Genomic DNA, 57,325 nt, shown 5'->3' with positions numbered 1-57,325 from the left:
CCAATTCTTACATCAAATCAACGGTTTACGCTATGCTCGCCAGCAGTCCTGCATAATCCGGGCTAGAGACTGATCGCTTTAGGTGCGATCACGCTCTGGCCATTTTTCTGAGGGCGATTCACGCTTTCGGCTCGCTCGGTTGAGCGAATCTCAAACGATCGCGCTTGGATTTGGCCGCTCTAAACGCAATGCCGCGCTAAGCTTTCCGGGAGTAGATCACTATGACGGATTCGCATTCAGCGATGAGTCTGTGAGCGCGCGCCAGCGCCTCGGCATGCGCGGCTTCCGCACTCAGCCCTGGAACCGAGAGTTGCTGCCCTTGCGCGAGATTTTTAACTTGCTCTTTGAGGATCGCGCGTATCTTGATCCAGTCTGCTTCCAGGGTTTCATTCAGATCCATGGCATAAATCCTCATTCTGGTTTGACGATCTTTGAGGCGGCGCCGCCGCGGCGCGCGAGAATGCAGCGGCAGCCGGATAACTGTGGCAGCTACATGGTTAAATGGTTGATTGCTATATAATCATGAAATGCCCGGCCGCGATACCGGGAAAAAGGGCGTGCGGCGCAACCGGCCTTACATGCCGGTTGCCGCCACCAGCCGGGCGTCCGCCGCCGGATGGGTATCCGCGCCGCCGGCGGGTCTTTTGCCCAGCATATGGCAGATTGAATAGCATAGTGCCGCGCGGTTGAGCGTATAGAAATGGAAGTGACGAACGCCGCCATCATAAAGTCTCATGCACATCTCAGCCGCGATGGTGGCGGCCACAAGCTGGCGCGTCTCGGGCTGTTCATCCAGCCCCTCGAACAGCCGGTCCATCCAGGGCGGAATCGCCGCCCCGCACTGGGCAGCGAATTTCCTCGTCTGCGCGACATTCGAGACCGGAAGAATGCCGGGGACAATCTCGGCGTTGATTCCGGCGGCGGCGGCGCGATCACGCAGGCGCAGGAACGTCTCGGGTGAAAAGAAGAACTGGGTGATGGCGCGATCCGCCCCGGCGTCAATTTTGGCCTTGAGATTATCCAGATCAGCTTTGATGCTGGGGGAATCGGGGTGGCATTCAGGATAGGCCGCGACCGAGATTTCAAACGGCGCAACCGCTTTCAGCCCCGCGGTCAGCTCCGTGGCATTGGCAAAGCCATCCGGATGCGGAGTGAAACGCTGGCCGGCCTGCGGCGGATCGCCGCGCAGAGCAACGATATGGCGGATGCCTGCCGTCCAATAACTTTCCGCGATATCCAGTATTTCACGTTTACTGGCGCCAACGCAGGTGAGATGCGCCGCCGCCGGCATGGCGGTTTCGCGGGCGATGCGGGTGACCGTGGCATGGGTGCGCTCGCGCGTGGAGCCGTCCGCGCCGTAGGTCACGGAGACAAAACGCGGAGCCAGCGGCGCCAGGCTCCTCACGGTGTCCCACAACGCGGCGTCCATTTTATCAGTTTTTGGCGGAAAAAACTCGAATGAAACTTCGATATCCCCTGCGGCGTCCGCGAAAATCGGGGCGCCTTGCCGGGCCGGAGAGAGCGAGTTCATGCGGCAATGTCTTTCATGTCAGCCACGGCGGGGCGCTGGCCCAGCCAAAGTTTCACGGTTAATTCACCGCCCTCGAGCGGCTGCGGCGGCTTGCTCTCGAGTCCCGCGCTGGCGAACCAGCCGGCGATCTGCTCATCGGTGAAGCCAAGTCTCGTGTGCGCATGGCGTGTGCGCAGCTCCTCTTTTTCGTGCGGACCAAAATCCACGACCAGCAGCCTGCCGCCGGGGGTGAGCAGGCGCGCCGCCTCGGCAATCGCCATTTCGGGCTGCTGGGCATAGTGCAACACCTGGTGGACAATCACGGTATCGGCGGAGGCGTTCGGTAGCTCCAGCGCGTGGAAATCCCCCTGGCGCAGTTCCACATGCTCCAGCCCGGCGCGGGCCAGCTTGGCGCGGGCGAGGCGCAGCATCTCGGGGCTGCGGTCTATCCCGATCACGCTGAGCGCCCTCTCCCCGAAAAGCTCGATCATCCGCCCGGTGCCGGTGCCGATATCAACCAGCCGGCCGATGGGCGCGGCACCCAGGCTGGCGCGGATCGCGGCTTCAACCTGGCTCTCCGCCACATGCAGGGAGCGCATTTCGTCCCATTCAGCGGCGTGGGCGTTAAAATATTCCTCCGCGGCGCGGGCACGGTCGCCTCGCACGGCGGCGAGACGGGCCATATCCGCCACCGCCCAATAGTCGCCTTGTTCCTTACCGCTCCAGGCATCGATGGCGGCCAGCAATGGCGCCATCCGCGCTTTATCGCCCAGGCCGAGGAAAACCCAGCTCCCCTCCTTGCGGCGCTGCGCGATCCCGGCATCGGCGAGGATTTTTACATGGCGCGAGACACGCGGCTGACTCTGCCCCAGCACCTGCGCGAGTTCGCCGATGGAAAGCTCCATCGCCCGCAGCAGCGCGAGAATCCGCAACCGGGTTGGGTCGGCGAGGGCGCGGAAGACTTCAAGTGCGTCATTCATATGAATTACAGATATAAGGATATGTTTATATCACTGTCAACGCTTTTATAAATGCGGCGGCCAGAATAAACCCCCGCCCCCGCGTCTCTGGCCATGCCGGATTTATAGGCTTACAAATTCTGTCAGTGGGATCGTGAAGGGCGGATTGGCGTGACGAACCGGCATGAGTGAAAATGTGAGACTGCATCTGTTGCGCTGGTGTGTTCTTTGTGCCGGGTTGGCCGTGTTCGCGGGCAATGGCGCGCAGGCGGCCCCGGCGGTGGGCTGGGTGGCGGCCGTTGCGGTCATGCAGACTCCACGGATTTCGGGTTTCGCAAGTGAGCAGCCGGGCGGCCTCGTTACCGTGGCTTCCGCTCAGTCCGGGATTGTTGCCACGCTTGATGTTCTACCCGGACAGGCGGTTGCGGCGGGGCAGAAAATTGCCCGGCTTGGCGGTCCGCAGATCACCGCCGCCATGGTTCAGGCGCAAGGCGTGGTCCTGGACGCAAAAGCCGCGCAGCATGCGGCGGAAATATCCCTGACGGCAGAGCAGCAGAAACTGCGGCAGCATCTCTCCACCCTGCAACTCGTTGCGCAGGCCAAGGCCGCGCTGGCCGCCGCCATGGCACGGAGCGCCACGGCGGCGGCCAATTTAGCCGCGCTGCGGGAAGACGTTATCCTGCGCAGCCCGCTGGCAGGGGTGGTGCAGAGTGTGCAGACCGCCAACGGTGATCTGCTGGCGGCCGGTCAGGCTGCCGCCACCATACAGCCCGCCTCGGGCACCTGGCTGCGCGCCGTGTTCTATAACGCCGCCGCCGCCGATATTGCCCCCGGCACCACGGGCCTGTTCACGCCCGGCAATGGCGGTGATCCGGTGCCGGTGAGCGTGCGTGGCGCGCTTGGCGCGGTGCAGCCGGACGGCGGCCTGCCGGTGGCTTTAATACCGGGCGCCCCCCTCGCGCCGGGCATTTTTGGCACGGTCACGCTTACCCTGCCGGCGCGGGCGGAGACGATCGTGCCGGCCGATGCCTTGATTCTCGACAAAGGCCAATGGTGGGTGATGCTGCACACGGCGCAGGGCGATCATCCGGCCGCGGTCGTGCCGGGCCCGGCGCAAGGCGATGACACGGTGATAAAATCCGGCCTGAAGCCGGGCGAGGATGTGGTCGTGGTGAATGCGTATCTGCTTTACCACCGCGGCATCGCGGCCTTGTATCAGCCGCCTGATTAGCCGGGCGCCCATGATGAACGCACTCAGCCGCGTTTTGCTGCGGCCCGCGCTGTGGATTTTGCTTTACGGCGCAATGATCGGCTACGGCATTTACGCGCTGGTGAACATTCCGGTCGAGGTTCTGCCGGCGTTCAATTTTCCGGCGGTCAGCGTCATCACGCATCTGCCGGGCACCACCGCCACCACCATGGAAACTCTGGTCGCCACGCCGCTTGAGGGCCAGTTGCTCGGCCTGCCGGATGTGACCGAGGTGCGCTCCACCATCGGCGATGGGCTGGTTGAAACCGATCTGCGATTCCGTGAGGGCACGGACCCGAACGCTGACCTGCAAGCGGTCAACGGCGCTATTGACCGGGTGCGCGCCAGCCTGCCGCCCGCTGCCCAGCCTTTATCCGAGATCATGGGCAACGCGATCAACGAGGTGGCCGACTACGCGCTACAAATCCCCGCCGGGGTACCGCGCGAGGAGGTTTCCCGCACGGTCGCCGCCACCATCATCCCCGCCTTGCGCGGCATCTCCGGCGTGCAACTGGTCAACAGCGCTGGCATCGGCGATGCCGCCCTCTGGGTGCAGCCAAACCTCGGCGCCCTGCGCCAGGCGCATATTCCGGTGAGCGCGCTCACCGCGGCGCTGGCCGGGCAGGTGAGCCTGGCGCCCGGCGGATATCTCACGCTCGGGCATCAGGATTCGCTGATTGAGCTGCATAACCTGCCGACGCACATTGCTGATTTAAACGCAACGCCGGTCGCCGGGCCAGATGGGCCGGTGGCGCTTGGGAGTCTGGCGCGCATTATCCGCACCACACTGCCCACCCACCAGCGCGAATTGCTGGATGGCCAGCCAAGCATTGCGCTGACGATTTTCAAACAGCAAGGCGCCTCCACCCTGCCGGTGACGCAGGCCATCGCCCAGAAACTGGCGGCGTTGAGCAGCCAGTTGCCGCCCGGCGTGCGGTTTATCCGTATTTATGACCAAGGGCATCTCGTGCATGCCGTGGGGGCTGATCTGCGGCGCAACCTCATCATCGGCGGCGTGCTGGCGATTGCGGTGATGCTCTTCGTGCTGGGTGCGCGCAGCGGCGCGTGGCTGTTGGCGTTGAGCATCCCGGTCTCGCTGCTGCTCGGCATCGCCGGGCTGTATGCCGCCGGGCAGAGCCTCAATTTAATGACCCTGGGCGCGATCACCGTGGCGCTGGGGCTGGTGGCCGATGACGCGATCATCGTGCTGGAGAGCATCTGCCACCGCTGGGAGGTGGGCGACGCCCCCGCCGCCGGTGTTTTGCGCGGCCTGCGTGACATCGCGGCGCCGGATATCATCGGCACGCTGACCACTATCCTGGTGTTCGTCCCCTTGTTGTTCACCGGCGGGCTGGCCGGGCTGTTTTTCATCCCCTTCGCCTTGGGCATGGTGTTCTCCCTGCTGGCCTCCCTGCTGGTATCGCTCACGCTCATCCCGCTCGGCCTCAGCCTCGTGCGCCATGGCGGGGCGATCCCGCAGCCCTCGCGGCGCAGCGAGCAGCTCCTGGCCGCGCTGCGGCGCCACAACCGCCGCCTGTTCAACTTCGTGCTGGCGCATCCGCGCTGGAGCATCGGCGGCTGTTTCCTGCTGCTGTTGTTAAGCCTGGCCGCGATGAGCCTGGTCTCGGTGAATATTCTCCCCTTGCCGAATGAAGGCGTGCTGCTGGAGTCCTTCACGCTGCCGCCCGGCACCGCGCTGCTGGACACGCAGGCGGCGGTCAATTCAATCGTCACCCGCATCAACGCCGACCCCGCGGTGGCCCACAGCCTGGCGCGTATCGGCTCATCCGCGGGCAGCAACTACACCGAGCCAGCCTATGCCGGGGAAATCGAGATTTTGCTGAAGCCCGGTGCCGGGGCGAACAGCCTGGATGCGATTGCCGCCCGGATTCTCGCCGCAAGCCAGACGCCCGCGGTGCAACTCGGTATCGATACCCCAACCGTGGAGCGCCTGGGCGAGAGCCTCTCGGGCCTGCCGCAGCCCTTTGAAATCCAGCTCTACGGCACGCAATTCCCGGCGATGAGCACCCTGGCGGATGCGATCACCAGCCGCCTCGCAACCGTCAAGGGCCTCTCCGGCGTGTTCAATAACGACGGCTATCCTGAGACGCAGATCAACGTGCAGCCGCGCCCCGCCGCGCTGGCGGCGGCTGGTCTCAGCCCGGCGCAATTGAGCAATGAGCTCTCCACCCTGCTGGCCGGGCAGGTGGTGACCCAGGTGCCCGACGGCAATCTCGCGCTGCCGGTTTATCTCCGCCTGCCTGATCCGGCCGCGTTTTCCCTCGATGACCTGGCAGCCCTGCCTGTCGGCAACCAGAGCGCCACGCCGCTCGGCCAGCTCGCCAGCATCAGCCTCGTCACCAGCCCGAATCAGTTTCACCATATCGACGGGGCGCGCGCCTTCGATATTCTGGCGACCCCCACCACCGCGCCGGGGGCTGCCATCACCGCCGCCAAAAGGGCGCTGGCCAGCCTGAAGCTGCCGCCTGATTACCGCATCGCCTTTGGCGGGCTCTACCCCATGTTGGAGGCCGCCGCCCTCGGCCTGGGGATTGCCGCACTCGCCGCTGTCATCCTCATGGCCGGCGTGCTGGTGCTGCGCTTTGGCGGCAGGCGTGCGCCGGGGTTGCTGATGATGCAGATCCCCCTGGCGATGACCGGCGGCGCGCTGGCCCTGGCGGCAAGCGGGCTGGGGCTGAACGGGATCGGCCTTGTCGGCTTCCTCACCCTGGTGGGGGTCAGCCTGAACCACGGCATTGTCCTGCTTGACCGCGCCCAGCAAAACGAGAACGCCGGGCTGGACCCAGCACAAGCCATGGAGGAGGCGCTGAATGTGCGGTTTCGCCCGATTTTCCTCACCACCATTGTCGCCGTGCTGGGCATGCTGCCCACCGCTCTGGGGTTTGGCGCAGGCGCCGCGCCGGAACAGGGGCTGGCCATCGTCATCGCGGGCGGCATCGTCTGGAGCGCGCTGCTCAGCACCAACCTGATCCCGGCATTATACATTCGCTACCGCGGCAAATAAGCGCCGGGTAAGGTTGCGCGCTCAAACATCAAACATAAGTTGAGAGTATTCAGCTATTGGCTGAATACTCTCAAACAGGCTTCGCTCAGGCGTGGCGCAGCGCGTATTCCAGCGTATCGAGCGCCTCGGCGAACACGCTGTCCTGGATTGTCAGCGGGTAGAGGAAGCGGATGACATTGCTGTAAACGCCGCAGATCAGCAAAATCAGCCCGCGCTGCTGCGCGATGGCCTGAACCTTTTTCACGAACTCCGCCTGCGGCTCGCCATCCTTGGGGTTGATGAACTCGGCCGCCACCATGCTGCCCGGCCCGCGCACATCGGCGATGAACGGCACCGCCTCGCGCAGCGTGTTCAGCCGGGCTTTCAGCCGTTCGCCCAACACGGTGGCGCGGTGCTCCAGTTTCTCATCCTCGATGATCTCCAGCACCGCATGGGCCGCGGCAACGGCCAGCGGATTGCCGGCATAGGTGCCGCCCAGCCCGCCGGGAGCCGCCGCATCCATCAGCTCCGCCCGGCCGACCACACCGGCCAGCGGCAGGCCGGCGGCGATGCTCTTGGCGAAGGTAAGCAGGTCGATGGTGACATCATGCTGCGCGGAGGCGAAGAACGTCCCGGTGCGGGCCGCGCCGCACTGGATTTCATCGGCGATCAGCAGAATACCGTGCTCATCGGCAATCTGGCGCAGGCCGCGAATAAACGCCACCGGCGCCGGGTAGAACCCGCCTTCGCCCTGCACCGGCTCGTAGATGAACGCGGCGACGCGCTTGGGGTCGATATCGCTCTTGAACAACCGGCGGACATGGGCCAGCGAATCCTCGATGCTGACGCCATGCAACGGATTGGGGAAGGGCGCGTGGAAGACATCGCCAGGCATCGCGCCAAAGCCGGTCTTGTAGGGAGCCACCTTGCCGGTCAGCGCCATGCCGAGCAGCGTGCGGCCATGGAAGGCGCCGTCGAACGCGATGATGCCCGAGCGCCCGGTCGCCGCGCGGGCGATCTTAACGGCATTTTCCACCGCCTCGGCGCCGGTGGTCACCAGTATGGTCTTCTTGGCCCCGGCCCCCGGCGCGCGGCGGTTCATCTGCTCGGCGAGCGAGACATACCCCGCATAGGGCACCACCTGATACGCGGTATGGCTGAAGCGGCCGAGCTGTTCGCTAACCGCCGCGATCACGCGGGGGTGGCAATGGCCGGTGTTGAGCACCGCGATGCCGCCCGCGAAATCGATATAGCGGTTGCCCTCGATGTCCCATAGTTCGGCATTGAGCGCCCGCTCGGCGTAGAAGTTTTCCAGCACGCTCACGCCGCGCGGTGTCGCGGCCTGGCGCCGTGCGTCCCACGCGGCGTTGCTCTGGGTGGTGTCTGGTTTGGAAGCTGCATTCAACATGAGATATTTCCTTGGTTCTGGTGAAAGTGGCTCTGGTGAAAGTCCCGCCCTTACCCTGCGGCGTAACCGACAACGCCTTTAATTTCGAGGAACTCTTCGAGCCCCCACTGGCCCCATTCGCGGCCATTGCCTGACTGTTTGTAGCCGCCGAAGGGGGCGTTCAGATCACCCTTCGGATAGTTGATGTAGACATTGCCGCTGCGCATCTTGCGTGAGATTTCCTGCGCCCGTTCGCGGTTGCCCGATTGCACATAGGCGGCCAGACCATACACAGTATCATTCGCCAGCGCGATCACCTGCGCCGGGGTCTCATAGGTGAGGATCGAGAGCACGGGGCCAAAAATCTCTTCCCGCGCGATGCGCATATCCGGCGTCACATCGGCAAACACTGTGGGGCGGACATAATAGCCCCGGTTCAGCCCGTCCGGCCGGCCTGTGCCGCCTGTCACGAGTGTGGCGCCCTCGTCGATCCCGGCCTGGATCATTGCCTGTATCTTGTCATATTGCAGCTGGCTGATCACCGGGCCCATATAAACCTCCGGGTCCGACGGCGCCCCGACCTTGATTGACTCCGCCGCCCGCCGGGCAGCGCCCACCGCCACGTCGCGGAACTGTGCGGGGACAAACATGCGCGTCGGCGCGTTGCAGGACTGGCCGGTGTTCTGGAAACAATCCACCACGCCGGTAGTCACCGCGGCTTCGATATCCACATCGTCGAGCAGAATATTGGCGGATTTTCCACCCAGCTCCTGGTGCATGCGTTTGATCGTATCGGCACCTGCCTTGGCGATGAGAATCCCCGCGCGCGTGGAGCCGGTGAAGGAGATCATGTCGATATCAGGATGCTCGGACATCGCGGTGCCCACGCCGGGGCCATCGCCGTTGACCAGATTGAACACGCCGGGCGGAACCCCCGCCGCGTGCATCACCTCGGCGAAGATGATGGCATCCAGCGGCGCGATCTCGGATGGTTTGAGCACCATGGTGCAACCGGCGGCAATCGCCGGGCAAACCTTGCAGGTGATCTGGTTGATCGGCCAGTTCCATGGCGTGATCATGCCGACCACGCCGATCGGCTCCTTGGCGATCAGCGTCGTGCCCTGCATGTGCTCGAACTCGAAAGTCTCCAGCACCGAGATCATCTGGGTCAGATGCCCAACACCGATGGCCGCCTGCGATTTATGCGCCAGCGTCACCGGCGCGCCGAGTTCCAGCGTGATCGCGTTGGCGATATCCTCATAGCGGGCCTGGAAGGCCGCGAGAATCCGCTTGAGCAGATCGAGCCGCTCCGCGCGCGTCGTCTGGCTGAATGTCTCGAACGCCTTGCGGGCGGCGGCCACGGCGAGGTCCACATCGGCTTTCGAGCCCAGCGAGATCTGCGTGAACGCCTCTTCGGTCGCGGGGTTGATCACATCCATCGTGCGCGGCGTAACCGGGTCAACCCATTCGCCATTGATATAAAACTGCCGCTCATGTGACATCATTGTTATTCCTTATGAAAAAATCTGAAAACGCCGGTTTCATGCATCCCGCCGGGCGCGCACGGCCTGGCCAAAATGCTCAAACAGCGCGCGGTTGGGCGCGCTCAGCTCGGGCCGGTATTCCGGATGCCATTGTACGCCGATAGCGAAGGGATGACCATCGGCGGCGGCGATCTCGGGAATGCCATCCTCGGCATAGCCATGCACGGTGAGGCCGTCGCCGATTTTCGCCAAAGCCTGATAATGCAGCGAATTCACCGCGAAAGACGGCGCACCGAACACATCGGCCAGCGGCGAGGCTTCGATCAGGCTCACCTGGTGCAGCGGCGCGTAACGGTCCTCGTAACTGGCGTCTTCGGGGGCATGATGTGCAACCGCCGGGTCCTGCGCGGGAATTTTGGTCTGCAGCGTGCCCCCCTGCGCGACATTCAGCTCCTGCAAACCACGGCAGATGAAAAGTGCCGGAACCCGCGCGCGCAGGATCGCGGGGATCAGCATGAGCGACAGCGCATCGCGCTCATCGTCGAACGGCCCATCCCCCGCCGCCGCATCGCCGTAGCGCCAGGGCCGGATGTTCGAGGGGCTGCCGGTGAAGAGAAACCCATCGCACAGCGCCAGCAGATCATCCGCGCCGCCGCGCCCCTGTTCGCTCAGCAGCGCGATCGGCAGGCAATCGGCAAATTGCGACACCGCCTGCACATATTTATCGCCGATAAGTTGATACGCCATGCCGCCCAGATCGCGCATGTCAGTGATAACGCCCACGACGGGCCGGCGTGTCGTTTTCATTTATCAACCTCGGAGCATTGGTTTTTTATATCGTTCATCACATGAAAAACCCGGCCGCTCACACAACGCCGGCCAGCCGCAGCGCGCCCAGCTCCTCGCCGGAGAGACCAAGCATGCCACCCAGTACATCCTGCGTATCCGCGCCCAGCAGCGGGGATGCGCGCTCATCCTCCACCTGGGTACGCGAGAAGCGCATCGGGTTGGCGACGCTGCGCATGGAACCGGCGGAGGGGTGCGGCACGGTCTTGAAGATGCCGCGCGCCCGCACCTGCTCATGTGCCTCCAGATCGGCGAAATTGTTGATCGGGCCGCAGGGCACGCCGATTGTCTCCAGCGCGGAGATCCAGCCCTGGGTCGGCCGCTGCCGCATCAACGCCTCCAGCAGCGGTATCAGCACCGCCCGGTTGGTCACCCGCGCCGGGTTGGTGGCAAAGCGCTCATCGAGCGCCAGCTCCGGCGCGCCGGCGAGCTGGGTGAACCGCCTGAACTGCTCGTCGTTGCCGATGGCCAGAATCGCATGGCCATCCAGGGTCGGGAACACCTGATAAGGCACGATGCTCGGATGCGCGTTGCCCAGCCGCGGCGGCTGCTGCCCCGACACTAGATAACTCATGATCTGGTTGGCCAGCGTGGCGATCTGCACGTCAAACAGCGCGATATCAACATGCTGCCCCAGCCCGCTGCGCTCACGCTCGGCCAGCGCCGCCAGCACCGAAGTGGCGGCATACATGCCGGTGAACACATCGGTCACCGCCACGCCCACCTTCATCGGCTCCCCGTCCGGCTCCCCGGTCACGCTCATCAGCCCGCCCATGCCCTGCATCAAAAAATCATAGCCGGGGTGGGCGCGGTAAGGGCCGGTCTGGCCAAACCCGGTGATCGAGCAATAAATCAGCCTTGGGTTGACCTTTGCCATATCCTCGGGGCCGAGCCCCAGCCTGGCCAAGCCATCAACCTTGAAATTTTCCAGTAAAATGTCGCTCTGCGCGGCCAGCCGCTTCACCAGCGCCTGCCCCTCGGGCCTGGCGAAATCGATCGTCACCGATTTTTTGCCCCGGTTGGCGCAGAGGAAATAGGCGCTCTCGCCGCGCGCCGCGCCCCCCCCCGCGGGCGGCAAAAACGGCGGCCCCCAGCTGCGCGTGTCGTCGCCCACCTCGGGCCGTTCGACCTTGATAACCTCGGCCCCCAGATCAGCCAGCAACTGCCCCGCCCAGGGGCCGGCCAGAATGCGGCTGAGGTCGAGGACGCGAACGCCATGAAGCGGGCCGGGCATGTTCAGGAGCTCCTAAAACGCCGCGATGCCCGTTATCGCGCGGCCCAGGATGAGCGCATGCACATCATGCGCGCCCTCATAGGTGTTCACGGTCTCCAGGTTCACCATGTGGCGGATCACATGATACTCATCGGAAATGCCGTTGCCGCCGTGCATGTCGCGCGCAACGCGGGCGATATCGAGCGACTTGCCGCAGTTGTTACGCTTGAGCAGCGAGATCATCTCCGGCGCGGCCTGGCCCGCATCGAGCAGGCGGCCCAGCTGCAACACACTGTGCAGCCCCAGCGTGATCTCGGTCTGCATATCGGCCAGTTTTTTCTGCACAAGCTGCGTCGCGGCGAGCGGGCGGCCGAACATCTTGCGCCCCAGCGTATATTCGCGCGCGGCGTGCCAGCAAAACTCCGCCGCCCCCAGCGCGCCCCAGGCGATGCCATAACGGGCGTTGTTGAGGCAGGAGAACGGGCCCCGCAGGCCTTTCACACCGGGCAGCAGCGCCTCCTCGGGCACAAACACATCCTGCATCATGATCATGCCGGTGGTGGAGGCGCGCAGGCTCACCTTACCCTCGATCTTGGGCGTGCTCAGCCCCGCGGCGCCGCGCTCGATGAGGAAACCGCGAATATCGCCCGCATCGTCCTTAGCCCACACCAGCAGCACATCGGCGAGCGGTGAATTGGTGATCCAGGTTTTCGAGCCGTTGAGCACATAACCGCCATCCACCTTCACCGCCTTGGTGCGCATCGAGGCGGGGTCAGACCCGGCATCCGGCTCGGTCAGGCCAAAACAGCCGACAAATTCACCCATGCGCAGCTTGGGCAGATACTTATCCTTCTGCGCCTGCGAGCCGAACGCATAGATCGGGTACATCACCAGCGAGGACTGCACCGAGAAGGCGGAACGGTAGCCGCTATCCACGCGCTCCACCTCGCGCGAGATCAGCCCGTAGGCCACATAGCTGACATCCGCGCAGCCATGGGTGCTCAGTGTCGCGCCGAGAAACCCCAGCTCGCCCAGCTCATTCATGATCGTGCGGTCGAAATGCTCCTCGCGGAAACCCTTCAGCACGCGCGGCTGCAATTTGTCCTGGCAATATTCATGCGCGGCATCACGGATGGCGCGCTCTTCCTCGGTCAACAGGCCCTCAAGCAACAAGGGATCGCTCCAGTCGAACGGACCCATTTTCCCTTTGGTGGTTTGCGGCTGCGTCATGGTGAATCCCTTGCTAAAAAACGCCCGGCTCCCCGGGGTGGCGGCGATACTCTTGCCGCAACTTCAAAACCGGCGCAAAGGAATTAAAATACAACTTTAATGCAAAATTTACATTAAATGCCAGATGCCGGAGGTGGCCCGTGGAACTGCATCAACTGCGCTGCTTCGAGATGGTCGCCGAAGAGCTGCATTTCGCCCGCGCGGCAGACCGCCTGGGCATGACCCAATCCGCCGTCAGCCGCACTGTCATGGCGCTGGAGGCCCTGCTCGGCGCCCGCCTCTTCAACCGCAGCAAGCGCTCCAGTGTTACGCTCACCACCACCGGCGCGCTGTTTCTGCCCGAGGCCAGGCTGATCCTGCGCCAGGCAGAGCGCGGCGAGATGGTGGGCAAGCGCGCCGGGCGCGGCGAAATCGGCCGGATTGAAATCGGCTACGTTGCCTCGGCGGCGCTGGCCGGCACCGTGTCAGACTTCGTGCGCCGCTACCGCGCGGTGGCGCCGGGCGTGGATGTGCATCTGCGCGAGCTGGAAACCCCCCGCCAGATCGAGGAAATCGCCACCGGCCGGCTGGACATCGGTTTCATCCGCGCGCGCATGCACTACCCGGTCGAGATCAAGGTGTTCCACCTTAAACGCGACCCCCTGCTGATCGCCCTGCAGGCCGATCACCCCCTGGCGCGCAAAAAAGCATTGTCCCCGGCTGATCTCGCGGGCATTCCCCTGCTGGTGCCCCATTTCGGCGAAGAGGCCGGATTTCTCACCCGCATTCAGGAGTTGGGCCGCGCAGGCGGGTTCAGGCCGGTCATCATGGAGCCGGTACGTGACTTCCTCACCGTCATCACCATTGTCGCCGCCGGGCTGGGCTTTGGGCTGGTGCCGGTTTCCGTGGGCAATCTGCGAATCCCCGGCACGGTGCTGCGCCCGGTGCGCGGCCTCGACCTCAGCTCCGATCTGGTCCTTGCGACCCGTCACGCCGAGGCCTCTCCGGCAGTACGGCAATTCATCGCGTTGCTTGGCAACCAGGCACCGCCCCGATAGCGCGGCCGCACACACCCTGGCGCGTCCCGGCCATGACCATCCGGCCACCGCGCCAGCTTAATGCCGCCGGATCATATGCTTAGTTCATATACAAAGCCTCGATATGCTCACCCTTACGGTCCAGGTTCGTAATCTCATAGGCGTTCCCGCTCTTACGGCAGACGATCAGCCTATCGCGCGGTAACCACGCCCGTGCAATCCGGTTGCTGGTCGGAAAGACCTTAAACTCCTGCCCGGAGGACAAAAACAGCAGCAAGCCGGGCGAGGTGCTCACTGCATCATGATGACAGTCCTGAGCCACCGACGCTGTAATGCTGGCAACCATGAATAAGCAAGCCATAAACAATGACCGCATTTTAATCTCCGGGGTTATTAAAACCTTACGCCACGCATTCGCGTACGCCAGCGCCAGGCCATTCAGCCCGCAAGGGCCACTTATAGCGCAAGGAGCGCACCGTGTAACCGCTTATCTCATTTACTCCAATGGACATACCACCTGTCATGGACTAAACAATTCCCAAATCCGCCCGGAAAGAGGGTCGCGCATCATGAATGATAAATCCCGTTTCGAGTTGTTTGCATATTGGCGCACTTCTGCCACCTACCGGGTGCGTGTGGCGCTCAACCTCAAGGGACTTACCGCGGACGAGCGCTTCGTGAACCTTGAGACGGGTGAGCAACGCAGCGAGGCGTTTTTGCGGATTAACCCGCTGGGCGCGATTCCCGCACTCATAGACCGTGAGGCTCAGCCGGCGCCGCCGATCACCCAATCGCTGGCCATTCTGGAATTCCTCGAAGACATCCACCCGCAAACACCGCTGCTGCCGCATACGCCGCATGGCCGCGCGCGGGTTCGCTCGCTGGCCTCAATGCTGGTGGCCGACACCCATCCGCTGATCACGCCACGCGTGATAAAATACCTCACCGATACGGCCCATTTTGATGCTGATGCCACCCGTGCATGGCGCGCCAACTGGCTTGCAACCGGCTTGCAGGCGTTTGAACAACGCCTGGCCACGGAGGCGGAAACCGGCACATTCTGTCACGGCGATCGCATCACCATCGCGGATATCTGCCTGGCAAGCATCAAGATCGTGCTGCCCATCTTCAAGATCGAGGTGCCGGACACGCCAATGGTGGACCGGATTTTCGCGGCATGCGAAACCCATGAAGCCTTCATGAAGGCAGCACCCTCGCGGCAATTTGGCGCACCGGCGTAACCTGCTGCCTTTTTTAACGGCCGCACGTGGCGCGGCGCCCCCGCCAGATGCCGGCTCTCATCAGCTAAGTGCGTTTGTCAGATAAATCACCAGCGCGATGCCGAGGATAACCAGCATCCCGCTAAGTGTGAAATCCATCTTTCTGCCTGGGCTGGGCTGCATTTCGGGGCTTTCGATTGCTTTCGCTATTGTCTTGAAACGCAGCCCGGATAAAAAAATCAGTGCGGCGCCGGCAACGATCAAACAAAGACCGGCAATATTACCAAACGCCTGACTGGCAGCCATATGAACCCGCTGACCCAGCGTGGATGCCGCGATTTTTAGAAAAATATCAAAGCGTTCAACAAGAAAACCGAATGCCATGATCGCGATGCCGGTCCGCACCCAGGCCAGAAACGTGCGCTCGTTGGCCGCGTGGTCTGTAAAGCTTTTAATTGTCATGGCATATTTCTAACATTCATCCGGGTATAACGTTGTTCAGCGCGAGATTCCAGTTCAGGGCATCCGGCCAAAAAACAGAGCCAGGACAATAACGCGGTTAGACGGCGCATCAGGCTTCAGGAACCTCCCGTGGCAACTTAAAATCATCAAACTCCGGCACCTTGAAACATTCGAGCCAGCCACGCTTCAACTCCCATTCTCGAAACTGTCACGTTTTGTACCAGCGGTAAAATCAGTTGCGCTGAATTGGAACAGCCTCCCCCGTTAATTATCCATCAAGGGCATCATGCTTTGCCCAAAACATGCCGCCCCGCGCCCCGCGCACAGCATGGCACGAAATTTGCTGAGATTGTTGCGGCGCTCCCCGAAGCAGCCCCCTACCAAACCAATAATATCTTAGGAAACAAAATGGCCTATCAGCAGATTGCCGACCAAACCAACAGCTTCTTTATCCCCTGCGTCACCCTTATCGGCCCTGGCTGTGCCAGGGAGGCCGGAACCCGCGCCAAATCGCTTGGCGGCCGCAAGGCGCTGATCGTCACCGATGCCGGCCTGCATAAAATGGGACTGGCCGATACCATCGCGGGCTACATCCGCGAAGCCGGAATCGAAGCCATCATCTTCCCCGGTGCAGAACCCAACCCTACCGACATAAACGTGCATGAGGGCGTTAAGGTCTACCAGGACAATCACTGCGACTTCATCGTCTCTCTTGGCGGCGGCTCTTCGCATGACTGCGCCAAGGGCATCGGCCTGGTCACCGCCGGTGGCGGTCACATCCGCGACTATGAGGGCGTCGACCGCAGCAAAGTGCCGATGACCCCGCTAATCTCGATCAACACCACCGCCGGCACGGCCGCGGAAATGACCCGCTTCTGCATTATCACCAACTCCTCCACCCATGTGAAGATGGCCATCGTCGACTGGCGCTGCACCCCCTTGATGGCCATCGACGACCCCCGGCTGATGGTGGCAAAACCAGGACCGCTGACCGCCGCCACCGGCATGGACGCCCTGACCCACGCCGTGGAAGCCTACGTCTCCACCGCCGCAACCCCCATCACCGACGCCTGCGCCGAGAAAGCCATCCGCCTGATCGGCCAATGGCTACCGCAGGTCGTGGCAAACGGCGAAAATATCGAAGGCCGGACTGCGATGTGCTATGCGCAATACCTCGCGGGCATGGCGTTCAACAACGCCTCCCTCGGTTACGTCCACGCCATGGCCCACCAGCTCGGCGGCTTCTATAATCTGCCGCACGGCGTCTGCAACGCGATATTGCTGCCGCATATCTGTGAATTCAACATGATCGCGGCCACGGACCGCTTCGCGGAGATCGGCCGCCTGCTCGGGGTGAACACTCAGGGTATGACCACCATCGAGGCAGCAAAATCCGCCATCGCGGCAATCCGCGAGCTTTCCAGCTCCATCGGCATACCGGCCGGCCTGGCTGAGCTGGGCGTGAAGGCCGAGGACCATGCGGTCATGGCGGATAACGCACAAAAAGACGCCTGCATGCTCACCAACCCGCGCAAGGCGAACCGGGATCAGGTCATCGCCATCTTCCGCGCGGCCATGTAGATAAAACCACGGCAAAAGTGGCCGCGCCCCAAATGCGGCCACTCTTGTTTCATTCAATATCCAACACCCAGCCCAGACCAGCCCTGAATGACGCTCCCGCGCTGCTCAGGCACAACCAGACCAATTTGCGCTCCAAAACATGATTTTTGACTTCGTCAAGCGGGCAAATCAAATTCCATTGCATATATTTATCAGTCTAACCTGCACAGCAAACGCTTTTCCCACCTTCCCGAAGATATGGAAATCGTCTAGCCTTCAAGGAAACCGGAGGGAAAACACATGGCACGCATTTCATTAGTTACCGGCGGCACTCGTGGGATCGGGGCTGCCATCAGCATCGCGCTCAAACAGGCTGGGCGAACTGTCGTTGCCAACTACGCAGGCAACACCGCCGCTGCCGAGGCTTTCTCCGCTGAAACCGGTATCGAGACCATGCGCTTCGATGTCGGTGACTATGACCAGTGCGTCAACGCGGTAAACGCCATCGTCGCCAAGCACGGCTCTTTGGACATCCTCGTCAACAACGCCGGCATCACGCGTGACACCGTTATCAGCAAAATGACGCGCGACATGTGGGACGCAGTGATCGACACCAACCTTGGCTCCTGCTTCAATCTTTGCAAAGCCGCGTTTGACGGCATGAAGGCGCGCAAATTCGGCCGTATCGTCAACATCGGCTCCATCAACGGCCAGGCCGGGCAATACGGCCAGGTTAACTACGCCGCCGCCAAATCAGGCATCCACGGCTTCACCAAGGCCCTGGCGCTGGAGGGTGCCCGTTATTCCATCACCGCCAACGCCATCGCCCCCGGCTATGTTGATACCGACATGGTGCGCGCCGTCCCGCCTGACGTATTGGAGAAAATCGTCGCCAAAATCCCCCGCGGCCGGCTCGGCAAGGCGGAAGACATCGCGCGCGGCGTGGTGTTTGTCACCGCTGACGAAGCTGATTTCATCACCGGCTCCACGCTCTCCATCAACGGCGGCCAGCATATGTATTGAACGGGCGCAAAGGGCTCCGCCCGCCACCCGGCGGGCAGAGCGCTTTGGCAAGGTCCAGACCTGATAAATATGCGACTCACCTTGAATGGCATAATGCACGCTGAATGAGCAAAATTCACCGCCATCTTTTTTGCTGGCGATTCACGTTTTTGCCTTGCTCAACCAAGTGCCCTTCAAACAATCCACGCAATCATCGTGAACCATCCGGTTCAACCCAATCACATATTGCCCTAACTCGGCACCAGGGATAAATGCTCGTGAACACCGAGCCATTTACCTTCAATCTTATGAAAGATAATCGTTTCTCTCTCATTGTAAACATGCTCGCCGTCATTCGTGGAAACGCGCGTTCTGGTTTCATGAAGGAAAACCGCAATATCTCCATATATTGTGACTTTCTGATTCATTGAAACACATTCTTCCACATGGAATCCAATGTTTTCAATCCACCCGGCCCATTCTTCTTCATAGGCCGCGCGACTCTCTAAAAGCCGATCAACCGAATAGAAGATAAAACTCGCATCCGGAGCAAAATATGAAAAATATTTTTCCCGGTCATTGTTTGCAAACGCCGCGATTAAATCAAGCGCGGTCTGGATAACCTCATTCCCGGCCGGCATCGTACCCCTCCCAATAAAACACATTTGCGCCAGAGAGCAGCATCAATTCATGATAATTGCAATATAACTCTTACGAATCGATGGTGTGAGAATTTCCCATATCATCGAGGTGTCTTTTTCAATGATCCAGGAATCTCCCGGTCCATAAATAACCTCCCGGCCGGATTTTTCATCCGTCATTTTCAGCGCGCCATCCAACAATGTGGCATGTTCATGAAAGCCATAAACCACACGGTAAATACCACGCGTGGCGGCATATAATCCCCCGAATACAGATTTATCCACGCCCCCGATCAGAATCTTTCCCGAAACGGCGATCGGCCCCACAATCGTCACCGCGCCGATATCCTCCGGGCTGCCCCAGGCATCGAGCGTCTCCCGCTCCGCATTCAGCATCAATGGAATCATCATGTTTTTTTCCAATCAATCATCGGCAAGAGTTCAGTAATCTCCCGGCGGAAGGGCAACCCACCCTCGGGCATGAGGTCCTCATCGAGCATCCGCGCATAACGCTGCCCAGCATAGGTGGCATGAGCAATCGTCGCTGGCGCCAGCGCATCGCCGATTGCCGTAACATCCTCGATGCCGGCATCCGCCCATGCTTCGCGGCATGCCAACAGATCCAGCGCCAATTGTTCATTGGGCAGGCGCGCCGTCACCAACACCACCGCATCAGCCATAAAGCGCGTCTGCCGTCCTGTGAAAACACATGCGCCAACCGCCACACCCAGTTCAATTTTTTCCAGTACCTGAAAGGAATGGATGGCAATACCCTTCTCAAGCATCCGCTTTTGAATGAAATGCTGCTCCATCGTATTGCGAGTCCATGTTGAAGCTTCAGAGGCGGGCGTAAGATACGCGACTTCATAATTTTTTTCCGCCAACAATTCGGCAATCACCCCGCCCATGTAGTAATGGTCATCATCCCACACCACCACCTCGCGCCCCGCGGGCATGCGCCCTTCCATGATCTCGGAAGGCGATAACACGCAAGCCCCCTGAGCAATGGGGATTGACCGTGTATGGAAATGGCCGGCGCCATCAGTGCGCCACCTTGCTCCCGTGGCCAGCACAACCCGGGGACAACCAAATTCCAATACATCCGCGGCCTGTAGCCGGCTATCAAAAAAAATCTCCACATTTTTAAGTTTTTGCAGCTGCATCCGCCGGTAATCCGCCACACGGCTCCAAGCGGAAAGACCTGGGAGTTTAGCCTCGGCAATCACCCGCCCGCCAAGCTGTGTTCCCGCTTCCGCCAGCGTCACATCGTAACCGCGCTTGCCCAACACATGCGCCGCCTCCAGCCCGGCCGGGCCAGCCCCCACCACCAAAACAGACCTGGTTTTGCCCTTGGGCTGCACGCGCTCAGGATGCCACCCTTTGCGCCACTCCTCCCCCATGGATGGGTTTTGCGTACAGCGGATCGGCGATTGCGTGAAATCCCCCGACACACAAATGTTGCAGCCGATGCACTCCCTGATATCGTCAAACCGCCCCTCACGAATTTTATTCGGCAAAAACGGGTCAGCAATCGATGGTCTCGCCGCGCCGATAAAATCCACAATACCTTTTTTTACCAGGCTCACCATTCTGTCCGGTGAGGTATACCGGCCAACCCCCACAACTGGCTTTGAGGTAAGACGTTTTATACCAGAAATAAACGGTTCCTGTGCGCCTTCCTCCGAAAAACGCGAAGTCCGGCTATCATTCTCCCAACCTGCCAGGGTCACGTCCCAGAGGTCCGGCAGGTCAGCGATCAGGCCGATCATATCCTCAACCTCCTCTTTATACAGCCCCCCTTCACCCAACAATTCATCAACAGATATTCGCACCGGAATGGCGCAAACATCCCCCACCGCGTCCTTCGTCTCCTCGGTGATCTCGCGCAACAGCCGGATGCGGTTCTCCAATGATCCGCCATACTCATCGGTTCGTTCATTAAACCGCCGGGACAGAAAATGATGCAGAAAACCAAGTGAATGCGCAGCATAAACATAAATCAGGTCAAACCCGGCGCGCCTGGCGCGCCGCACCGCCGCCAAATGCCATTGGCGTAGATTGCGAATATCCTGCAAATCCATCCGCCGTGCCTGCACGGGGTCATAGGTGAAGGTTGCAACCGGCAAATGCGCCGGCCCCATCGGTACCTCCCGCGAATATAAATTGGGACCATTCATACCATTATAAGCCAGTTCGATCCCCGCCAGACTCCCATGTTGATGAATTTTATCCACCATCCGCGAAAGTGCCGGAATATCCCGGTCATCCCACAGGCGTAGTTCAATGAATGGCGTAATATCCGAGGAATAATGAAACTCTACCTGCTCGCTACATACCACGGCCCATCCGCCCTCCGCCTTCACGCCTCGCATGTGAGCAAGCGCCGTCGGGTCGCGGTAGCCCATGCCGTTACAATGCGGCACCTGATAGAAGCGGTTGCGCGCTGTTTTAGGACCAATTTGCACGGGCTCGAACAAAATATCGTAGCGCGAATCATTCGTCATGAATTCTCCAGCGGATATAGATTTATCCAACATTCCAACCGTGAGCAGGGCCAAACCATCAGCATCCGGTGCTGCCCGCGAGCCAGCCGCCATCACGCTGGCCGATTATACACGACAACAGATTCATCCAATGAGATTTGGAACAACCCTTGAATTTCGCCCTAAATTTCTTTAATTACCTGTCGAATTCAGGATAATTCTGCAATTACATCGATCTCCACCAACCATTCCGGCCGCGCCAACGCCACCACAACCAGCCCCGTGAACACGGGGAACACGCCCTTCAGCCACTTGCCCGCAACCCGATACACTGCTTCGCGATGCCGGATATCCGTCAGGTAGACCGTGACCTTGCAGATATTCTCCAATGAAGCACCAGACTCGCGAAGCAATAGGTCAATATTCTCCATCACCTTCTCCGCCTGACCCGCCGCATCTCCAACCGCGACATTCTCCCGTGTGTCCAGATCCTGCGGCACCTGGCCACGCAGATAAATCGTCTTTCCCGCAATTACCGCCTGACATAAATCATTATCAAGATTCTGTTCCGGGTAGGTATCGCGGGTGTTGAACCGCCGCAGACGCTTATGGATCATACTCTCAACTCCTATTCCGCCGCTTGACGCACAGCCTCGGCGCCGCCAGGCACATTCGCCGACAACCCAGCAGATTTATGCACCACCCGCAGCGTCTCATCCCAATCAAAATTATTATACACCGACGCCAAATGCGCAAACGGTGGTGATTGCGCGAAAAGCTGGAAGGTCAGCCGGTGTCCGGCATAGTCCGAGTTCAGCAAATCCCGCGCAAAAGCTAGCAACTTGCGCCGGTCATCAGCTTGCCACTGATCATTGATCGTATAGAATTTCTCCAGCCATGGCCCGGTCTCCGGATGCGCGAAGGAAGCCGAATCAGGCGTCACACAAATCTGTCCGCCACAAAGCTCACGAGCTATATGCATCATATGGTGCAATTGTGAACACGCCAAGACCCTTCCTGTGTATAGCAAAGACTGATTGGGCATCATCAGTCCGCCAGGACTTTTCTGCGCTGTCGCAATAGCCGCCGTGAGATGCGCATTGATTCCCTCGCGATAGCAAGCAAGCTGCGCGAGTTTTTCCTGCACTGCCTGTTGTTTATCAAGCCCCGTCTGCCGCGCGTTGAACAAGGCCGCGCCAATCATCATATCCGCGAGTTTTAAATTACGTTGCACAAACGCAAAGGCGCTGTAACGATGCAACGTGGAACGAATGAACGTTGCTGCCTTGGTGTGTCTATAAAACAGAACATTCTCCCAAGGGATCAGCACATTATCGAAAATCACCAGCGTATCCACCTCATCGAATTTATTCGAAAGCGGATAATCCGCCGCGGGCGCACGTCCCGAAAACCCCGTGCGGCAGATAAATTTTAGATTTGGTGAGCCCAGATCGCATACAAACCCGACCGCATAATCGGAGAGTTCAGCATTCCCCCAATTGGCAATTGTCGGCTTCGTGAATGCCTGGTTGGAATAGGCTGCCGCGGTTTCATATTTCGCGCCTCGCACAATAATTCCGGCATCGGTCTCCTTTACCACGTGCAACAGCATGTCAGGATCTTGGTCCTGTGGCCGTTTGGAGCGATCACCCTTCGGATCGGTATTCGCCGAGACATGAAACGGATCCTCCCGCACCGCCTTGTCGATATGCCGCCGAATATTCTCAGAAAACTGTGGATTTACCTCATTTAAAACATCCTGCCCATCAAAGAGCGACCACATCTCACCGATCGTCTCATCCCCAACGCGCGTCACAATCCCACCAACATCATTGAGCACGGCTTCTGTCGAAGCACGCTTTGCGTGCCAATCCTCCTTCGTGAATGGCAACTTAAGACCGATTGCCGAACTATTACCCAATTCGTCCTTATAGCACATCACCGGCGCTGTCTTCGGATCATGCTGCATATCATAAATCCGCGCGCGAATATCAACGAGCGGCTTAAACATTGGGTGGAGAGTTACATCCTTAACGATCTCACCGTTTATCCAAACCCTGCGGCCATCGCGAATAGAGTCCTTGTACTGCTGTCCGGTACGAATCATTTTAAAACCCCTTTAGTTTGTAATCACTCAAGCCGCGAGACCAGGCTTGAAATTCATCACGCGCGCATAATTCTGACGGACATAGGCAAGCGGCGGTTCACTGCCGCTCACCGCCAAGACAACCCGGCCGATCAGAATCACATGCGTCCCAGCATCATGTATCTGCTCAACGTCACAGTGGAAACTTGCGCACGCGCCTTCCAGGCGAGGCGGCAAATCGGCAGCGTCATCCGCCCATTCTGCCTGGCCAAAATCAAATGCGGGGCCACCATCCACAGAAAATCGTCCCGCGAAACAATCCGCAATATTGGTCTGCTGCTCCGATAAAAGGTTAACCGTAAATTTCTGATTTTGTTTCACCGCGGCACCCACCGGACTGCGGCGATTTATACACGCAAGCAACATCGGCGGATCAGCTGAAACCGAGGCAATGGCACTCACCGTCACCCCGAAGCGCCCGGCTGATCCGTCTGTGGTCACCACGCTAACAGCCGTGGGGGCACAACGCATGGCCGCCACAAAGGCCATTCTGTTAGATGCTGCACGATCTTCATTAATATCCGATATTGGAACAATTGCATGATTTGCCATTGATTTTCTCCTCACGTCTCTACATGCCAGATCAGGCAGCTAAGATAAAATCAATACTATTAAATTTTTACCTCAGTAAAACAAAACCAAACATGCCTACATTCCATATTTAATCCAAGTGGTTTTCAGTGCTGTGAATTTTTCCAGAGCATGCAAGGATAGATCCCTGCCAAAGCCTGATTGCCCGATACCACCAAAAGGTGTCTGCGGACTCAGCGCATCCACCGTATTTACTGAAACCGTGCCCGCCCGCAACCGCTCCGAGACACGCAACGCGCGGTCGATATCTGCCGTCCACACCGAGGCCGCCAGACCATAAACACTCTCGTTGGCAAGACGGATCGCCTCTTCCTCGGAATCGAACGCGACTACCGATAATACCGGTCCAAAAATCTCTTCTCGAAACAAAAATGAATCAGATTTTACGTTGGTAAAAATGGTTGGCTGCATAAAAGCGCCTCCCGGATGCACCTGCGCCGGCACGCCACCGCTCACCAGCCGGGCCGTTTTGCAACCTCGCTCCACATACCCCATAACATGTGCCAGATGCGCCTTGTCCACCAGCGCACCCATGCGGCTCTCAGGATCCAGCGGATCCCCCGGCTGCATATTCCGCGCCAGCACTTCTAACCGCTCCACGAATTCGTTATGGATACGCCGCTCCACCAGTAGACGCGCATTGGCTGAACACACTTGCCCAGCGTTAAAAAATATTCCAAACGCAGCCATCTGCGCCGCTGAATCCAGGTCTTTCGTATCAGCAAAAACGAGGTTGGGACTTTTGCCGCCAAGTTCCAGCCAAACCTGCTTTAAATTGGACTGTCCAGAATATCCCATCAACGATCGGCCCACATGGGTCGAACCCGTAAAGACCAGGCAATCAACATCGTTGTTCAAGGCCAGCGCATCACCTGCACCACGCCCAAGTCCCGTCACTACATTCAAGATGCCATCCGGCAGTCCCGCCGCCTTGGCCAGTTCTGCAAGCCGCAATGCGGAAAACGGTGACCGCTCGGAGGGCTTGAGCACCACCGAATTGCCCGCCGCAATCGCCGGCGCGCACTTCCATGCCGCGATATCAAACGGAAAATTCCACGGGATGATCGCGCCCACCACGCCGAGGGGAACGCGCCGTACCAGCGCGAGATTTCCCGCATCCACCGGCGCGACCTCATCGGAAATTTTATCCATCGCCTCAGCATAATAACGCCAGACGGCGGCAGCACCTGGGATATCAATCGAGGCTGCTTCAGCCACAGGTTTTCCCATATCCAGACTCTCGGTCAGTGCCAGTTCAACGGCATTTTCCTCAATCAGGTCTGCCAGACGAAGTAGCACCGCACGCCGCTCAGCCAGAGTTTTTCCTACCCAGCGCCGATCCTCAAATGCCCTCCTGGCAGCCTTCACTGCCAGGTCCACATCCGCCGCGTCTCCCTTTGCGACTTGTGCCAAAACAGCGCCCGTCGCTGGGTTGATTTTGGTAAAAGTTGCCCCACTCAGTGCCGGCACAAATTGACCATCGATAAAAAGATCTGATTTCAGAATGATAGACAATGAGCGTTTCCGCCAATCCTGATATGAAAGCGCCATCATCAAATAACCCTATCCTCTGGATATTTCCTGCTCAACCGCACCTAGCGGAATATCCGCATTGAGCTTGTATCGCGCAGGCCGGAATAAAACGATCCCGGCCAATAGCGTGCCCACACCCACCACAGTTGTGGTCGTATTAAACGTCGTGATCGCGAACAACCCAAGGCCGATCAAAAATACTGAGCTAACACCTGGGAAAACTGAAAATGCCAGCCAATACAACCAAGACTCCCGATAGGTCTTCCGAAACACCCAGGCTGATACCAGCCCCGCCATGCCAAAATAATACGCGACCTGCAAACCTGAAGCCGTCACGCCGTCGCTGAGAATCGCACTGACAGATGGCATGAATCCCGTAAGGAGAATACCCGCGAGCCCGGTTCCAATCAGCCAATAAGTCGCGGGCATCGGCGTTTGTGTCTTCTGGCTTACCTGACCTAGATAATGCGGCAAGGCACCATCGCGCCCCATGGCAAAGAGTGTCCGGGTTACCTGCAGCATGCCAGTCTGCACGGTAGCCACGCTGGAAAAAATGACCGCGATTGATGCGACCAGTCCCCCCGTTCTACCGAGTCCCGCGGCGATCGCGATTTCATACAACAGATTGCTGCTGAAATTTCCTGTCTGCGCGAAAGTGAATAGTACCAGCGTCGCCCCGGCATAAAGTGAATATAGGACAATGGTCACAATCACTCCCGACAGCCCGCCGTTTCCAGCGGCATGCTCACCGTTCTTGGTTTCCTCCCCGAGATTCGCGGTAACATCCCAACCCCAGTATAAAAAGACCACGACCAAGGCTGAGGCTGAAAAACTCGCGGCTGAAAAATTGTGGATCAAGTAGCCTGGGCTATATAGATGCCATGAAAATGCATTTGCGAAGGGTACGGTATGCACTTTTACCAGCGCCGCAATGCCAACGCCTAACAACACGACCATCTCGAATGATAGCATGAGAATTTGCAAATAGCTGGTGAGTTTTATTCCCAGCATAATGATGCCGGTTATCAACAAAAACCATAAAGTCGAAAGCATCGTGATCACAGCAACATTATTCACCATGCTTGGAGCAATGAAATTCAATAGCGCCGTGGAGAGTGGCACCACACCGGAGATGATGAAAATCATTTGCGCGGTAATCAACGCCCAACCCGCCATGAAGCCATTAACCTTGCCAAATGCCTGACCTACCCAGTTATAAGCGGCACCGGCATGGGTCAGGCGTTTATTCAGCGCCTTGTAGGCCAACGCGATGCCAAGCATCGGCACGGCAAAAATTAGTACATACAACGGACTTAACAGCCCGGCGGCCGCAATGAGCGAGCCCATCGCCAAAGAAATCGCATTGGCCGGTCCAGAGCCAGCCACGCCCAATACCAGAGATTCAAAAAAGGAAAGAGCATCCTCACGAAGTTTATGTGTCATCCCATATCTCCTTTTTTAATTTGCGTGTTTAGACCAGTCTTCCATATAATTCCCGGCGGCGATCCTGCCGGTAGGGGTAAATCTGCGCACAAGCCTGCAATCTCTCATGGCTAATCTGCGCGATCAGAAGCGTATCGCCATCTTCCGTTACTTTATCGATTTTTCCATCGGGCCCAGCCAACCTGGATAACCCAAGAAAATTCATGTTATTTTCCATTCCCGCATGGTTACAATAGGCAATAAAGACCTGATTCTCGACCGCTCGTGCGGGTACAATATACTCTGGAACAGCGCTATATTCCTTGGTCAATGCCGTGGGAATCAGAATCAGCTCAGCACCAGATAGCGCCACGCTTCGTACAGCCTCTGGAAACTCTACATCGTAACAAATCAGCATGCCGATTTTCCAGCCGTTCAGCATAAACGGTTCGGAAAAACCATTTCCAGGCTTATAAATTGCGTGCTCAAAGGCACCAAAGAGATGCGTCTTGCGATAATGTCCTAATGCCGCGCCACCTGGGCCAATGGCCTGCACGGCGTTGAATATATCGTTTGATTTTAAATCATGCTCTGCATATCCATAAACAATAGCAATATTCTCGCGGCGCGCGATCTCGGAAATCTGCCGCGCAGCAGGACCATCCACGGGTTCGGCCAGTGCCTTTATGTCATCCGCCACATTATAGCCGGCGAGATAACACTCCGGACACAATAAAAGCTTGGCACCAGCCGCGCTGGCGGCGCGGGCGTTTTGCGCCAATGCCGCCAGATTGGCTTGCTTATCACCCGGCGCACCAATTCTTTGCCAAATTCCAATTTTCACTGCAGACCACTTGGCACAAAATTCAGTGCCCTCGCCTTCTGGGCCATAAAGTAATAAACAGGGCTCACGACACAAAGACCAACGATCCACGAAATATCAACACCATCCAGCATATTCGCGACCGGCCCAGTGTAGAGAGTGGTATTCACGAATGGCAATTGGATCAAGATTCCTAGAATATAACAGAATATCGCGGATTTATTGAATTTTCCATAAACCCCTCCATCCCGCGTGAAGAAAGACGCCACATCATAATCGCCATGGCGAACCAAATAGAAATCAACCAAATTCACTGCCGTCCAAGGCACCAGTACATAAAGTAGCAGCAAGATGAAGTTGGTATAATTCGTCAGGAAGTTGGCCGCCGCGAAAATGGCGATGAATAACCCTATAACCGTAATGGCAATCGCGACCACAACCCGCGCTGCCGGCCCAGCTTTCCAGTCCGGCGCAAAAGTCTGTACGAGAGTGATACTCGAGAGCACGCCGCAATATAGGTTCATCGCGTTTGTTCCCGCGATCCCCACTGAGAAGATGATCACGATCAAGAAACTTGCAGGGCCGGTGAAGGTGGTCAAGCCTCCCACCACATTGCCATCGCTCGCCAGAAGCCCCAGCATCGCACCGAGCACCATCGGCAAAATAGAACCCAGCGTGCAGCCCCAATAGGACGCCCAGAACGCCGGTACAGCGCCCGTATCCTGTGGCATATAGCGCGTATAGTCAGAGACATACGGCGCATAGGCGATCTGCCATAGCGCCCCCACGGATACCATGCTAAAAAATCCCGACGTGGTGTAGCTATTCATGGTCATAAAATTCGCAGGCAAACCATGAATGAAAATGATCCAGCCAAAAGACAGAAGCAGCGCAAATCCGGAGAGCCAGGTTAGCACCCGCGCATAGGCGTGGATCAGGTCATGGCCAAAAATTGTCGCCACCACACTGATGACCGCGATCATTACGAGAAACACATTCTGGCTGATCCCCGGAATAATCGTGTTGAGCGACTGCCCGCCCAGCACAATATTTGAAGCCAGAAAGCCGACATACATGATGATCACAATACCAATCACCAAAACCGCGCCGATTGAGCCAAACTGCCCGCGCGTTTGCACCATCTGCGGAACACCAAGCCGCGGCCCCTGCGCGGCGTGCAGCGCCATGAAGATCGCGCCAACCAGATTCCCCACGGCAATCGAGGCAATGGCACTCATGAAAGAGAGCTTGAAAACCGTTGTGGCCAACGCACCTGTTACGATCGTCAACATCATGATGTTGGAGCCAAACCAGATGGTGAACAAATCCATCGAGCGCCCATGGCGCTGGTCCCTTGGTATCTGATAGATCGTATGCTGTTCAATTTTGGTTGGATTTTCGTTCAATGTTTCCACGGTTTTTTCCTCGGTTTAAAATTTCCGCGCGCAGCCAGGCCGGTCAGGACGACGGCACACCGTCTTACAAAAAACACGGCGTTTTAAGGACATAAATCGGGTATTATCACGAGATTTCGCGCCATAACTCCACTCTCACCAACAAGATTTTCGTAATTATTGGATTTAGCTTACACGATGCCTTCTCGTTTTTTGCATCGATTTTATTAAAGCAATGAGCGAAGTTTGTTTTAGGTTTTGCACGCCGCCGTAGCAGCTGCCTCATTCGGCGCCTAATATTCGTGCATTGATGCTGACTTTGCAGCGATCGCGGTCGGCGCTATGTCTTGATGAATGGACACTCTTTCAACACTGGCCGGCCTCGTGGCCTTTCCCACCGTCAGCCGCGACAGTAACCATGAGCTAATCGCCTACATAGCCGCCCGGCTCGCCGCCGCCGGTGGCAATGTGCGCGAGATACCTGGCAACATCCCCGGCAAGAGCAATCTGTTCGCGAGCTTCGGCCCCACCACCGGCCAGGGTATCATTCTCTCCGGACATAGCGATGTGGTTCCGGCCAGCGAGCCTGGCTGGATCACGGATCCGTTCCACCTGAGCGCGCGGGGAGACCGGCTTTATGCGCGCGGCGCCTCCGACATGAAGGGCTTTATCGCCAGCATGATAACGCTTGCCGAGCAAAGCAAAAGCATCCCCCTCACACGCCCGCTGCATCTTGCCATTTCCTACGATGAGGAAATCGGCTGCGTCGGCGTACGCCACATGCTCCAGCGCCTGGAGGCCGAAGGTTTTCAGGCGGCGGGCTGTATTATCGGTGAGCCCACCGGCTTGCGGGTCGCCACCGGGCATAAAGGCAAAATTGCTGGCTGCATCTGCTGCCGCGGCGAATCCGCCCACTCGGCCGACCCCTCGCTTGGCTGCAACGCCATCAACCTCGCCAGCGCCATGATCCAGGAAACCGAGGCACTGCAAACCTGGCTGAGGGACAATGGTGCGAATGACTCCGCCTATGCATTCCCGCATAGCAGCGTGCATATCGGCACCATCAAAGGCGGCACGGTACTCAATATTATTCCAGAGCGCTGCGATATGGATTTTGAAATCCGTCATCTTCCTGGAGACGATCCCGCAATGTTGCTCGAACGCCTGCGCGCACGGGCTGCTGCCCTCACGCAAGCGGTGCGCGGCAGCGGCCGCCGCGCCAGCATCGAGGTGCGGGTGGACAATGAATATCCGGGCCTGGAAACACCCGAGAATTCCCCCATCGCAACACGCGCAACCCAGGCATCCGGCAATGCGGAAACCATCAAGATTTCATTCGGCACGGAGGCAGGTCTGTTTACAAAAACGCTGGGTTTACCATGCGTTGTTTGCGGCCCGGGCTCCATAGACCGCGCACACAAACCCAATGAATATATCCTACGCGAGGAATTAGACGCCTGCGACCGGTTCCTCCGCCGCGTGGTGCAAACTTAGCCCGTGCCGGGCAACGGCTTATCACGCAAAACATCGTCGCAGATTTTTGCAAACGCCACCGCGGCCGGCGTGCGCCGCAACCCCCGCAACATCGCAATCCCATGCACCAGCGGCTGCAGCGAAGTCTCCAGCGTTAAATAGGATAATTTGCGTCCGTCCAGCGTCGAGAGGTTTTTCGGCCGCGCATTTGCGAGACTATAGCCCTCCCCGCGCGCCACCAGGCTACGAATTACATCGATATACTGAAACCGCCCGGTGATATGCGGCGTCACCCCCGCTTGGCGAAACAGCGATAAAAAATAGTCCCGGCTGAATGGCAGATCCAGCAGGATAAAATTTTCGCCCGCCAGCTCCTCCAACTTCACTGATTTTCGCTGCGCCAGGGCATGCCCCGCATCCACAAACGCATAAGGCGGCAAGGGAGCGAGCGGGGAAAATTCAAAATCCGCCGGAATGTTCATATCATAAGTCAGCAGCAATGATATCTGGCCGCTGCGCAGACTCTCAAACATCTCTGTCTGGTGTCCTGCAATCGGGTTCACGCGCACCGCCGGATAGCGCTTCTTGAATACCGATAAAAGCTCAGGTATTGCAAGGGGAAACAGTGTCGATAAACAACCGATCTCCAATGGTCCAGACACGCGCGAGGAAATCTCAGAAGCCGCTTTCTGTAATTCTTCCGCCTGCATCAACAGGCCCTTGGCCTCCAGCAAAAACCGCTGCCCCTCGGTGGTGAGCGAGAGCCCCTGGGCATGGTGCCTGATGAACAGTTGAATCCCGAACACCTCCTCCAGCCCGGTAATGGCCGAGGAGATGGAGGGCTGCGATATATTCACCCGCTCCGCCGCCAGCGTGATGCTGCCGGTCTCCGCCGTCGCCACAAAATATGCAATCTGTCTCAGCGTGAATCGCATGTCTCTGCTTTGCCCTTTTTATGCCAAACCGTCAAAATAAAATATTTTACAAAACCAGGCCGGCACGGGAATACTGCGCCAGCTCTGTATGAAAGTTCCGCCATGACCTTCTCCCTCGCCGCGCGCTGCCTGAGAACCGGCCAGTTCGCCGCAGCGGTCACCTCGTCCTCGCCGGCCGTGGCCGCGCGTTGCGCCTTTGCGCGCGCCGGCGTGGGCGCCGCCACCACCCAGAACATCACAGACCCGCGGCTTGGGCCACTGGCGCTGGATTTCCTCGCGCGGGGAATGAGCGCGGCAGAGGCATGCGCCGCCACGATGGCCCAGGCCCCCTACCCGGACTACCGCCAGATCACCCTTATCGGCAGTTCTGGCCAGGGCGCGCAGCACTCGGGCCAAAAAACGCTCGGGCTGCACGCTTGGGCCCCAGGAGCGGATTGCGTCTCGGCTGGAAATTTGCTGGCCAACACCAATGTCCCCGCCGCCGTGGTGCGCGCCTTTGAGGCAACCTCCCAGGCCGATGAACTCGGCACCCGCGTCATCGCCGCCCTGCAGGCCGGGCTGGAAGCGGGCGGCGAGGCCGGGCCGCTCAAATCCGCCGGGCTCATTCTCACCGGCGATGCCGCCTGGCCCATCGCTGACCTAAGAGTGGATTGGCACGAAGCCCCGCTGGCGGAACTCGCGTCCCTTTGGGCGCTTTGGCAGCCGCAAATGCAGGATTACGTCACCCGCGCGCTCAACCCGGCCAGCGCGCCAGCCTACGGGGTTCCCGGGGATTTATAGCGCCTGTCCCGCTCCACCGCGCCGCCTGCGATTGCTTAAGCGCGGCATGAGGCTGTAACCACGCGGCATGGACATTCTCCGGCCGCTTCGCCCGGCAGCGCAACCCGCAACGCCCCACCCCGAAACCGTATTGCGCACCGTCTTTGGGCTTCCCGGCTTCCGTGGGCAGCAGGCGGCGGTGGTGGAGCGGGTTGTCGCCGGGGGGGATGCGATTGTGCTGATGCCCACCGGCGGCGGGAAATCACTTTGTTACCAGCTGCCCTCGCTCTGCCGTCCAGGCGTTGGAATCGTCATCTCGCCGTTGATCGCGCTGATGCGCAATCAGGTCGCGGCCATGCACCAGCTTGGCCTGAATGCGGCGGCGCTGAATTCAAGCCTGAGCGGCCCGGAACGCGCGAAAGTGCGCGCCAGCCTGAGGGCCGGCCAGCTTGACCTGCTGTATGTGGCGCCTGAGCGGCTGATGATGCCGGATTTTCTGGAAATGCTCGATGAGACGCAGATCGCCCTGTTCGCGATCGACGAGGCGCATTGCGTCAGCCAGTGGGGCCATGATTTTCGCCCGGAATACCTTCAGCTGGCGGAGCTGGCCAGACGCTTCCCCCGCGTGCCGCGCATCGCGCTCACCGCCACCGCAGACATGCAATCGCGCGAGGACATCCGGCGGCGGCTCTGCCTCGACAACGCGGAGCTGTTCCTCGCGAGCTTTGATCGGCCGAACATCCGCTATGCCGTGGTGCCAAAAGCAGCTCCACAGCGCCAGCTTCTATCGTTTTTGCGCGCTCATCCTGGTGAGAGCGGCATCGTCTACTGCCTGAGCCGCGCTACGGTCGAACAAACCGCTGCCTTTCTGAAAGCCTCCGGCATCAACGCGCTTCCCTACCACGCCAAATTAGACCCCGAGCTCCGCTCAAAGCATCAGGATGCGTTTCTCGCCGAGGAAGGTCTCATCCTGGTTGCCACCGTCGCCTTTGGCATGGGCATCGACAAGCCGGATGTGCGTTTTGTCGTGCATCTCGACCTCCCGGGCAGCCTGGAGGCTTTCTACCAGGAGACAGGCCGCGCCGGGCGCGATGGCATGCCCGCCGAGACGCTGCTGCTCTACGGCATGCAGGATCTGGTCTTCCGGCGGCAGATGATTGAGCAGAGCGGCTCGCCTCCCGACGTTAAGCGCGTGGAACGGGCCAAGCTCGACGCGCTGCTCGGCGTCTGCGAAACAGCGTCCTGCCGGCGCCAGGCAATCCTGGCGCATTTCGGCGAGACGATGGCGCAACCCTGCGGCAATTGCGACACCTGCCTGACACCGGCTGAAACCTGGGATGCCACGACCGCCGCGCGCAAGGCGTTGTCGGCCATTCTGCGCACCGGCCAGTCCTTCGGCACGGGCCACCTCGTTGATCTGCTGCTCGGGGTGAAAACCGACAAGATCACGCGCTTCAACCATGACCAATTGCCGACCTTTGGCGTCGGTACGGAGCTGGACCGCAAGGGCTGGGGGTCGCTTTTCCGCCAGCTGATCGTCCGGGGGCTGATCGAGGTAAACCACGATGCATTTGGCGCGCTCTGCATGGCGGCGGCGGCCGAGCCCGTCCTGCGCGGGCAGGAACAAGTTCATCTGCGGCGCGAACGCAGCCCCAGAGCCGCCAACGCGGCGGTGAAGAAAAAAACCGGCGGCGAGATGCTCGATGCCGCGGCCTCCGCCCTCTACGAAACCCTGCGCGCCGAACGCGCCCGGCTGGCGCGCGAGCAGGGCGTCCCCGCCTATATCATCTTCCACGACACCACTCTTGCGGCAATCGCCGCGATGCGCCCGGCCACGCTCGAGGCACTCGGCGAAATCCCCGGCATGGGAAGAACCAAACTGGACCGCTACGGCGCCACGGTACTGGCCGCCATAACCTTGGCAGGTAAAACTTAACCCTGGAGCAACCATCCAAAACACGGAAACCCCAGCATAAAAGCCAATACCGCGTTGATTTAACCAGGGAAAAACTGGTGCCGACACCCGGGATTGAACCGGGGGCCTACTGATTACGAATCAGTTGCTCTACCGCTGAGCTATGTCGGCGACCGTGACGCTGGCTATATCGAAGCTCCGGCTTCGCCGCAACTACCCGCCGGCTGCTGCCACAAAATTGGCCGCCGGCATCCCGGCGGCCAATCTCTCTCTTTGGTCTTGCAGCTCAACCCGTCAGTTCTGGCTGGCGGCGCCGCTCTTGCTCAGCGGAATGCCAACAAACAGCGCCTGTCCCTGCCGGATGATCCGCAGCGCCACGGCGGGCGCCCCGGCTTTGCGCGCCGCCTGGATATCAGCCACCGCATCGTCGGGCGATGTCACGCTCTGCGGCCCCACGCCAACCAGCAGGTCGCCCTGCTGCAATCCGGCCTGGTCCGCCAGTGAATTCGGCTTAACGGCCATTACCACCGCGCCTGTAGCATTATCAGCCAGGTTCAACTGGCTGCGCAGATCCGGCGTCAGCGGCGCCAGCGTCAGCCCCAGCTCGCCCTGGGTAGCCGCGGGGCCACTCTGGCTGCTCCCGCCCTGCTGGAAACCGGCATCAGGGTTGGCCGGCATCACCGCCACGGGCACCGAGATATCATGCGTCTTCCCATCGCGGATGTAGCTGATCACGGTATTGTGCCCAGGCACCACATTGGCGATATCGTCGGCCAGATCGCTCGGGTTGGTCACCACCGCGCCGTCCACCTTGATAATCACATCACCCGGCTGCAACCCGGCCTTCGCCGCCGGACTCCCGGCTGAAATCGCCGCCACCAGCGCGCCGTCATGCGTTGGGTCCGCCGTCGGCAGCCCCATCGCCTGCGCCACCTGCGGCGAAATCTCCTGCGCCGCCACGCCCAGATACCCGCGCACCACCTTGCCGCCAGCAATCAGCTGCCCGGTCACACGCTTGATCATATCGGAGGGAATGGCAAAGCCGATCCCCACCGACCCGCCCGTCGGAGTCAAAATGGCGGTATTAATCCCAATCACCTGGCCGTGCTGGTTAAACAGCGGCCCGCCCGAATTGCCTTCGTTGATCGGCGCATCGATCTGGATGAACTTGTCATACGGCCCATCGCCGATATCGCGCCCCAGCGCCGAGACGATCCCCGCCGTCACCGTGCCGCCCAGGCCAAACGGGTTGCCCATCGCCACCACCCATTCGCCGGGCTCAACGCCGGAGGAATCCCCCAGCTCGACAAACGGCAGCGGATGCCCGGCATCGATCTTCAATACGGCAAGGTCGGTTTTCGGATCGGTGCCCAAAATCTTTGCCGGATAGCTCTTGCCGTCGGAGAGCTCAACGCTCACCGTTTTGGCGTCCTTCACCACATGGTTGTTGGTCACCACAATCCCGGTGGAGTCGATAATAAACCCGGAGCCCTTGGCCTCGACCACCTGCGGCTGCGCCTGGAACCCCGGCATCCCGCCAAAGGGAAACCCGGGCGGAAACCCCGGAATCTGCGGCATGCCGTTCTGCGCCTGGCCGCCGCCGGAATCCTGGTTATCCGTCTGGTCCAGTTTCAGATGCACATCAATTGAAACCACCGCCGGGGTCACGCGTTTCACCAAATTGGTAAAATCCCCAACCGGCGTGAAATTCGCCTGCACCGCCGCCGTTTCGTCCAAAGGCGAGGGCGCTGCCGCCCTGGCATAGCCGCTACCCAGGCCCGCCAGAGCCGTCGCACCAAGCAGCGCCAGCGTCAGAGCCGTGCCACGCTTCATCTTTATAGGTATCAACAAATATCTCTCCTGTGGCCTCGTCGTGTTAAGCACTTCGCAACAATAGATAATGCACGTTTTCAGAGCGGCGATAAGGCCATTCGAGGTGAAACAATTGTCACTTAAAAGACACAGCCAAATAAAATCGCAGAAAAATCATCCCGGCGGTTACAATTCTTCACCCAGCCGCCGTCAAGCTCCGTCGCGAACGTCCACCAGCACAATCTCCGCCGCGCTCACCGCCTCGATCTCCACCTCCGGCTCCTCTCGCAATGCCACCCCATCGCGCGCATTCGCCAATACACCGTTCACCCTTATCTCGCCGCTCGCCGCCACCAGATAAGCCGCCCGCCCCGGCAACAACCGGTAAGGCGTGCGCTCCCCCGCCGCCATCCTCGCCGCCAACACAGCCGCATCGGCATATAGCGGCAACGCCCCGCTATCGGCGTCAGCCGTCCGGCCGCTCGCCAAAACGCTCAATCCCTGGCCGGTGGCGCGCGGAAACTCCTTGGTGCCCCAGCCGGGCTCCACGCCCATCCGGTCCGGGATGATCCATATCTGGAACAGCCGCGTCAGCTCCTCCTCCAGATTATGCTCCGAATGCGTAATCCCCTGCCCAGCGTGCATCACCTGCACATCCCCGGCACGGGTTGCACCCACATTGCCCAGGCTGTCCTTATGCGTGATCGCCCCCTGGCGGATAAAGGTGACAATTTCCATATCCCGGTGCGGATGCGCGCCAAACCCGGTTCCCGGCGCGATTTCATCATCATTCCACACACGCAGGCGTCCAAAGCCCATCCGCGCGCGGTCATGATAATCGCCAAAGCTGAAATGGTGCCGCGCGTTCAGCCATTCATTGCGAAACGCGCCGAGCGAGGAAAATGGACGTACATCGATCATGGGAGCCGGCCTTTCATACTGTCGCCCCGTAACTTAGGATACGCGGCCGTTAATACCAGCCCGGTTTCCGATCACGCAAACGCACGGAGGCAAGAATTCTCGAGCCATTCCATGGCTCAATCGAATCACCTCGTGATCCAGCTTCAAACCACATTGCTCTATAAGTCATTGATATCTCAGGATTTTGGTGGTGGGCGCGACAGGGATTGAACCTGTGACCCCCACCATGTCAAGGTGGTGCTCTACCGCTGCGCTACGCGCCCATATCCGGGGCGGTGTTTAGCCGTGTTGCGTTTTGGAGGCAAGTACCCCAGCAACGGGCGGTTCAGGATTTCGGCTGGAACCGCGGATCGCCGGTGCGCCACATGATGAAAGCGATGATATCAGCCGTCTGCGCGTCGCGCTGGGCGCGGGTGGAGCCGATGCCGTGGCCGGCGTCATCCTCGACACGCAGCAAAACCGGGTTGCCCGACGCGGTGGCGGCCTGCAGACGAGCGGTCATTTTGGTTGGCTCCCAGGGGGCGACGCGCGGGTCGTGCAGCCCGGTGGTGAGCAATACGGCGGGGTATTTCACATGATCGTGGACATGCTGGTAGGCATCCATGGCGTACAGGCCGAGAAACCCCGCCTGAGTCGTGACGCTGCCGAATTCCGGGATGTTCGGCGGACCGTTGGGGGAGAATTCGCTGCGCAAGGCATCTGAGACACCTACTTCGGAGACGACCACGGCGGCGAGGTCAGGGCGCTCGGTCAGCAACCGCCCCACCGTGATGCCGCCCGCCGAGCCGCCGATGACGGCGAGGTGTTTATGCGAGGTCCAGCGCGTGTTGATGAGATATCGCGCGCAGTCGATCGTATCTTCCCAACTATGAAATTTCTTCAGTTTCTGGCCGGCGATGTGCCAGTCCTCGCCCAGTTCGCCGCCACCGCGCACATGCGCCACCGCGAACACGCCGCCAAGGTCAAGGAAGGGAAGCCAGCGGGCGAGGAAGGCCGGGTCAAGCGTGATGCCGTAGGCGCCGTAGGCTTCCAGCAGCAAAGGCGCCCGGCCGTTGCGTTGCAGGCCCTTGCGGTAGACCAGGGAGAGCGGGATTTTGGTGCCGTCGCGCGCGGGGGCAAATATCTCTTCCGAAGTGTAGGGGGAAAGGTCGATCGGCGGCGGCGGCGCAATACTGGTGGTTGTCACCGTGCCGTCCGGCCCGAGGTGGCAAACCACCGGCGGGTGTACCCAGCCCTCGAGGATGAACCACGCGCCGTCATGGCCTGCGGCGGCGTAGAAACTGCCCTCACTGATGGCCCCGGCGAAGGGGAGCTTTATGAGGGTGATTTTCCCGTCCGGGGTGAGGCGGCGGATTCCGGCGAGGCCAGCGTTGAGGTCCAGAATATAAAGCGCGTCACGCGCGGCGGCGATGGCGCGGATGACGGAGGCCGATTGCGCCACCACCTCCACCGCCTGCGCGATGCCGGGTGCGGCGGCGGTGGTTTTAAGAATTTTATAGCGCGGGGCGTGCTGGTGGGTGAGCAGATAGATGCTCTCGCCCTGCACGGCAAACGCGGTGACATTATCCGCCGGGGCGCAAATGTTCACCCAGGGCGGCGGCCCCTTGGCGGCGGCGGCCAAGGGGGCGGCATAGAGGGAGAGTTCGTTCTGTACGCCCGAGGCCAGCGCGCCGATGACCACGGGCGAGCCGGGGGTGGAGGTGACGGTGGGGAAGTCAATCTCCTGCACCTTGACCGATGGGCTGAGACTCTGGCCCATGATTTTAACATCGCTGGCCGGATCAGTGCCGAGACGGTGCAGCCAGCAGAGGCTGTTCTCCTCATACGCCAGGCTTTGGGGCGGCACGTCCTGATAACGGTTATAGAACAAAGCGGCGCCATCGGGCAGCCAGCTCGGGGATGCCTCCGCGGTACGGTCGATGCCTTCGGGCAGCAAGGCGCCGGTGTCCGTGACCAGGATGCGCAATGTGGATTGCTCGGAGCCGCCGGTGGAGATGCCGAAGACGACATGGGAGCCGTCCGGCGAGGGCGCCCACCAGTCCAGCGCCGCGTGGCTGGCGGCAGTGGCGAAGGTTTGCGGGTCGATGAGCAGGCGGTTGGGCGCGGTGAGCGAGTCGCGGACAAAAAGCTGCGAGAGTGCCGCGCCGGCGGGGCGGATTTCGGCAAAAATCTTGCCCCCGCCGGTCTGCACGGAAACAACCGCGACAACCGCGCCGGTATTATGCGCGATGGCCGCGGCGAGCGCGCTCCGGCCGGGGATTTTCGCCAGTGTTTGCGCGGCGTAGGCGCCCTGGGCGCGGACATAGGCTTCCCATTCGGGGGATTGGGATTCCATCCAGCGGTAACGATCGGTGATTTTCTCGCCCCAGAGAACTTCGGTCACGGGCCGGACCGGGGCGATAGGTGGCCCGCTTGCGGCGGCGAAGGACAGGCGGGGAGCGGCGAGCACGGCGGCGGTGGAGGCGAGCAGGGTACGGCGCGTCAGCTGGGGCATGGTTATCCTTGAGGTCCGTCAGCGGCATCATCGCCGGATGCCGCCCCGGGTCAAGGAGGGGTCAGCCGTGCAGCGCCCGGCGCAGGGCTTCGGTGCTGTCACGCAGGGCCGTGGCGGCGAGGCGGCTCGGGCCGATGACATCAAACGCATGGAACGCGCCTGGATAGACATGCAGCTCCACCGGCACCCCGGCGCGGGTGAGGCGGCGGGCGTAGTCGAGGTTTTCCTCCAGAAACAAATCCAGCGCGCCGGCGCCGATATAGCTGGGCGGCAGCCCTTCCAGGTTTTCGGCGCGCGCCGCCGCCGCGTAGGGAGAGACATCCGGCTTGCCCGGGGCATGGCCGAGCAGGCAGGTCCAGCCAAACAGATTGTCCTGATGGCGCCAGATGTATTGGCCGGTCAAAGGATGCGGCTGGCTGGCGGTGCAGGTGCGGTCGTCGATCATCGGGTACATGAGGTGCTGGAAGGCGAGTTGGACCTCGCCCCGATCGCGCGCCAGCAAGGCCAGCGCCGCGGCAAGGCCGCCGCCGGCACTCTCGCCTTTCACCCCGATGCGCGCGGGGTTGATGTTCTGCGCCCCCGCGTTGCGGCTGAGCCAGCGCAGCACGGCGTAGCAATCCTCCAGCGCGCCGGGGGCGGGTGTTTCCGGCGCCAGGCGGTAATCCACCGAGTAGACGGCGCAACCGAGTTCATGCGCCAGGATGCGGTTGGGCGCGTCCATCATCTCGGGGAAGCCAAAAATGTAGCCGCCGCCGTGGATGTGCAGCACAGCGGGCAAGCTGCCTGTGGCCTCGGCCGGGCGATAGGCGAGGACACGCACATGCCCCGCCGGGCCGGGTATGTTGAGGGTCTCAACGATGACCGGCAGCGGCGGCGGCGGCGGGAGGGCGGCGAGCTGTTCGGCCCGGCCCGCGCGTACCATCGCAAGGGCCTCGGCCGACCATTCCGGCATCGGCGGATAGGCGTTGAGCACTGGCAGCAGTTCAGGGTCTATGAGATGGCTGGACGGCACTGGCGATTCTCCGTTGATGTTCACATATCCTCGACCAATTCCACCCCCGGCACCAGTTTCATCGCCTGCGCCAGCCGCGCGGTGACGTTGAAGCCGCCGGGGAGGATGACATCGAGATTGCGCTCCAGCCCGGTTTTGGGAACCAGCGTGACGCGGCCGCGGCCTTTGCCCTCACGCTCCAACAGGGCGCGGATATGCGGCAGGGCCTCCGTGCGGTCCAGCCAGATGCGCAGGGATGCGCCGGCCTTGGCGGCGGCATCATCGAGCGGGGTGACATCCACGGCGGTGATGCGCAGCGATTCACCTTCGATCTTCACATCGGCGGTGACCAGCAGGGCCGTGCCCTCGACCAGGATTTCGCGCACGCGGCCCAGCACCTCGGAGAACAGCGTGACCTCGAAACTGCCTTCCATGTCCGATAACGTGAGCCAGAGCATGCGGCTGCCGGTGCGAGTGATGCGCTCCTTTTTGGCGCCCACCGTGCCCGCGAGTTTAAGCCGCGTGGCCCCCGCCTGCGCCCGGCGCTCGATGCTGCCCGAGGCGGCCACGCCAAGGCGCTTGAGTGCGATGGCATACATATCCAGCGGATGGGCGCTGACGTGGAAGCCGATGGCTTCGGCCTCGGAGGCCAGGCGGTCAGTCTCCGGCCAGTCAGGGATATTGGGCAGGCGGATGCTCTCCGGCTCCGCGCCGCCGAATAGGCCGATCTGGCCCGATTGCTTCTCCTCCGCCTGCGCCTGCGCGGTGCGGATGATGGCCTCCGCGGCGCTGAACACCTTGGCGCGGTTTGGCTCAAGGGATTCGAACGCCCCGGCCTTGGCGAGGATTTCAACATGTCCGCGGGTCAGGGATTTCGCGTCGATGCGGGCGGCGAAATCGGAGATGTCCTTAAATGGCTTGTTGCCCCGCGCCTTGGCGATGTCCGCCATCGCGGCGATGCCGACCCGCTTGATGGCACCCAGCGCGTAGCGGATGGCGAGGCTGCCATCGGGCAGGGTTTCGGGCTTGAAGTCAGCATCTGAGAAATTTACGTCCGGCGGGAGCACCTGGATGCCCATGCGCATCGCATCGGCGCGCAAAATCGCCAATTTATCGGTGTTGGTGATGGAAAGCGACATGCAGGCGGCGAGGAAGGGAACGGGGTGGTTGGCGCGCAGATAGGCGGTTTGATACGAGACCAGCGCATAAGCCGCCGCGTGGGATTTGTTGAAGCCGTAATCGGCGAATTTCGCCATGAGGTCGAAAATCTCGTTGGCTTTTTCCTCGGTGAAGCCCTGCTTCAACGCGCCTTCGCAGAAAATTTTGCGCTGCGCGTCCATCTCGGCGCGGATTTTTTTGCCCATGGCGCGGCGCAGCAGATCAGCCCCGGCCAGGCTGTAGCCCGCCATCACCTGGGCGATCTGCATCACCTGCTCCTGGTAGACGATGACGCCGTAGGTCTCGGCCAATATGTCGTGAATCGCGGCATCCGGCGCGGTCCAGGCGGCACCGTGCTTGCGGGCGCAGTAGTCGGGGATGTTGGCCATCGGGCCGGGGCGGTTGAGCGCCTGGATGGCGATGAGGTCCTCAAAACGGTCCGGGCGCATTTGCTGCAGGGCGCTGCGGTAGCCCTGGGTTTCAAAGGTGAACACGCCGCCGGTGTCGCCGCGCGCGATCATCTCATAGGTTTTCGGGTCATCCATCGGGATCGCGGCAAGGTCGATCTCAATGCCCTGCTGGCGCAGGAAACCAAGCGCCCGGTCGAGCACCGTCAGGGTCGTGAGACCCAAAAAGTCAAACTTCACCAGCCCGGCCTGCTCGACATATTTCATCGAGAATTGCGTGACCAGCAGGTCCGAGCGCGGGTCTTTATAGAGCGGCACCAGCTGGTTGAGCGGGCGGTCGCCGATAACCACGCCGGCGGCATGGGTGCTGGCGTGGCGATACAGCCCCTCCAGCTGCAGGGCGATTTCCATGAGCCGGGCAAGCCCCTCGTCAGAGGCGCGCAGGTCACGCAGCTTCACCTCACCGTCGATCGCCTGTTGCAGCGTGACAGGCTTGGCCGGATTGTTGGGGATGAGTTCGGCAACCTTGTTGACCTGGCCGTAGGGGAGGCCCAGCACGCGGCCAACGTCACGCACCGCCGCGCGGGCCTGGAGCTTGCCGAAGGTGATGATCTGCGCAACGCGGTCAGCGCCATATTCGCGGGTGACATAGGCGATCACCTCGTCGCGGCGCTCCTGGCAGAAGTCGATATCGAAATCAGGCATGGACACGCGCTCAGGGTTCAAAAACCGCTCGAACAGCAGGCCATAGCGCAAGGGATCAAGATCGGTGATCAGCAGCGCCCAGGCGACGACGGAACCAGCGCCCGACCCGCGGCCGGGGCCGACGGGTATCTTCTGTTCCTTCGCCCATTGGATGAAATCCGCCACTATGAGGAAGTAACCGGGGAAGCCCATCTGGATGATGGTGCCGAGCTCGAATTCCAGCCGCTTGCGGTAGGGGTCGCGCGCATCTTCCGGCAACCCCAGCGCGTTCAGCCGGGTCTCCAACCCTTCCTCCGCCATGGCGCGCACCGTCTGCGCCTCGGTGGTGCCGGGGCGGACTTTTGGGCAGGTGGGCAGCAGGGGCTTGCGCGATTGCGCCATCACCGCACAGGAACGCGCGATGGCCAGCGTATTATCGCAGGCTTCCGGCAGGTCGGCGAACAGTTCGCGCATGGCGGCTGCGGGCTTGAACCAGTGCTCGGGTGTAACGCGGCGGCGCTCCGGCTCGGCCAGCACACGGCCCTCGGCGATGCAAAGCAGCGCGTCATGCGCCTGGTGCATCGAGGATTTGGCGAAAAAGCACTCGTTGGTGGCAACCAGCGGCAGGCCGCGCGCATCGGCCAGGGTGATCAGCCCGGGCTCGATGGCCTGTTCCAGTTTTTCACCATGGCGTTGCAGCTCCACCGCGATGCGGCCGGGGAAGGCTTCGGTCAGCGCGGCAAGATAAGCCTCTGCCGCCGCCATCTGCCCCTCGGCGAGCAACCGGCCGATGGGGCCTTGGGCGCCACCCGTGAGCAGAAACAGGCCCTCCGCATGGGCAAGCAGGGTCTCCAGGGTGATCTGCGGTTTCGGCGCGCCATCCGAGAGCAGATAGCTGGCGGAGGAGAGTTTTTGCAGATTGGCGAAACCGGCCGGGGTTTGCGCCAGCAGCACCACCGGGTCCGGCGCCAGGTTGATGCCGCCGCGCGCCAGGCCAAGCTGGCAGCCGATGATGGGCTGCACCCCGGCGGAGGTGCAGTATTGCGAGAATTCCAGCGCGCCGAACATGTTGGAACTATCGGTGATAGCCACCGCCGGCATGGACAGCTCACGCGCCAGCGCGGCGATCTTGTCCGGTTTGATCGCGCCCTCAGATAGCGAAAAGGCGGAGTGGACCCGCAGATGGACGAAATTCTCGTAAGGCATGGCGACTCCGGTAACGCTGGATTGTTGCCTAACTATTCACGCTGGAAAAGCTCCAAATCTGGCTTTCTAACCCTTACGATCAAATTCATTCGCTGGATTAAGTCTGAATTGAACCTCATACTCAAATAAACTGACATTTGGCACGACGGAAATTGCATAACGAAGCCTGTCGTTGATGCTTTTAGCAACAATGACCCCAAAAACATTTTTGCCCTTGCCAATGGTTTGCTTTACCCACCCCATATAGCGCGCAAGCTGACCAATGGCGCTGTTGGGAGATAGTGCCCGCTTCAATTCAAAAATGTAGAAATCCCCCTGTTCACTGACAGCAAGAATATCAATAGGTCCAGTAGCCGTCGGATACTCAACGCCATCCCTTCCGGTTGGATCAACGTAAAGTCGGACCCGTTTTCCCTCGACGTTAATCATGGCCAGATTGTGTGAGAGAAAATCACGCAAATGAGCTTCTAGCTCAAAAGCAGCTACTCCCAGCTGAGACTGTTCATTAAGCTCCGATTCCGAATCGCCTAAAACGTTTTCGACCTCGATTTGACTACCCGGCTTCACCAGATGCACCTCTGTGTCAGTCTCGTGAACTAACCATCCTCTTTTCTTTAGTCCGTTACGAAGCTCATGAGATGTACTGTGCAACCCATCCAGGCCTTCTGGAATATATTGGGGATTGTTCCGAAGCCATTCCTTCATCGGCGCCAGCGTTACACTTCCGTCTTCGTTAGAAATTGCAATGTTAAATTTCTTCATTTTTGTTCACCAGCTTTATATGTTTCAAACAATGGAACCTCATACCCCACGCTGACGAAATAGAGCCCCCCGGCGGGCGCCGTCGGGCCGGCCACCGCGCGATTTTGCGCGGCCAAAACCTCCGCCACGCGCGATTCCGGCCAGACCCCCTCCCCCACCATTTTCAAACTGCCCACCATGTTGCGGACCTGGTGGTGCAGAAAGCTGCGGGCCTTGGCGTGGATGATGAGATGCTCGCCCTCGCGCGTCACACTCAGCTCATCCAGCGTGCGCAGCGGCGACTTGGCCTGGCAGGCGGAGGCGCGGAAGGAGGAGAAATCATGATGGCCGAGCAGCTGCTGCGCGGCGCGGTGCATGGCGGCCTCGTCGAGCGGCTGGCGCACATGCCACACACGGTTGAGCTCCAGCGCGGGGAACGCCGGGCGGTTGGAGATGATATAGCGGTAACTGCGCCAGGTGGCGGAAAAACGCGCGCTCCAGCCAGCGGGGGCCGGGGCCGCGCGCAGCACCACCACCGGGTGGGGCTTCATGTGGTAGTTCAGCGCCTCGCGCAGGCGGTGGGGGGAGAAATCCGGCAGGTCCATCTGCACGATCTGGCCCAGGGCATGCACGCCGGCATCGGTCCGGCCCGAGGCAACCGCGGCGGGGATGCTGCCGCCGCAAAGCTTGGCGCCTGCCTCCTCCATCACCTGCTGCACCGCCAGCCCGTGTTTCTGGCGCTGCCAGCCCATGAAGCCGGTGCCGTCATATTCAACTTCCAGCGCCCAGGGGATCAAAAGAAGCGGGCACCTTCCGGCAGGGTGAAGCCGCGCAGAAACGCGGCGATGGGCATGGCGGCCTTGCCGGGACGCTGGATTTCCAAAGGCCGCAGCGCGGTGCCGCCGCCGCAGGCGATGGTCATGGCGGCGTCCAGAATATCGCCGGGGCGGGTGTCATCGGTGAGGCCCGGGGCCGCGACAACCTCGGCGCGGAGGAATTTGAGGACGATTTCCCCCAACAGCGCCAGCGAGCCTGGCCAGGGGTTGTTGGCGCGAATCTGGCGCTCCAGCGCAACGGCGGGTTGGGTGAAATCCAGCCGGGCGTCCTCGCGGGTGCGTTTGCGGGCGTAGCCGCCTTCCTCGTCATTGGCCGGGGCAGGCGGCTGCTTGACCGGCTCGCTGGGGCTGGCGAGTTCTTCCAGGATAAGAGCCGCGCCGATTTGCGCCAGACGGTCGTGCAGATCGCCCGCCGTGTCGCGCGGGCCGATGGCGGTGGCCTGGTGGCGCAGCATATCACCGGTATCCAAGCCCTCGTCCATCTGCATGATGGTGATGCCGGTGAAGGGGTCACCGGCCAAAATAGCGGCCTGGATGGGCGCCGCGCCGCGCCAGCGGGGCAGCAGGCTGGCGTGAATGTTCAGGCAGCCGCGCACCGAGGCGCGCAGAATTTCGGGCGGCAGGATGAGCCCGTAGGCGGAGACGATGGCGGCATCGAGGCCGAGGGCACGGAAAAACGCGGCCTCCTCGGCATTGCCTTTCAGGCGCCTGGGCGTGCGCACCGGCAGACCAAGCTCCAGCGCCGCCTGATGCACCGGGCACGGCGTTTCGCGCTGGCCGCGCCCGGCAGGTTTTGGCGGCTGGGCATACACCACGGCGACCTCGTGCCCAGCCGCAACCAGCGCGCGCAGGGCCGGCACGGAGAACTCCGGCGAGCCCATGAAGGCGAGCTTCATTATCTGCGCCCCCGCCGCTCCTTCTGTTCCTTCAGCTCCTTGGCGAGTTTGCGGAGCAGGATATTGCGCTTGAGCGGGGAGAGATAATCCACGAACTGCACGCCGTTGAGATGGTCGATCTCGTGTTGCAAACAGGTGGCGAGCAGGCCGTCAGCCTCGATCTCGTGTTTGGCGCCGTTTTCGTCCTGGTAGCGCACTTTCACCCATGAGGGGCGCACGACCTCGGCATACTGGTCCGGCAGGGAGAGACAGCCCTCCTCGCGGGAGCATTTGTCCTCCGAGGTGGCGATGACCTCCGGGTTAACCAGGGCGAGCGGCGCCGGAACCTTGTCGGGCGCCACATCCACCACGATGACCCGCAACAGCCGGCCGACCTGGGGGGCGGCAAGGCCAATGCCCGGAGCGGCATACATGGTGGCGAACATGGAGGGGATAAGCGCGCGCACCTCATCATAGTCCGCCGGGGTTACGGCGCGGGCGTGTTTACGCAGCACCGGATCGGGAACGACGAGAATGGGCAGCAGCGGGGCGGTCGGGGCAATGGTTTCTGTGGCTGACATTGGCCAAGTTTACAGCCTGCCTGCCGCCGGAGCAACGAGGCTCTTGCATCCCGGCCCGATTATGACAACATAGGGCCAAGACGCCTTCGGGGTCTGAAACCTGCTTCGCTCACACTTGGGGGGGCCTATCGTTATGAATACCCGCGTTTTTACCTCGCCGTTGTTTCTGGGCTTCGACCATCTGGAGCAGATGATCGAACGCGCCGCGAAAAACTCTTCCGACGGCTACCCGCCGTATAATATCGAGCAGCTCAGCCCTGTCTCGCTGCGTATCACCCTGGCTGTGGCCGGTTTCACCATGGATGATCTGCAAATCACCCTGGAAGATAACCAGCTGGTAATTCGCGGCCGCCAGACTGACGATGGACACGGGCGGGTGTTCCTGCACCGGGGGATCGCAGCGCGGCAGTTCCAGCGGGCGTTCGTCATCGCGGAAGGAATTGAGGTGAAAGGAGCCTGGCTAGACAATGGATTACTGCATGTTGACCTGATCAGGCCCGTGCCGCAGCCGGTGGTGAAGAATATCCCCATCTCGCGCGGGCAGAGCAAAACAAATGTGGCGCCGACTCGGGTGGTAGATGGAGACTCGCGGGATTCTCAAGGCTGAACAGCCCCAAGGCTTCCCTAATTACGACACAACCCATCAGTAGACTGACCTAACACAGCTTGGCGTAAGATTAACCCGGCTCATTTGAGAAGGAATTTTTCCATGGACATCAAGACACATGACGGAACGGCGAACTTCGTGCCCGGGACCGTGCTCGACATTCACCACATATCGGCGGCGCAACTGGCCGGCCTGGGGATGGAAGAGATTGCCTTTGTGAAGCCGGTGATGACCGAAAACGGCCCGGCCTTTGCCATCCATGCCGCCGACGGCACCCCGATGGCCATCGCCTCCAACGCGCCGCTGGCCGCCGCCGCCATCATTCAGAACGACATGGTGCCAAGTCTGGTGCATTAGCAGGCTGATCGCTTTAAGTGCGATCAGGCTCTAGCCGTTTTTCTGAGGGCGTTTCACGCTTTCGGCTCGCTCGGTTGAGCAAACCTCAAACGATCGCACTCCAGCAAAGGGATGAAGGCACTCATCAAAACCTTGAAAACATCAGAACTATCAAAGAGTTAATCCTTCGTGAGGTAAGAGGGGCAAAACCCCGGGCATTTTGCCAGGCTGTCTATGCTTTTCTGAGGATAAGATGTGGGAGTGCCGGCACGCCCGTGATTACGCCTCTATACCGCAGGATGTTGTGAATGGTTCGCTCGCAATGCCGGATTAAACGGCATCTCAGCACGGATCCCAGGAAAACACCTCACCCGAGCGCACGAGCGGGTAGAAGTGCGGTTCGAACATCGGGAAGGCGCGCTCGATCACCGTTTCCGGTGTCCAGCCATCACCATTTTGCGCGATCTGGATGGGGCGTGTTTGTGAGAAGAAAAAAATCTCGTTGTTGCGCACGCCAAAAATTTGTCCGTTGACGCGTTTGCGCCCCTCATCCGAAAGCAGAGCAACCACAAAAGGCGCAATCTTCTCCGGGATCATTTTCTTCAGCCCTTCGACACGCTTCTTCTGCTCCGGCGTATCGGTGGGAATGGTGTTGACCATGCGCGTCCAGGCAAACGGCGCAATCGCGTTCGATGTTACGCCAAAGCGTTGCATATCGAGCGCAATCGCCCGCGACATGCCCGCCACGCCCGCCTTGGCGGCGATGTAGTTGACCTGGCCAAAATTGCCGATCAGCGCCGAGGTGGAGGTCATGTGAACAAAAGCACCGGACGACTGCTCCTTGAAATAGGGCGCAGCCGCGCGGCTGACATAGAAGACCCCCTTCAGGTTAACATCAATCACCTGGTCAAAATCCTCGATCGGCATTTTATGAAAAATCGTGTCCTTCAAAATACCCGCATTGTTCACCACGCCGTCGATCCGGCCGAAATTATCGAGCGCTGACTGAATAATTTTCTGCGCCGAAGCCCAGGTGGAAACGCTATCATAACAGGCTGCCGCCTCACCACCTGCCGCCTTGATTTCATCCACCACGTCACAGGCAGGCCCAGTACCGCCCTCAACTTCGCCACCCGGCCCGATGCCAATGTCGTTGACAATCACCCTGGCGCCTTGTGATGCCGCGTTCAGCGCAATACCGCGCCCAACACCGCGCCCGCCACCGGTGACGATAATAACCCTGCCTTCCAGAAGCCCGCTCATCTCAGATCCTTATCACAACAAATGATACCGCATACGCGGCTTATAAAAATGGTATCCACCGGCTATCGCTTTTCCAGAAGGCCAAAAATGCCGGCGCAAGCGGCGTTGTTCTGCGGTGTGCCGTCAAGATTATGCGTAGGCCCGCCGCACCAGGTTCGGGCGCCCGCTTTAGGTATCCTTCCTCGCGCACCCAGCGTTCTTCCCAGCCATGGTCATGCGGCTCGCCCGAGGTCTGGAAATGGCCGGCGAAATCGCCGGATGACCCTCCCAAGGCATCACCGGCCACCCCCACCGCCATTTCGCTAAATACTCCGCCCGATCGCCAGCCGATGAATTTCCGATGTACCGAGAAGAATGCGGTGCACCCGTGCCTGCGTCCAAATCTGCGAGATCGGCATGGCGTGCGCGTAGCCCATGCCGCCATGCAGCTGGAGGCACTGGTCAACAGTGCGGAATTCCAACTCAGACGCCGACAGTTTAGCCATCGAAGACTCAACGGACGTAAGACTGCCCTCAATGGCTTTTACGAGACATTGATCAACAAAGGCGCGATTAACCGCAATCTCTGTCTTGATATCCGCCAGCCGGAACTGGGTATTCTGAAAATCAAAAATCCGCTGCCCAAAGGCTTTTCGGTCCTTCACATACGCAACGGTCAGTGAGAACGCCAGTTCAGCCGCTGCCAGAAAACGTGACGCTTCAACCACCCGCATATCATTCAGCACAGACATAACCTGCTTAAAACCGCCCCCCGGACGGCCGCCGAGCAGCCGTTCCCTGGGGACACGCACATCCTCAAAAAACACTTCCGCCTCGTTCGCGCAGCCGCGATGCAGCGTTTCGATGCCCTTCGTCACATGAACGCCAGGCATATCGGTATCAATCAGCACAATCGACATGCCAACCGTGCCGTCACCCATTTCAGTCTTTAAAACCGTGGGCAACATCGTGCACATGCTGCCATTGGTGGTCCACACCTTGCTGCCGTTCACAATGTAATCATCGCCATCTTGTTTCGCGAAAGTCCTGAATCCCGCCACATCGCTGCCTGACTGCGGCTCGGTGAAGCAAGCCTCGGCAATGCAGTCGCCTGAAGCATATCGCGGAAGCCACTCCCTTTTCTGTTCATCGGTGCCACCCGCCCAGATCACATAAGATGAACCGTCGATACCAAGCCCACCACCCATGCTGGCACCGGCAGCGTTGTAGCCATGCTCCTCATGCAGAATCGCGTGATGCAGAAAATCTCCGCCCATGCCGCCGTATTCAACCGGAATCCCCGCCTGCAAGATCCCATATTCCGCCGCCTTCTTGAAAAGGCCGGGATCAAACATCCCCGCCTTTTCCCATTCCTTCAAGTTCGGTTCAATTTCACGGCGAAAAAAAATCCGCACTGTCTTCCGGAATTGATTATGATCCTCACGAAAGATCGCCCTGCCTTCAACACCTAATTCCACGTCAAATCTCCCCTCCGGGTAACCCCCGGGTAAATTTTTCCGCATTGGGCATAAAATAGGTTGTGTTACATACTGTCAACAAAATGTCCTGGCTACATCGCCGGCACTCACCCCTGCCGCGGCAGACCAACCAGATCGGTAAAAAAATGCATGACCGTCATCGTATCCCGGCCCGCCGGTCCAGATGCCGCAATCCTCTTCTGCAAAGCCGAAACCGAGCTGGCCATTGGCGTGCTTACATCCAGGCGCTTCGCCTCTTCCAGAAAAAGCGCCACGTCCTTCACACCTACCTCGATCGCTCCCGTTCCTTCATATTTTCCTTTAAGGATAAACTGTGGGAATACGAATTGGGAGAAAAAATTCGCGCCACTCCCTTGATTGATGATGGCAATGGCTGTCTCCATGTCGATGCCGGCCTTCATGGCAACGGCAACGGCTTCGCAGGTCGCCAGAAAAGCGGCATAGCCTACAGCATTGTTGACCACCTTTCCGGCCTGCCCCATGCCGGCTTTGTCCCCAAGATAAAAAACCCGGCCAGAAAATGTCTCCAGGCTGGGCCTGGCGCGCTCAAATGCGGGCCCTGGACCTGACGCCACGACACCCAATGTACCCGCCGTGAGCGCAACGGTCCCCCCAACGACCGGCGCGTCAATCAACGCAATTCCACGCCCAGCGAGAGCTTCCGCAAGCTCGACCGCAACAGCGCCGCCGATCGTCGAGGTCTCAACGTAAACCTTAACCTTTTTACCGTCCGCCACTCCGTCCCGGCCAAGTGCGACAGCGCGGCAGACTTCCGGGGTCGGCAGGCAGGCATAAACGATTTCCGCCTGATCAACGACCTCTCTGACCGAGGCCGCGATCCCAGCGCCATGCGCCTTCATTTTAATCAGCATTTCGGGGCTGGTATCGTACGCGAGGACGTCAACGCCCCTCTCGATCATCCGCGCGGCGATCGCTCCCCCCATCAGGCCGGCGCCTATGAAACCAACTCGCTCCATCATTCTCCCCCTTCTGTTCTGTTTTTAGTCAGGGGGGCAAAATGCGTTACCTATCATGCCCCGAATAAAATTTATAAACAACAGTTACCATCTATCTAAATCAAAGTAAATGTCACGTCCTTTTAGGGCCTGTTGAGACTTAACGGAACCAGCAACTCTCGCGTCTCGGGCAATGCTTGATGTGCGGCCATGCCATGAGCCTGGAAAACATTCTTTGCCAGATCCAGCCCTATTGCCAAAATCTCATTCATCGTGATGCCAGCCTATATTGACGGTTCGGCAACCTACCGCAGATTTCCTCCACGAAACCATTGCACGAAATTTTACAAGCAACAGCGAGGAACGGCAGGATCAACTCAAAAGCTAGATTGCCATCGCCTCGTAAAAATTCAAACTCAAAAAATCCGCCCCGCCGTTGCCGGTGGAACGCGCCCCCGAGGGGGGCTTACCTGATCGCCAGATTTTAAATCGCGGCCTCCAGCGGGAGCACCTTGCTCATAACCGCCAGCGTTCGGTCGATATGCTCTCCCTCAAGCCGGCAAGCGAGATCGACATCGCGCGCCATCGCGGCATCAAACACGGATTTATGCTCGGCATGGACATCACGGGAAACAACCCGGTTGAGCAGCGAGATACGCCGGTAGCGCTCGGATTGCTGGTAGAGAATACCGTGCAGATGGTGCAGCCAGCGCGAGGGGCAGGCGCTGATGAGGGCTAAATGGAACTCACGGTTGCGCTGCTCGAACTCATCTTGCATCAACTCAGGCTGGGCGCTCAGCCGCGCCTCGGTCTTGGAGAGTCTGTGAAACGCAGCAACCACGCGCCCTTCCCACGCATCATCGCCCAAACGGATGGATTCGCGCAGCGCCTCAAGCTCGACAAATTTACGCGTGCGCGTAAGGTCGGCAAGGTCTTCGAGCGAGACCGGCGCCACCTTAAAGCCCCGTTGCTCCTCCGATGTAACCAACGCCTCGCCGACCAGCCGCGTGAGCGCCTCGCGCAGGGTGCTCGCGCCAAAGCCGAAGCGTTTGCGCAGCATCTCAAAGCGCAGCTTGGTCCCTGGCTGCAGCGTGCCATTAAGAATTTCGTGGCGGATTGTCTCATAGGCAGCTTCGACCAGGCTACGTGCCATAGTATGTTTCGGCGCTTTGGCATTGCCGGATGGCATAACATCAATGTTCATTCTAACCGCTTTCCTGCCGTTTTGTTGCGGGTGCCCATGACAATGCCGCCGTACCTGCCGTGCGGCAACAGGGTCAGAACCACCAAAACTCCTTAAACTCCTTGAATTTTAACAACTAGCGAGAATTTTACATCTAGCGCAACACAATATTTATACCGAATTTTTAAAAAATCTCGAAATTATTGTTGACACTACCCCACCGATCTCCGATAAGCACGCAGCGACAATGGAAGGGGCACTATCACCTTCCTGCCATGGAGAGAGACATGATCCAGCCCGTGCGTCCCCCTGCCTCACGTTTTGACCCGCCCCGTGGTGGAGATGTTATTTGAGCCCCCTTTACACAATCATGGTTGAGGGGGCCGGCGCAGCAACCTGCTCAGGTGCCGAGCGCGTCCTGGTCGCGCTGGAGCGTGCGCAGGGCTTAGGCAAGCTCAAAGGTCTGCCGCGCAAACTGCCAGTCGGTTGCCGCCGCGGGGGCTGCGGGGTTTGTCGCGCCCGCGTGGTTGAAGGCCAATACCGGCACGAGCCGATGAGCCGCGCCCACGTCTCCGAGGCGGATGAAGCAGCGGGCCTCGTCCTGTCCTGCGCCATCTACCCGCTCACCAATCTCTACCTCCGGTTTGAGATGCCGCAACTTAAAAATTCAATCAGCGAACCAACGAATATAACATAGGAGAGACGAAGATGGCTCACACCGGCGTATTACGCCCCGGCTTCATTCAGCTGCGCGTGCTGGACATGCCAGCGGCGGTTGAACACTACACCAAGCGCGTCGGCCTGCATCAGGTGACCGAAGGCAAGGACGGCCGCGTCTACCTGAAATCGGCTGATGAATTCGACCATCACAGCATCGTTCTCCGCCGCGCCGAGAGCGCGGGGGTCGACATGATGGCCTTCAAGGTGCGCGACGACAGCGACCTCGACATGTTCGAGAAGCGCATTGCCGAATACGGCATCGCCGTGGACCACAAAGCGGCATCTGACGTCGATCTGGTTCGCGAAGCGCACCAGAGCCGGATCACCGTTGACCATGTCGCCGCCGGCGAACAGCCCGGTCTTGGCCGCCGCATCGGCTTTACCGTGCCCTCCGGCCACCGTATTGAGCTCTACGCACATGCCGACCAGTCAGACCCCAAGCCGCGCACCCTAAACCCGGACATCTGGGAGCTGGAGCCGCACGGCATGTGCGCCCGCCGTTTCGACCATGCTTTGTTCTACGGTCCGAATCTCGAGGAAGTTCTCAATTTCTTCACCACGGTGCTCGACTTCAAATGCGCCGAGCGCATCAATCTCCCCGACGGCACATTGGCCATCTGGCTGACCTGCGGCATGAAGGCGCATGACATCGCCTTCGTGAAACACCCCGAGCCGGGCAAGCTGCACCACGTCTCCTTCGACCTGGAAAACTGGCAGAGCGTCGGCAACGCCGCCGATATCATCGCCCGTTACGACATCTCAATCGACATCGGCCCGACCCGCCACGGCATCACCCGCGGCCAGACGATCTACTTCTTCGACCCCTCAGGCAATCGCAATGAAGTCTTCGCCGGCGGCTACACATATTACCCTGACAACCCGACCCGCATCTGGGATGAAACGCAGATCGGCAAGAGCATTTTCTACTACGAGCGCGTCCTCAATGAAGCGTTCCTCTCCGTCGTCACCTAAACGCGCCGCAGGCGGGTTCATGCAGCCAGCCTCCCGTTCCATCGCCAACATCGCTGCCGCCAACGGAGCCCTGGCGGCGGTGGATACGGGCGGCGGCGCCATCGGCTTCAAGCCACAACACACAGACAATACGCCGGCATCGCCGGACACCATCTTCGCACAAGGAGAAGACCTATGACGGTTCAACCGCTGCACGCCCCCCGCCCGCTGGGCCTGTCCAGTGCCCGCCGTGACGCTGCCCATTTTATCAATGGCGCATTCACGCAAGGCACCAGCGGCAAATATTACGACAATATCTGCCCGGTCGACGGCTCGCGCATCGGCTCCGTGCCCGAAGGCGGCAAGGCCGAGATTGATGCAGCCGTAAAAGCCGCGCGCGCCGCGCTGGATGGCCCCTGGGGCCAGATGTCGCTGAACGAGCGCTCGGTCCTGCTGGGCAAGGTCGCCGCCGAAATCAACCGCCGTTTTGATGAGTTTCTGGCGGCCGAATGCCTGGACACCGGAAAACCCGCAAGCCTGGCCTCACATATTGACATTCCGCGCGGCGCCGCGAATTTCACGATGTTCACCGATGTCGCGAAAACCGTCTCCACCGAATGCTTCACCACCCCAACGCCCGATGGCGCCGGCGCCATGAACTACGGCCTGCGCCGCCCGCGCGGCGTGATCGCTGTTATCTCGCCGTGGAACCTGCCGCTGCTGTTGATGACCTGGAAGGTCGGCCCGGCGCTGGCGCTAGGCAATACAGTCGTCGTCAAACCCTCCGAACAAACCCCGCTCACCGCCACGCTGCTTGGCGAGGTAATGAATTCCGTTGGCATACCCGCGGGTGTTTACAACGTCGTGCATGGCTTTGGCGGCAATTCCGCCGGTGAATTTTTGACGCAGCACCCCGGCGTCAACGGCATCACCTTTACCGGCTCAACCCGTAGCGGCGAGGCGTTAATGCGCGAAGCAGCGCGTGGCGTGCGTCCGGTCTCGCTCGAACTTGGCGGCAAAAACCCAGCGCTGGTCTTCGCCGATGCTGATATGGACAAGGCGATAGAGGGCGTCATGCGCTCGGCCTTCGCCAATTGCGGCCAGGTCTGCCTCGGCACCGAGCGGATTTATGTCGAGCGCCCGATTTTCAACGAATTCGTCGCGCGCCTGAAACAGGGTGCCGAAGGATTGCGTTTTGGCCGCCCCGAAGACCCCGGAACCAATCTTGGCCCGCTGGTCAGCGAGCTGCACCGCAAAAAAGTGCTCTCCTACTACGCCAAAGCCGTTGAGGAGGGCGCCACCATCATCACCGGCGGCGGTGTTCCCGACATGCCGGCGGAGCTGGCGGCCGGCGCCTGGGTGCAACCGACCATTTGGACCGGCCTGCCCGACGACGCAGCGGTGGTGAATGAAGAAATCTTCGGCCCCTGCTGCCATATTCGCCCCTTTGATACGGAGGCGGAAGCCATCCGTCTCGCCAATTCAACTCCCTACGGCCTCGCCGCCTCGGTGTGGACGGAGTCTCTCTCCCGCGCCCATCGCGTGGCATCCAAAATGGAAGTTGGCATCTGCTGGGTGAATTCCTGGTTCCTGCGCGACCTGCGCACGGCCTTCGGCGGCGCCAAAGCCTCCGGCATCGGCCGCGAGGGCGGGGTGCATTCGCTTGAATTCTACACGGAAATCACTAACGTCTGCGTCAAACTCTGAGATCGGAACAGCAAATATGACCACATCTCCAAAATCAACCGCGGAGGCGATCCGCACCGCTGCCGATCTTTTGTTCGAGGCGGCACGTAGTGGTGCCGCCTGCGCTCCCGTACGCAGCCTGCTGGCTGAGGGTGATGTCGCAGGCGCCTACGCCGTGCAGGAGATCAACACGCAACGCGCTCTGGCCGCCGGCCGCCGCCTGGTAGGCCGCAAAATCGGCCTCACCTCGCTGGCCGTGCAGAAGCAGCTGGGCGTGAACCAGCCTGACTACGGCATGCTCTTTGCCGACATGGCGCGCGGTGAGGCGCAGGACGTATCGCTGGCCGATGTACTTCAACCCAAGGTCGAAGCAGAAATCGCCTTCGTGCTGGGGCGTGATTTGCCGCAGGAGCAACTCACCGCGGCGGATCTCTTCCGCGCCATCGAGTTCGCCGTCCCCGCCGTGGAAATCGTCGGTTCGCGCGTGCAAAACTGGGACATCCGGATCACCGATACAATCGCTGACAACGCCTCCTCCGGCCTCTACGTGCTGGGTTCGCGCCCCGTTAAACTCTCCGCCTTCGACCCGCGTTTATGCGGCATGGTGATGGAAAAATCCGGTGAGCCGGTCTCGGTCGGCGCCGGCGCCGCCTGCCTTGGCTCCCCTCTCAACGCGGCCCTCTGGCTCGCCCAGGTGATGGCCCGCGCCGGCCACCCGCTCCATGCTGGCGACACCATCCTCTCCGGCGCACTCGGCCCAATGGTCGCGGTCCAGCCTGGCGATGTTTTCGACGTGCGCATCGAGGGCCTTGGCTCCGTCCGCGCCGCCTTTGCAAAGGAATAACACGATGGCAAAAATCAAATGCGCCATCATCGGCTCGGGCAATATCTGCACCGACCTGATGATCAAGATCATGCGGACCTCGAAAAACCTTGAGATGGGCGCGATGGTTGGCATCGATGCGAAGTCAGATGGTTTGGCCCGCGCCGCGCGCCTTAACGTGCCGGTCACGCACGAGGGCATCGAGGGTCTGTTAAAACTGCCAAACTACAAGGACATTCAAGTCGTTTTCGATGCCACCTCGGCCGGCGCGCATGTGCACAACAACGCGCTGTTGCAGCGCGACGGCAAAAAAGTCATCGACCTCACCCCCGCCGCGATCGGCCCCTTCACCATTCCGG

50 protein-coding genes, 2 tRNA genes and 1 pseudogene are annotated in these 57,325 nt (G+C 60.2%); 17 read left to right on the top strand and 36 right to left on the bottom strand.

Going from position 1 to position 57,325, the window contains the following annotated elements; genetic code table 11:
- Positions 1 to 196: 196 nt before the first annotated feature.
- From QQJ84_RS08855 to QQJ84_RS08845, 3 genes are all read right to left on the bottom strand, one after another.
- Positions 197 to 400 (bottom strand): hypothetical protein, encoded by a 204-nt coding sequence (locus tag QQJ84_RS08855; protein WP_284257787.1) that lies wholly within the window; start codon positions 398 to 400, stop codon positions 197 to 199.
- A 174-nt stretch (positions 401 to 574) separates the two neighbouring features.
- Positions 575 to 1,531, bottom strand: coding sequence for a methylenetetrahydrofolate reductase [NAD(P)H] (metF, locus tag QQJ84_RS08850; RefSeq protein ID WP_284257786.1), 957 nt, complete (start codon positions 1,529 to 1,531; stop codon positions 575 to 577).
- A complete protein-coding gene (locus tag QQJ84_RS08845; protein WP_284257785.1) occupies positions 1,528 to 2,490 on the bottom strand; it encodes an ArsR/SmtB family transcription factor in 963 nt (320 codons plus the stop codon). The genes metF and QQJ84_RS08845 overlap by 4 nt, the downstream gene beginning before the upstream one ends.
- Positions 2,491 to 2,653: 163 nt before the next feature.
- Here QQJ84_RS08845 and QQJ84_RS08840 point away from each other — a divergent pair, with 163 nt between their 5' ends.
- Positions 2,654 to 3,700 (top strand): efflux RND transporter periplasmic adaptor subunit, encoded by a 1,047-nt coding sequence (locus tag QQJ84_RS08840; RefSeq protein WP_284257784.1) that lies wholly within the window; start codon positions 2,654 to 2,656, stop codon positions 3,698 to 3,700.
- 10 nt (positions 3,701 to 3,710) lie between these two features.
- Positions 3,711 to 6,743: an efflux RND transporter permease subunit gene (locus QQJ84_RS08835; RefSeq protein WP_284257783.1), complete on the top strand. Its 3,033-nt coding sequence runs from the start codon at positions 3,711 to 3,713 to the stop codon at positions 6,741 to 6,743.
- An 85-nt stretch (positions 6,744 to 6,828) separates the two neighbouring features.
- On the opposite strand, the gene gabT is transcribed toward QQJ84_RS08835, so the two are convergent.
- From gabT to QQJ84_RS08810, 5 genes are read right to left on the bottom strand one after another with little or no spacing between them, the layout of a single operon-like run.
- Positions 6,829 to 8,130, bottom strand: coding sequence for a 4-aminobutyrate--2-oxoglutarate transaminase (gene gabT, locus QQJ84_RS08830; protein ID WP_284257782.1), 1,302 nt, complete (start codon positions 8,128 to 8,130; stop codon positions 6,829 to 6,831).
- A gap of 50 nt (positions 8,131 to 8,180) precedes the next feature.
- Positions 8,181 to 9,611 carry an aldehyde dehydrogenase family protein gene (locus QQJ84_RS08825; RefSeq protein ID WP_284257788.1) on the bottom strand — a complete coding sequence of 477 codons (1,431 nt, stop codon included), beginning with the start codon at positions 9,609 to 9,611 and terminating at the stop codon, positions 8,181 to 8,183.
- 39 nt (positions 9,612 to 9,650) lie between these two features.
- On the bottom strand, positions 9,651 to 10,400 hold the full coding sequence (locus QQJ84_RS08820; protein WP_284257781.1) for a gamma-glutamyl-gamma-aminobutyrate hydrolase family protein: 750 nt from the start codon (positions 10,398 to 10,400) through the stop codon (positions 9,651 to 9,653).
- Between the two features lie 58 nt (positions 10,401 to 10,458).
- Positions 10,459 to 11,673, bottom strand: a complete 1,215-nt coding sequence (locus QQJ84_RS08815; protein ID WP_284257780.1) for a CaiB/BaiF CoA transferase family protein — start codon at positions 11,671 to 11,673, stop codon at positions 10,459 to 10,461.
- 12 nt (positions 11,674 to 11,685) lie between these two features.
- The gene (locus tag QQJ84_RS08810; protein WP_284257779.1) at positions 11,686 to 12,882 is read right to left on the bottom strand and encodes an acyl-CoA dehydrogenase; all 1,197 of its coding nucleotides are present in this window, start codon (positions 12,880 to 12,882) and stop codon (positions 11,686 to 11,688) included.
- A 140-nt stretch (positions 12,883 to 13,022) separates the two neighbouring features.
- Here QQJ84_RS08810 and QQJ84_RS08805 point away from each other — a divergent pair, with 140 nt between their 5' ends.
- On the top strand, positions 13,023 to 13,919 hold the full coding sequence (locus tag QQJ84_RS08805; protein ID WP_284257778.1) for a LysR family transcriptional regulator: 897 nt from the start codon (positions 13,023 to 13,025) through the stop codon (positions 13,917 to 13,919).
- A gap of 79 nt (positions 13,920 to 13,998) precedes the next feature.
- Here QQJ84_RS08805 and QQJ84_RS08800 read toward each other — a convergent pair whose 3' ends face one another.
- Positions 13,999 to 14,193 carry a hypothetical protein gene (locus QQJ84_RS08800; RefSeq protein ID WP_284257777.1) on the bottom strand — a complete coding sequence of 65 codons (195 nt, stop codon included), beginning with the start codon at positions 14,191 to 14,193 and terminating at the stop codon, positions 13,999 to 14,001.
- Positions 14,194 to 14,467: 274 nt separating this feature from the next.
- On the opposite strand from QQJ84_RS08800, the gene maiA reads away from it, so the two are divergent.
- Positions 14,468 to 15,139, top strand: a complete 672-nt coding sequence (gene maiA, locus QQJ84_RS08795) for a maleylacetoacetate isomerase (RefSeq protein ID WP_284257776.1) — start codon at positions 14,468 to 14,470, stop codon at positions 15,137 to 15,139.
- A gap of 60 nt (positions 15,140 to 15,199) precedes the next feature.
- Here maiA and QQJ84_RS08790 read toward each other — a convergent pair whose 3' ends face one another.
- Entirely contained in the window at positions 15,200 to 15,580 is a 381-nt protein-coding gene (locus QQJ84_RS08790; protein WP_284257775.1) for a YidH family protein, read from the bottom strand.
- A gap of 408 nt (positions 15,581 to 15,988) precedes the next feature.
- Here QQJ84_RS08790 and mdh point away from each other — a divergent pair, with 408 nt between their 5' ends.
- Entirely contained in the window at positions 15,989 to 17,161 is a 1,173-nt protein-coding gene (gene mdh, locus QQJ84_RS08785; RefSeq protein WP_284257774.1) for an iron-dependent methanol dehydrogenase, read from the top strand.
- Between the two features lie 279 nt (positions 17,162 to 17,440).
- Complete coding sequence (gene phbB / locus QQJ84_RS08780; protein ID WP_284257773.1) at positions 17,441 to 18,163, top strand: acetoacetyl-CoA reductase; 723 nt, start codon at positions 17,441 to 17,443, stop codon at positions 18,161 to 18,163.
- 230 nt (positions 18,164 to 18,393) lie between these two features.
- Here phbB and QQJ84_RS08775 read toward each other — a convergent pair whose 3' ends face one another.
- The 10 genes from QQJ84_RS08775 to QQJ84_RS08730 form a co-directional block, all read right to left on the bottom strand.
- Entirely contained in the window at positions 18,394 to 18,783 is a 390-nt protein-coding gene (locus QQJ84_RS08775) for a YybH family protein (protein ID WP_284257772.1), read from the bottom strand.
- Positions 18,784 to 18,825: 42 nt separating this feature from the next.
- The gene (locus QQJ84_RS08770; protein ID WP_284257771.1) at positions 18,826 to 19,194 is read right to left on the bottom strand and encodes a cupin domain-containing protein; all 369 of its coding nucleotides are present in this window, start codon (positions 19,192 to 19,194) and stop codon (positions 18,826 to 18,828) included.
- Positions 19,191 to 21,287 (bottom strand): oxidoreductase, encoded by a 2,097-nt coding sequence (locus QQJ84_RS08765; RefSeq protein ID WP_284257770.1) that lies wholly within the window; start codon positions 21,285 to 21,287, stop codon positions 19,191 to 19,193. The genes QQJ84_RS08770 and QQJ84_RS08765 overlap by 4 nt, the downstream gene beginning before the upstream one ends.
- Before the next feature lie 188 nt (positions 21,288 to 21,475).
- Positions 21,476 to 21,883, bottom strand: coding sequence for a RidA family protein (locus tag QQJ84_RS08760; RefSeq protein ID WP_284257769.1), 408 nt, complete (start codon positions 21,881 to 21,883; stop codon positions 21,476 to 21,478).
- An 11-nt stretch (positions 21,884 to 21,894) separates the two neighbouring features.
- A complete protein-coding gene (locus QQJ84_RS08755) occupies positions 21,895 to 23,373 on the bottom strand; it encodes a 4-hydroxyphenylacetate 3-hydroxylase family protein (RefSeq protein ID WP_284257768.1) in 1,479 nt (492 codons plus the stop codon).
- A gap of 27 nt (positions 23,374 to 23,400) precedes the next feature.
- Positions 23,401 to 23,964, bottom strand: coding sequence for a flavin reductase family protein (locus QQJ84_RS08750; RefSeq protein WP_284257767.1), 564 nt, complete (start codon positions 23,962 to 23,964; stop codon positions 23,401 to 23,403).
- Positions 23,965 to 24,060: 96 nt separating this feature from the next.
- Positions 24,061 to 25,557, bottom strand: a complete 1,497-nt coding sequence (locus tag QQJ84_RS08745) for an aldehyde dehydrogenase (protein WP_284257766.1) — start codon at positions 25,555 to 25,557, stop codon at positions 24,061 to 24,063.
- Between the two features lie 9 nt (positions 25,558 to 25,566).
- Positions 25,567 to 26,979, bottom strand: a complete 1,413-nt coding sequence (locus tag QQJ84_RS08740; protein ID WP_284257765.1) for an APC family permease — start codon at positions 26,977 to 26,979, stop codon at positions 25,567 to 25,569.
- 28 nt (positions 26,980 to 27,007) lie between these two features.
- The gene (locus QQJ84_RS08735; protein ID WP_284257764.1) at positions 27,008 to 27,802 is read right to left on the bottom strand and encodes a carbon-nitrogen hydrolase family protein; all 795 of its coding nucleotides are present in this window, start codon (positions 27,800 to 27,802) and stop codon (positions 27,008 to 27,010) included.
- A complete protein-coding gene (locus QQJ84_RS08730; protein ID WP_284257763.1) occupies positions 27,799 to 29,196 on the bottom strand; it encodes a purine-cytosine permease family protein in 1,398 nt (465 codons plus the stop codon). The genes QQJ84_RS08735 and QQJ84_RS08730 overlap by 4 nt, the downstream gene beginning before the upstream one ends.
- Positions 29,197 to 29,529: 333 nt before the next feature.
- Here QQJ84_RS08730 and argE point away from each other — a divergent pair, with 333 nt between their 5' ends.
- Positions 29,530 to 30,669 carry an acetylornithine deacetylase gene (gene argE, locus QQJ84_RS08725; protein ID WP_284257762.1) on the top strand — a complete coding sequence of 380 codons (1,140 nt, stop codon included), beginning with the start codon at positions 29,530 to 29,532 and terminating at the stop codon, positions 30,667 to 30,669.
- On the opposite strand, the gene QQJ84_RS08720 is transcribed toward argE, so the two are convergent.
- A complete protein-coding gene (locus QQJ84_RS08720; protein ID WP_284257761.1) occupies positions 30,666 to 31,583 on the bottom strand; it encodes a LysR family transcriptional regulator in 918 nt (305 codons plus the stop codon). The genes argE and QQJ84_RS08720 overlap by 4 nt on opposite strands.
- 102 nt (positions 31,584 to 31,685) lie before the next feature.
- On the opposite strand from QQJ84_RS08720, the gene QQJ84_RS08715 reads away from it, so the two are divergent.
- Together QQJ84_RS08715 and recQ are read left to right on the top strand one after the other, a co-directional pair.
- Positions 31,686 to 32,363, top strand: coding sequence for a DUF1028 domain-containing protein (locus QQJ84_RS08715; RefSeq protein WP_284257760.1), 678 nt, complete (start codon positions 31,686 to 31,688; stop codon positions 32,361 to 32,363).
- Between the two features lie 67 nt (positions 32,364 to 32,430).
- Positions 32,431 to 34,278, top strand: a complete 1,848-nt coding sequence (recQ, locus tag QQJ84_RS08710; protein WP_284257759.1) for a DNA helicase RecQ — start codon at positions 32,431 to 32,433, stop codon at positions 34,276 to 34,278.
- Positions 34,279 to 34,353: 75 nt separating this feature from the next.
- Here recQ and QQJ84_RS08705 read toward each other — a convergent pair.
- The 11 genes from QQJ84_RS08705 to def all read right to left on the bottom strand — a co-directional run bounded on the left by QQJ84_RS08705 (position 34,354) and on the right by def (position 46,963).
- A tRNA-Thr gene (locus QQJ84_RS08705) sits at positions 34,354 to 34,428 on the bottom strand.
- A 123-nt stretch (positions 34,429 to 34,551) separates the two neighbouring features.
- Complete coding sequence (locus QQJ84_RS08700) at positions 34,552 to 36,108, bottom strand: Do family serine endopeptidase (RefSeq protein WP_284257758.1); 1,557 nt, start codon at positions 36,106 to 36,108, stop codon at positions 34,552 to 34,554.
- A gap of 171 nt (positions 36,109 to 36,279) precedes the next feature.
- Positions 36,280 to 36,990 carry a pirin family protein gene (locus QQJ84_RS08695; RefSeq protein WP_284257757.1) on the bottom strand — a complete coding sequence of 237 codons (711 nt, stop codon included), beginning with the start codon at positions 36,988 to 36,990 and terminating at the stop codon, positions 36,280 to 36,282.
- A gap of 188 nt (positions 36,991 to 37,178) precedes the next feature.
- A tRNA-Val gene (locus tag QQJ84_RS08690) sits at positions 37,179 to 37,253 on the bottom strand.
- A gap of 62 nt (positions 37,254 to 37,315) precedes the next feature.
- A complete protein-coding gene (locus QQJ84_RS08685) occupies positions 37,316 to 39,484 on the bottom strand; it encodes a prolyl oligopeptidase family serine peptidase (RefSeq protein WP_284257756.1) in 2,169 nt (722 codons plus the stop codon).
- Positions 39,485 to 39,545: 61 nt separating this feature from the next.
- Positions 39,546 to 40,496 carry an alpha/beta hydrolase gene (locus QQJ84_RS08680; protein WP_284257755.1) on the bottom strand — a complete coding sequence of 317 codons (951 nt, stop codon included), beginning with the start codon at positions 40,494 to 40,496 and terminating at the stop codon, positions 39,546 to 39,548.
- Between the two features lie 20 nt (positions 40,497 to 40,516).
- A complete protein-coding gene (gene dnaE, locus QQJ84_RS08675) occupies positions 40,517 to 43,930 on the bottom strand; it encodes a DNA polymerase III subunit alpha (RefSeq protein WP_284257754.1) in 3,414 nt (1,137 codons plus the stop codon).
- A gap of 66 nt (positions 43,931 to 43,996) precedes the next feature.
- A complete protein-coding gene (locus tag QQJ84_RS08670; RefSeq protein WP_284257753.1) occupies positions 43,997 to 44,692 on the bottom strand; it encodes an endonuclease NucS domain-containing protein in 696 nt (231 codons plus the stop codon).
- On the bottom strand, positions 44,689 to 45,468 hold the full coding sequence (gene truA, locus QQJ84_RS08665; protein ID WP_284257752.1) for a tRNA pseudouridine(38-40) synthase TruA: 780 nt from the start codon (positions 45,466 to 45,468) through the stop codon (positions 44,689 to 44,691). Before truA ends, QQJ84_RS08670 begins: the two co-directional genes overlap by 4 nt.
- The gene (fmt, locus tag QQJ84_RS08660) at positions 45,465 to 46,403 is read right to left on the bottom strand and encodes a methionyl-tRNA formyltransferase (RefSeq protein ID WP_284257751.1); all 939 of its coding nucleotides are present in this window, start codon (positions 46,401 to 46,403) and stop codon (positions 45,465 to 45,467) included. The genes truA and fmt overlap by 4 nt, the downstream gene beginning before the upstream one ends.
- Positions 46,403 to 46,963, bottom strand: coding sequence for a peptide deformylase (def, locus tag QQJ84_RS08655; RefSeq protein WP_284257750.1), 561 nt, complete (start codon positions 46,961 to 46,963; stop codon positions 46,403 to 46,405). The genes fmt and def overlap by 1 nt, the downstream gene beginning before the upstream one ends.
- 133 nt (positions 46,964 to 47,096) lie before the next feature.
- Between def and QQJ84_RS08650 the strand changes: the two genes are divergently transcribed.
- Together QQJ84_RS08650 and QQJ84_RS08645 are read left to right on the top strand one after the other, a co-directional pair.
- Positions 47,097 to 47,570 carry an Hsp20 family protein gene (locus tag QQJ84_RS08650; RefSeq protein ID WP_284257749.1) on the top strand — a complete coding sequence of 158 codons (474 nt, stop codon included), beginning with the start codon at positions 47,097 to 47,099 and terminating at the stop codon, positions 47,568 to 47,570.
- 102 nt (positions 47,571 to 47,672) lie between these two features.
- On the top strand, positions 47,673 to 47,927 hold the full coding sequence (locus QQJ84_RS08645) for a DUF1150 family protein (RefSeq protein WP_284257748.1): 255 nt from the start codon (positions 47,673 to 47,675) through the stop codon (positions 47,925 to 47,927).
- Positions 47,928 to 48,248: 321 nt separating this feature from the next.
- Here the strand turns inward: QQJ84_RS08645 and QQJ84_RS08640 are convergent, their stop codons facing one another.
- The 4 genes from QQJ84_RS08640 to QQJ84_RS08625 all read right to left on the bottom strand — a co-directional run bounded on the left by QQJ84_RS08640 (position 48,249) and on the right by QQJ84_RS08625 (position 52,807).
- A complete protein-coding gene (locus tag QQJ84_RS08640; RefSeq protein WP_284257746.1) occupies positions 48,249 to 49,169 on the bottom strand; it encodes an SDR family NAD(P)-dependent oxidoreductase in 921 nt (306 codons plus the stop codon).
- Positions 49,170 to 49,471: 302 nt separating this feature from the next.
- Positions 49,472 to 50,626, bottom strand: coding sequence for an acyl-CoA dehydrogenase family protein (locus QQJ84_RS08635; protein WP_284257745.1), 1,155 nt, complete (start codon positions 50,624 to 50,626; stop codon positions 49,472 to 49,474).
- A gap of 107 nt (positions 50,627 to 50,733) precedes the next feature.
- Positions 50,734 to 51,627 (bottom strand): NAD(P)-dependent oxidoreductase, encoded by an 894-nt coding sequence (locus QQJ84_RS08630; RefSeq protein ID WP_284257744.1) that lies wholly within the window; start codon positions 51,625 to 51,627, stop codon positions 50,734 to 50,736.
- Positions 51,628 to 52,087: 460 nt separating this feature from the next.
- Entirely contained in the window at positions 52,088 to 52,807 is a 720-nt protein-coding gene (locus QQJ84_RS08625) for a GntR family transcriptional regulator (protein WP_284257742.1), read from the bottom strand.
- Positions 52,808 to 53,135: 328 nt separating this feature from the next.
- Between QQJ84_RS08625 and QQJ84_RS08620 the strand changes: the two genes are divergently transcribed.
- The 6 genes and pseudogenes from QQJ84_RS08620 to QQJ84_RS08595 form a co-directional block, all read left to right on the top strand.
- Complete coding sequence (locus tag QQJ84_RS08620) at positions 53,136 to 53,483, top strand: 2Fe-2S iron-sulfur cluster-binding protein (protein WP_284257741.1); 348 nt, start codon at positions 53,136 to 53,138, stop codon at positions 53,481 to 53,483.
- A gap of 11 nt (positions 53,484 to 53,494) precedes the next feature.
- Entirely contained in the window at positions 53,495 to 54,478 is a 984-nt protein-coding gene (locus QQJ84_RS08615) for a catechol 2,3-dioxygenase (RefSeq protein WP_284257740.1), read from the top strand.
- Between the two features lie 19 nt (positions 54,479 to 54,497).
- Positions 54,498 to 54,656 carry a hypothetical protein gene (locus QQJ84_RS08610; RefSeq protein ID WP_284257739.1) on the top strand — a complete coding sequence of 53 codons (159 nt, stop codon included), beginning with the start codon at positions 54,498 to 54,500 and terminating at the stop codon, positions 54,654 to 54,656.
- The gene (locus tag QQJ84_RS08605) at positions 54,653 to 56,164 is read left to right on the top strand and encodes a 2-hydroxymuconic semialdehyde dehydrogenase (RefSeq protein ID WP_284257738.1); all 1,512 of its coding nucleotides are present in this window, start codon (positions 54,653 to 54,655) and stop codon (positions 56,162 to 56,164) included. The genes QQJ84_RS08610 and QQJ84_RS08605 overlap by 4 nt, the downstream gene beginning before the upstream one ends.
- A gap of 16 nt (positions 56,165 to 56,180) precedes the next feature.
- Entirely contained in the window at positions 56,181 to 56,987 is an 807-nt protein-coding gene (locus tag QQJ84_RS08600) for a 2-keto-4-pentenoate hydratase (protein WP_284257736.1), read from the top strand.
- Positions 56,988 to 56,991: 4 nt separating this feature from the next.
- Positions 56,992 to 57,325, top strand: a pseudogene (locus tag QQJ84_RS08595) (acetaldehyde dehydrogenase (acetylating)); the annotation flags it as partial.

Source organism: Acidocella aquatica (assembly GCF_030160635.1).
GTDB classification, from domain to species: domain Bacteria; phylum Pseudomonadota; class Alphaproteobacteria; order Acetobacterales; family Acetobacteraceae; genus Acidocella; species Acidocella aquatica.
Note: the sequence above shows the minus strand (reverse complement) of the source record. Positions and strands in the feature narration are given on the sequence as shown.

Bases quoted from the DNA above. Each gene is read 5' to 3' on its own strand.
- QQJ84_RS08855 (WP_284257787.1), bottom strand. From the start codon at position 400: ATGGATCTGAATGAAACCCTGGAAGCAGACTGGATCAAGATACGCGCG.
- metF (WP_284257786.1), bottom strand. From the start codon at position 1,531: ATGAACTCGCTCTCTCCGGCCCGGCAAGGCGCCCCGATTTTCGCGGAC.
- QQJ84_RS08845 (WP_284257785.1), bottom strand. From the start codon at position 2,490: ATGAATGACGCACTTGAAGTCTTCCGCGCCCTCGCCGACCCAACCCGG.
- QQJ84_RS08840 (WP_284257784.1), top strand. From the start codon at position 2,654: ATGAGTGAAAATGTGAGACTGCATCTGTTGCGCTGGTGTGTTCTTTGT.
- QQJ84_RS08835 (WP_284257783.1), top strand. From the start codon at position 3,711: ATGATGAACGCACTCAGCCGCGTTTTGCTGCGGCCCGCGCTGTGGATT.
- gabT (WP_284257782.1), bottom strand. From the start codon at position 8,130: ATGTTGAATGCAGCTTCCAAACCAGACACCACCCAGAGCAACGCCGCG.
- QQJ84_RS08825 (WP_284257788.1), bottom strand. From the start codon at position 9,611: ATGTCACATGAGCGGCAGTTTTATATCAATGGCGAATGGGTTGACCCG.
- QQJ84_RS08820 (WP_284257781.1), bottom strand. From the start codon at position 10,400: ATGAAAACGACACGCCGGCCCGTCGTGGGCGTTATCACTGACATGCGC.
- QQJ84_RS08815 (WP_284257780.1), bottom strand. From the start codon at position 11,673: ATGCCCGGCCCGCTTCATGGCGTTCGCGTCCTCGACCTCAGCCGCATT.
- QQJ84_RS08810 (WP_284257779.1), bottom strand. From the start codon at position 12,882: ATGACGCAGCCGCAAACCACCAAAGGGAAAATGGGTCCGTTCGACTGG.
- maiA (WP_284257776.1), top strand. From the start codon at position 14,468: ATGAATGATAAATCCCGTTTCGAGTTGTTTGCATATTGGCGCACTTCT.
- QQJ84_RS08790 (WP_284257775.1), bottom strand. From the start codon at position 15,580: ATGACAATTAAAAGCTTTACAGACCACGCGGCCAACGAGCGCACGTTT.
- mdh (WP_284257774.1), top strand. From the start codon at position 15,989: ATGGCCTATCAGCAGATTGCCGACCAAACCAACAGCTTCTTTATCCCC.
- phbB (WP_284257773.1), top strand. From the start codon at position 17,441: ATGGCACGCATTTCATTAGTTACCGGCGGCACTCGTGGGATCGGGGCT.
- QQJ84_RS08775 (WP_284257772.1), bottom strand. From the start codon at position 18,783: ATGCCGGCCGGGAATGAGGTTATCCAGACCGCGCTTGATTTAATCGCG.
- QQJ84_RS08770 (WP_284257771.1), bottom strand. From the start codon at position 19,194: ATGATGATTCCATTGATGCTGAATGCGGAGCGGGAGACGCTCGATGCC.
- QQJ84_RS08765 (WP_284257770.1), bottom strand. From the start codon at position 21,287: ATGACGAATGATTCGCGCTACGATATTTTGTTCGAGCCCGTGCAAATT.
- QQJ84_RS08760 (WP_284257769.1), bottom strand. From the start codon at position 21,883: ATGATCCATAAGCGTCTGCGGCGGTTCAACACCCGCGATACCTACCCG.
- QQJ84_RS08755 (WP_284257768.1), bottom strand. From the start codon at position 23,373: ATGATTCGTACCGGACAGCAGTACAAGGACTCTATTCGCGATGGCCGC.
- QQJ84_RS08750 (WP_284257767.1), bottom strand. From the start codon at position 23,964: ATGGCAAATCATGCAATTGTTCCAATATCGGATATTAATGAAGATCGT.
- QQJ84_RS08745 (WP_284257766.1), bottom strand. From the start codon at position 25,557: ATGATGGCGCTTTCATATCAGGATTGGCGGAAACGCTCATTGTCTATC.
- QQJ84_RS08740 (WP_284257765.1), bottom strand. From the start codon at position 26,979: ATGACACATAAACTTCGTGAGGATGCTCTTTCCTTTTTTGAATCTCTG.
- argE (WP_284257762.1), top strand. From the start codon at position 29,530: ATGGACACTCTTTCAACACTGGCCGGCCTCGTGGCCTTTCCCACCGTC.
- QQJ84_RS08720 (WP_284257761.1), bottom strand. From the start codon at position 31,583: ATGCGATTCACGCTGAGACAGATTGCATATTTTGTGGCGACGGCGGAG.
- QQJ84_RS08715 (WP_284257760.1), top strand. From the start codon at position 31,686: ATGACCTTCTCCCTCGCCGCGCGCTGCCTGAGAACCGGCCAGTTCGCC.
- recQ (WP_284257759.1), top strand. From the start codon at position 32,431: ATGGACATTCTCCGGCCGCTTCGCCCGGCAGCGCAACCCGCAACGCCC.
- QQJ84_RS08695 (WP_284257757.1), bottom strand. From the start codon at position 36,990: ATGATCGATGTACGTCCATTTTCCTCGCTCGGCGCGTTTCGCAATGAA.
- QQJ84_RS08685 (WP_284257756.1), bottom strand. From the start codon at position 39,484: ATGCCCCAGCTGACGCGCCGTACCCTGCTCGCCTCCACCGCCGCCGTG.
- dnaE (WP_284257754.1), bottom strand. From the start codon at position 43,930: ATGCCTTACGAGAATTTCGTCCATCTGCGGGTCCACTCCGCCTTTTCG.
- QQJ84_RS08670 (WP_284257753.1), bottom strand. From the start codon at position 44,692: ATGAAGAAATTTAACATTGCAATTTCTAACGAAGACGGAAGTGTAACG.
- fmt (WP_284257751.1), bottom strand. From the start codon at position 46,403: ATGAAGCTCGCCTTCATGGGCTCGCCGGAGTTCTCCGTGCCGGCCCTG.
- def (WP_284257750.1), bottom strand. From the start codon at position 46,963: ATGTCAGCCACAGAAACCATTGCCCCGACCGCCCCGCTGCTGCCCATT.
- QQJ84_RS08650 (WP_284257749.1), top strand. From the start codon at position 47,097: ATGAATACCCGCGTTTTTACCTCGCCGTTGTTTCTGGGCTTCGACCAT.
- QQJ84_RS08645 (WP_284257748.1), top strand. From the start codon at position 47,673: ATGGACATCAAGACACATGACGGAACGGCGAACTTCGTGCCCGGGACC.
- QQJ84_RS08640 (WP_284257746.1), bottom strand. From the start codon at position 49,169: ATGAGCGGGCTTCTGGAAGGCAGGGTTATTATCGTCACCGGTGGCGGG.
- QQJ84_RS08630 (WP_284257744.1), bottom strand. From the start codon at position 51,627: ATGATGGAGCGAGTTGGTTTCATAGGCGCCGGCCTGATGGGGGGAGCG.
- QQJ84_RS08625 (WP_284257742.1), bottom strand. From the start codon at position 52,807: ATGAACATTGATGTTATGCCATCCGGCAATGCCAAAGCGCCGAAACAT.
- QQJ84_RS08615 (WP_284257740.1), top strand. From the start codon at position 53,495: ATGGCTCACACCGGCGTATTACGCCCCGGCTTCATTCAGCTGCGCGTG.
- QQJ84_RS08610 (WP_284257739.1), top strand. From the start codon at position 54,498: ATGCAGCCAGCCTCCCGTTCCATCGCCAACATCGCTGCCGCCAACGGA.
- QQJ84_RS08605 (WP_284257738.1), top strand. From the start codon at position 54,653: ATGACGGTTCAACCGCTGCACGCCCCCCGCCCGCTGGGCCTGTCCAGT.
- QQJ84_RS08600 (WP_284257736.1), top strand. From the start codon at position 56,181: ATGACCACATCTCCAAAATCAACCGCGGAGGCGATCCGCACCGCTGCC.